Raw genomic sequence first — 55,902 nt, 5'->3', positions numbered from 1 at the left:
CGTCCTCGATCATGTAGGCCTCGCTCGCCGAGAACACGAACTTGCCGTTGGTGATGTCCACCTGGCCGCCGCCGAAGTTGACCGCATACAGGCCGCGCTTGACGCTGGCGATGATCTCCTGCGGATCCCTGTCGCCGTTGAGCATGTAGGTGTTGGTCATGCGCGGCATCGGCAGCGCGGCATAGCTTTCGCGGCGCGCGTTGCCGGTGACCGGCATCTTCATCAGGCGCGCGTTGAGCGTGTCCTGGATATAGCCGCGCAGGATGCCGTCCTCGATCAGCGTGGTGCACTGGGTCGGGTTGCCTTCGTCGTCCAGGTTGAGCGAGCCGCGGCGGTTGGCCAGCGTGCCGTCGTCGACCACGGTCACGCCCTTGGCCGCGACGCGTTCGCCCATGCGGCCGGCAAAGGCCGACGAGCCCTTGCGGTTGAAGTCGCCCTCCAGGCCGTGGCCGACGGCTTCATGCAGCAGCACGCCGGGCCAGCCCGGGCCCAGCACCACGGTCATCGAGCCGGCCGGGGCCGGGCGCGCGTCCAGGTTGACCAGGGCCGAAGAGACGGCCTCGTCCACATACTTCTGCAGCAGCTCGTCGGTGAAGTAGCCATAGGCATAGCGGCCGCCGCCGCCGGAAGAGCCGACCTCGCGGCGCCCGCCGTGTTCGGCGATCACCGTGACCGAGACCCGCACCAGCGGACGCACGTCGGCGGCGATCACGCCGTCGCTGCGCGCCACCAGCACCACGTCGTATTCGCCGGCCAGGCCTGCCATCACCTGCACCACGCGCGGATCCTTGGCGCGCGCCATGCGCTCGACGCGCTCAAGCAGCGCCACCTTCTCGGCCGCGCTCATGGAGTCGAGCGGGTCGTTGGGCGCGTACAGGTTGCGCCCGGCGTGCGTGGCCAGCTCGCCGGCCACCTTGACGCGGCCGTTGCCGGCACGGCCGATGGTGCGCGTGGCCGCCGCGGCCTGCGACAGCGCCGCCAGGCTGATGTCGTCCGAATAGGCGAAGGCGGTGCGGTCGCCCGAGACCGCGCGCACGCCCACACCCTGGTCGATGCTGAAGCTGCCCGACTTGACGATGCCTTCTTCCAGGCTCCAGGCCTCGTTGCGGGTGTACTGGAAATACAGGTCGGCATAGTTGACCTTGTGCGTGAAGATATCGGCCAGCACGCGCTGGAGCTTGGCCTCGTCCAGGCCGTACGGTGCCAGCAGCAGTTGCTGCGCGGTGGCCAGGTTGCGGATTCCGAGATCGCCGGCGTTCATGAGATGTCCTTTTCTTCCTGGGGACGCACCGGCTTGCGGCCGGCGCGGCAAAAAATTCTCTGGGCGGGCGCCAGTGGCGGCCCCCGCGGTTGCGTACATGCTACAGCACCCGGTGTCGCAGTGCCGGCAGGTTCTGCCGGACCTCGGCCAGGCGCGCGGGATCAATCACGCCGCCGACCACGCCTTCGCCCTCAGGCAGCGTTGCCAGCACCTCGCCCCACGGATCGACCAGCATCGAATGGCCCCAGGTGCGCCGGCCGTTCTCATGCTTGCCGCCCTGTGCCGCGGCCAGCACATAACATTGGTTTTCAATGGCGCGGGCGCGCAGCAGGATCTCCCAGTGCGCCTGCCCCGTGGTGTAGGTGAAGGCGGCCGGCATCAGAATCAAGCTGGTGCCGTCGCCGGCGGCCAGCCCGCGGTAAAGCTCGGGGAAGCGCAGGTCGTAGCACACCGACATCGCCACCCGGCCGCAGGGCGCGTCGAAGCTGACCGGCGTGCGCCCGGCCAGGATGGTGCGCGACTCGTCGTAGCTCTCAGTGCCGCGGGTGAAGCCGAACAGGTGGATCTTGTCATAGCGCGCCACGCGCTCGCCGCGCGGATTGAAGGCGAGCGAGGTGTTGTACACGCGCGCCGGGTCGTCGCACCACATCGGCAGCGTGCCGCCGACCAGCCAGATGCCGTGGCGGCGTGCCGCATCGGCCAGGAACTGCTGCACCGGGCCGTCGCCGTCGTGCTCGCGCACGGCCACCTTGTCCGCTTCGGAGCGGCCCATCATGCAGAAGTATTCGGGCAGCAGCACCAGTGCCGCGCCGCCGGCTGCGGCCTCGGTGATCAGCGCGTCGGCGCGCGCCAGGTTGGCATCGAGCGAGGTGCCGGTCACGGTCTGGACGGCGGCAACGCGGAACGGGGCGGAGGCGGCGGGTGCAGTCATAGGCGGGGCGGGCGTTGTTTTCCTCAGCGCGGGAGGGCGGGGTCCGCGCGGTTCTGGAAGGTCGGGGCTTGCGCCTTATTGTCCTCCAGTTTGCCGATCTGCGGGTTGGCCCAGCTGCCGCTGATGCGGTAGTGCTGGGTGAACACCTTGGAGAACTCGTCGGCAAACAGCAGTTGCGCGGCCAGCGTGCCGATGCCCAGCACCGGGTTGATAAAGGCGGCCGCGATCGAGGTGGAGGTGGCGTTGATGCGCGGCACCACATCCACGCGCAGGTCCTGGGTCTCGCGCAGCAGGTTGGCGGTGCCGCTCATGCTGGCGATGATCTGCGGGCTCCTGAGCTCGAAGTCCTGGATCGTGCCGACGCCGCTCTCGATCGTGCCGGTGCCGGCAATGCGGTCGAACACCAGCCCGCGGCCTGACAGGGTGCGGAAGTCCAGCGTGGCAAAGCGCAGCAGGCCCTGCAGGCTGAGCACGCCCAGCAGCCGCGCCGCGCCGGGGTCCACGCTCAGGATCTGGCCATTCTCCAGGTCCAGCGACAGCTTGCCGGACAGCGTCGGGTAGTCGATCGACAGCGGCGAGCCGCGCCAGGCCACGCGGCCTTCGAGCTTGCCCTTGCCGTCGCTCAGCGTGTGTGCCAGCCCCAGGCGGTCGAGCGTGGCGCCGGCATCGCGCACATCGATGCTGAAGGACAACAGGGTGCGGCGCTCGGCATTGGCGTCGGCGCGCAGCCGGCGCGGCACGCGCCAGCTGCCGCTGCCGGTCAGGGTGGCGCCGGGCTGCTCAATCTGCAGCTTGTCCAGGGTCCAGACCGGGTCGGCAGCGCTGGTGCCGGTATGGGCCTTGACTTCAAGCTTGCCGAAGTCATGCCCGCGCAGCATGAACTGGTCGGCCACCAGGTCGATCGCGGGCAGCTCGTCGATGCTGCTGGCAAGCGCGTCCACCACGTTGTGCTCGTCGCTCGCATCGGGCACGTTCAGGCGCGCCAGGCGCAGTTGCAGCGAGCCGGTGGCCGAGGGCCCGGCCGGACGCCACTGCACCGCGCCGGCCACCTGGCGCGAGTCGATCTTGGCGTTCCAGCCGCCGGCCTCGCGGTTGGCGTCGAGCACCACCTCATCGAGCTTGCGGCCCATGGCGTGCAGTGCGCGCGCGCGCAGCGCAATGCGGCCAGGCAGGAAGGGCGAGGGCGCTTCGGCGGGGCCCGCGCTGCCGGCACCGCCGCCGAAGGCCGCCCGCCACGCATCGATATCGAGCTGGTCGAAGGTGGCCGCGGCGCTGACGCCGGCCACGGGCGGCGGCGCCGCCTGCTGCACGCCGATGGCGCCGGCGAGCACGTCGATGCCGCCGCCCTGGTCACGGCGCAGCAGGTAGCGCGCGTTCAGCGCATGGCCCAGCTGCAGCACCAGCTCGCTGGTGCCGGCGCGGCCCGGGGCGCTGGCCGGGCGCAGGTCCGCGCGCAGCGCCAGGTCTTGCGCTGCAGCCTTGGCCAGGGGCGCGGGCAGGCCGATCGCCATGCCATTCAGTTCGGAGCTCAGCTGCACCTGCAGCTGGTGCTCGCGCGTGGCGATCACGGCGCTGTAGCTGGTACTGCCTTCGAGCCGCGCGGCCACCGGCGCCAGCGCCGAGCCCGCGGCGGCCTCGCGCAGCCCGGCGGCCGATACGCTGCCGCTGGCGGTGACGTGCGTGGCGCCGTCAGGCTGGGTGCCGCCGCCGAGCCGGATCTCGCCACCGAGGAAGCGGGCCCGCATGTTCTCCAGCCCGAAACCGTGTTCATTGAACGTGATGGTGCCGTTGGCGTGGCCCAGTTGCGGCAGCTGCGGGCTGAGCACGACATCGTTGCCGGGGAAGCGAAAGCGGCCCTCCACCTTGGCGGCATCGGCGTGTTCCAGCGGCATGTCGAGCTTGAGCCTGAGTTCGCCGTTGCCGTGGGCCTGCGCCGCATCGGCCACGTGCCCGGTCCATTCGCGCACCGGCGAAGCGTTGATGTAGCGCAGGAAGCCCTGTACCGGTCCGCTGGCGCCGCCGTCGATCATCAGCTTGCCGCGCGGGCCAAGGTCGTCGATGCGGCCCTTGACGTCCAGCAGCGTGACGCCAGGGATATCGTGGACCGTGGCCCGGCTCGCCAGGAACGTCATGCCGCCGCGGTCGAACACGACCCGCCCGGCAATCTCGGTGAAGGTCGGCCATGCCTGCGCGCCGGTGGTGGTGCCGCTTGCGGTCTGGTGCGGGGCGATCTGGTAGCTGACGTGTTCGATCGGCACCTCGACACGGAACTCGCCGGCCTTCTCGTGCGGGGCATGGAACGGGAAATGCGCCAGGTCGCCGCGCAGCACGAAGCTCACGCCGGCAGCTTCGCCACCCGCCAGCGCGCCGGCCAGGTAGTGCCGGGTGCCGGCCGGAATGCTCAGCGGCAGGTAACGCGGCACGCGCGCCACCTGGGCGCGGGTCATGTCGCCGCTCAGGTCGGCGATGCCGGAGACACCGTCGCCGCCTGCGCGCCAGGTGCCGCGCACCGAGCCGGCCGCATCGGCATTGGCAAAGCGCACGCCGTCCAGCGTGACCGCGAGCTTGCCGCCGGCATGGGTCCAGCGCACTTCGCCGCCGATCTGGTCGAACGGCAGCCGCGGCTCCTCGAACAGGCCAGGCAGCACCAGCGCCGCGCCGTTGCCTTCGAAGCGGGCATTGCCCTGCTGGTCATCGAAGGAGAAGGTGCCGGACAGGTGCGAGAAGCCAGGCGTGCCCAGGCGCGGGTGGCCGCTGGCGTCCACCGCGGGCACGGCCGGCTGGCCGTTGACCGAGACGTCGCGCAGCGTGCCCTGCACGCTGTAGAGAGGCCTGCCGCCGCCACGCTCGAGCATGCCCGCGCGCTCGCGGCTCCAGCTCACGTTGAGGTTGTCGATGTGGCCCGCCGGCTGCAGCGCGCGCAGCCGGCGCAGCACCGCGGTGTCCAGCGGCATCGAGCTGGCCGCCGCGCGCACCGTGTTCAGGTCCAGCGTGGGCGCTTTCAGCGAGAACTTGCGCAGGGTGCCGTCCTTGCCGGTGGCCCAGCCGAGGGTGACCTTGCGCATGCCTTCGCGCCAGGTGCTGTCGGCGGGGGTGCCCTCGTCGTCGCTGGCGGGCTGGGGTTGCCAGAGCAGGGTGTCGACGGTCAGCAGGTTGCTGCCGTCGCGTTCGGTCCGGTGCAGCAGGAAGGCCTGCGCATTGGCCAGGCGCAGCGGGGCGGAGGCGCCGGCCAGCTGCAGGTCGACGCCGCTGGCGCGCAGCCGGGTCTGGCTGCGCACGATGCGGCCCTGGCGGAATTCAATGCTGCCGTCGGTGCTGAAGGTGCCGCTGGCGGCGCGCTCGAATATCGCCAGGTAGCGCTGCAGCACCGGCAGCTGCAGCTGGCCGAGGTCCCAGCTGGCCTGCCCGGTCCAGTAGCGCCAGTTGCCGGCGCTGTGCAGGTAGTCGTTGCTGAAGGAGGACTGCACCACCAGCGGGCTCGGGCCCAGCGCCGGCGAGCGCGCTTCCAGCGTCACCGTATGGCGCGCGCCGTCGCGGCGGGTGTCGAGGCGGATCTCGCCGATATCGAGCCGGGGCAGGCGTGCCTTCTCGTCCAGCCAGCGCAGCTTGCCGTCGGACAGCGCCACGCGCCCCTGCGACATCAGCCAGCCCAGGAAGCGATCGTCGTCCTGCTGGCCGCCGGTCGCGTCCACCAGCATGCCGCCGACCAGCAGCCGGCCCTCGGGCGTGCGCCGCACCAGGATGTCGGTGCCGGTCGCGCCCAGGCTGACGAACTGCAGGTTCATGCTGAACAGCGAGCGCCACGCCAGCTTGCCGTCGAGCGTGGCGGCCGCAAGCAGCACGCGCTGTTCGCGGTCCACGGCGCGCAGGCCGCGGGCGCGGAAGGCCGGGTGCCAGCCGTCCCAGTAGGTATCGAGCGCGCCGATGCTGACCTTGGCCGACAGCGCCACCGAGCCGCGTTCTTCCAGCCACTGGCGCGCGGTGGACGCCTGCGGCCACAGCACGAAGCGGATCAGCAGGCCCGCCACCAGCGCCAGCGCGGCCAGCACCAGCGCCAGCCGCACCAGCGCGCGGCCCAGCCCGCGCCAGAACGGGTGGCGCACGGCTGCCGCCACGCCGCGCGTGCAGGCGCGCAGGAACGCGCCGGCGGAATCGTTGCGCCGGGCGCTGGTGGCATCGTTGGCCGGGGGATTCACGGGGTGTGGCGGGGCCAGGGTGGAGGCGGCGTCCTGCCCGCCCGCGCCGCCATTGGGGGGGGAACCATCAGCGGGTTGTGGGGCGCGGCTGGACATGCGCAGATTATCCGACAATACTAGCCGCTCTCCAATCTGGTGCCCGGCCGGCTGAAACAAGAACGCGCAAGCTGCGCGCACCCAAAGCGACAATAGCCACGATGGCGCGCCCGCTGCGCGGACAACAGGACGCGAGCAGGTGAACCGCGGGACCAACCACGGGCCGCACCTTTTCTCGCATTTCAAATACTGGAATGACTGCCTCTGAACCGACGAGTTCCGCCGCTGGCGACGCTGCTGACCAACATGGCGCGCGCGCCACACCGGATCCGGCCAATCCGGCGGACCCGCAGCCGGGGCCGGGCGCCGGCACCATGGCTGCCGGCGCCTTCGCCATCACCGCGGCGCAGGAGCTGCAGCCGGCTGACGGGGCTGGCCACGCGGGCGGCCACGTATTGTACTCGGCTGCGTATTCGCACTACGCGCGCCGCGTGCTGCAGGCCCGGCCGGATTTGCCGGCCATCCTGGCCGCCGCGGCCGCCCAGCCGCTGACGCGCGCCTGGATGCAGGCGCGGCTGCAGGCGCTGCACGAGCCCTCGGCCGATGCCGAGGAATCCGCCAAGCGCAGCCTGCGCCGTCTGCGCGCCGAAGTGATGTGCGCGGTGATCGAGCGCGACCTGCGCGGCCTGGCCACGCTGGGCGAGGTCACCGGCGCCATGACCGACCTGGCCGAGCTGGCGATCCAGCACGGTCTGGCGATGCTGGGCGACGACCTGGCCGCCACCTTTGGCCGCCCGGTCGGCGCCCAAAGCGGCGAGGTGCAGGAACTGGTGGTGGTGGGCATGGGCAAGCTGGGCGGGCGCGAGCTCAATGTCTCGTCCGACATCGACCTGATCTTCCTCTATGACGAGGACGGCGAGACCCAGGGCGGCTCGCGCAGCCTGTCCAACCACGAGTACTTCATCCGTCTCGGCCGCCGGCTGATCAACCTGCTGGCCGAGGTGACCGCCGACGGCTATGTGTTCCGCGTCGACATGCGGCTGCGCCCCAACGGCGACGCCGGACCGCTGGCGTGCAGCCTGGGCATGCTGGAGGAATACCTGGTGGTGCAGGGGCGCGAGTGGGAGCGCTATGCCTGGATCAAGGGCCGCGTGGTGTCGGCGCTCGACACGCCGCATGCGCAGCGCACCGCCAGCCTGCTGGCGCGGCTGACCACGCCCTTCGTGTTCCGCCGCTACCTGGACTACGGCGTGATCGCCGCCATCCGCTCGCTGCACGCGCAGATCCGCAGCGAGGCCGCCAAGCGCAGCGGCGGGCTGGCGGGGCATGGCGTCAACCAGCGGTCGTTCAATATCAAGCTGGGCCGCGGCGGCATCCGCGAGATCGAATTCATGGCGCAGGTGTTCCAGCTGATCCGCGGCGGCCAGGACCCCGCACTGCGCGTGCGCCCGACGCTGGAAGTGCTGGCGGTGGCGGTAGAGCGCGGGCTGCTGCCCGCCGGCCAGGCCGAGCAGCTCGGCGATGCCTACCGCTTCCTGCGCCAGCTCGAACACCGGCTGCAGTACCGCGACGACGCCCAGACCCACCACCTGCCGACTTCGCCCGAAGAACAGCTGGCGGTGGCGCAGATGATGGGTTGCGCCGACTGGCAGCAACTGCTGGCGCGCCTGGCGGCGCTGCAGGAGCCGGTGGCGCAGCAGTTCGAGGCCACCTTCTCGGATCCCGATGCCGCCCCGTGCGAAGCGCTGTGGCCGGGCATCGTGTTCGACGACAACGCCGCGCAAGCGCAGGACAACCCGGAACAGAAGCAGGACGATGCGGCCTGCGGCGATGACGCCGCGCCCTGCCAGCGCCTGCAGGCCGCCGGCTTTACCGACTGCACCGGGCTGCTGGACCGGCTGCGCGCGATCGCCTCGTCGCTGCGCTACCGCGCGCTGTCCGAGTCCAGCCGCGCGCGCTTCGACCAGCTGGTGAACCGCGCGCTCGACCTGGCCGCGCGCCAGGAAGACGCCGACAGCACCATCGCGCGCTTTATCGACTTCCTCGAGGCGATCAGCCGCCGCGCCTCCTACCTGTCGTTGCTGTCCGAATACCCGCAGGCGATGGACCGCGTCGCGCAGACGCTGCATGCCTCGCGCTGGGCCGCGGCCTACCTGACGCGGCACCCGCAGCTGCTGGACGAACTGCTGGACAGCGATGCGCTGGCTGGCGCGCCCGACTGGGCCGCCTTCCGCAAGCGCCTGCATGAGCGGCTGCTGGCCGCCGAAGGCCAGATCGAGCAGCAGATGGACATCCTGCGGCGCGAGCACCATGTCGAGACCTTCCGCGTGCTGCTGCAGGACCTGCAGGGCATGCTGACGGTGGAGCAGGTGGCCGACCGCCTGTCCGACCTGGCCGATGCCATGCTCGAGGCCACGCTGGAAACGGTCTGGCGCCAGCTGGCCACGCGCCACCGCGACACGCCGCGCTTCGCGGTGATTGCCTACGGCCGGCTGGGCGGCAAGGAACTGGGCTATGCCTCGGACCTGGACATCATCTTCCTGTACGACGATGACCATGAGCGCGCGCCCGACGTCTACTCCGCCTATGCGCGCCGGTTGATCACCTGGCTGACCAGCCATACCGCCGCCGGTGCGCTGTTCGACGTCGACACGCGGCTGCGCCCCAACGGCGCGGCCGGCCTGCTGGTGACCAGCTTCGAGGCGTTCCGCCGCTACCAGCTGCGCGAAGGCGACAACACCGCCTGGGTGTGGGAACACCAGGCGCTGACGCGCGCGCGCTTCTGCGCCGGCGACGCCGCCATCGGCGACCGCTTCGAGGCGCTGCGCGGCGAGGTGCTGTGCCAGGGCCGCGATGCCGCCGCGCTGCGCGACGAGATCGTGCAGATGCGCCGCAAGGTCGCCGAAGGCCATCCCAACCCGACCGACCTGTTCGACCTGAAGCACGATCGCGGCGGCATGGTCGATATCGAATTCACGGTGCAGTACCTGGTGCTGCTGCACAGCCGTGCGCACCCGCAGCTGACGCGCAACGCGGGCAATATCGCACTGCTGCGCGAAGCGGGCGAGCTGGGCCTGATCGACGCCACGCTGGCACTGGCGGTGGGCGATGCATACCGGCTGTTCCGCGCGCGCCAGCACCAGCTGCGGCTCGACGGGCAGGCGCACGCGCGTGTGGCGCCCGCGTCGGTGGCGCAGCAGACCGGACAGGTGCGCGCGCTGTGGCAGGCCGTGTTCGGTGAAGCCTGACGCGGCAGTCCCGCCGGCGCCCGCCGGGGCATCGTGGCCGGGGCTGCTGGCGGCGATCGCGCTGGTGTGGGCGCTGTCGGCATGGTTCACCTTCATGCCGTGGTGGCATGCGCACGGCCTCTACCTGCGCGATGCGGTGCGGCTGGACGGCCAGTGGTGGCGCCTGGCCACCGCCATGTGGGTGCACCTGGACGGACACCACTGGCTGGCCGACGCGCTGGCGGCCACCGGCGTGCTGGCCATCGCCGCGCGCGTGGCGCGTGCGCGCATCCTGCTGCTGGTGCTGGTTGCCTGCGGCATCGCGGTGCAGGTGGTGGTGCTGCGCGTGCCGGCGATTGCGTGGTATGGCGGGCTCTCAGGCGCCTTGCACGGGCTGGCCTTGTGGGGCGCGCTCGGGCTGTTGCGGGCCTCGGGCTTGGCGCGCGTCACCGGCGTGCTGCTGTGCCTGGGCGTGCTGGCCAAGGTCTGGGTGGAGCAGTCGTGGCTGGCGCCGGTGGTGTTCGATCCGGCCTGGGGGTTTGGCGTGGTGCGCGTCGCGCACGCGGCCGGCGCCGTCGCCGGCCTGCTGTGCTGGGTCGTGCAGGAGTGGTGGCTGGCGCGGCGCCCGGCCCGCGGCGACGACGCCTGAGCCGGCCAGGCGCCGGGCTTACATGCGGCGCCGCAGCGCGAAGGCCAGCAGGCCGGACAGCGCCAGCAGCAGCGCGGTCCAGGGCGCAACGGCGCCGCCGCCACCGCCACCACCGTTGCCCGAGGCCGGTGCCGGCGCAGCCTGCGCCGGTGGCGTGCCCGCCGCGGTCGCCAGTGCGCCGTCGGCATCGAGCAGGCCGGCGCCGCAGACGCCCGGATTGGTGGTGCAATAGGTGCCGGACGGATGCGGGCGTGCCGAAGCCTTCAGCGCCGCGGTGACCTGGGCCGGGGTCAGCGAGCCATTGACCGCGAACATCATGGACACCACGCCCGAGACCATCGGTGCGGCGAAGCTGGTGCCCGCGGATGACGTCACCACATAGTTGCCAACGCCAGTCTTGCCATCGTTGTTCAAGGTGCGAATGACCGAGGGCGCGGTCGTGCACTGCCCATTGACTATCTGCGAGTTGCCGCACCCGCCGCCCGGCGCGCTGATCGCGACCTGCGGGCCGACATTGGCATAGCTGGCGTTCTCGCCGTCGTTGGCATGCGCCGTGACCGCGATCACGCCGCTGCAGTCGCCCGGCGCTTCCACCGCGCCGCGCTCGTTGCCGGCGGCGGCCACCACCACCACGCCGCGCGCGTTCAGGTCGTTGACGGCCTGTTGCTCAATGCTGCTGCAGGTGCCGCCGCCGAGGCTGATATTGACCACGCGCGCCGGCGTCGGATTGGCCGGCACGTTGGGTACCGACAAGCCGCCGGCCCAGCGCATGGCGTCCACGGTATCGGACAGCAGCGCGCCGCAGCGGCCCGATACGCGCACGGGCAGGATGCGCGCGTTCCAGTCGACGCCCGCGATGTCCTGCGCGTTGTTGGTCTGCGCGCCGAACACGCTCGCCACGCGCGTGCCATGCCAGCTGTTGCCGGTCGCCGTCTGCGTGGGCGTTGAACTGCCGGGGCAGGTAAAGCCGGCCTCGAGATTGTCGCCGGCATCGGTGGCATCGGCGTCGCGGCCATCGCCGTCATTGGAAATGGTGCTGCTGCTGATGAAGTCGTAGCCCGGCAACACGCGCGCCGCCAGGTCGGGGTGCGGCAGGATGCCGGTGTCCACCACCGCGATCACCACGCCGCTGCTGCCGCGGCTGCGGTCCCACGCGCGCGGCAGGTTGACGCCGCCCACCGCCGTGCCGGTACCCATCAGGTAAGGCTGGCGCGAGATGAACTCGGAATCGTTGGGCAGGGTGTCGTGCAGCCGCAGCCAGCGGTCGGGCACGGCATCGGCGATGCGCGGGTCCTGGCGCAGCCGGGCCGCCGCGCCTTCCGGGTCGTCTGCCAGTGCGTCGGGTACCTGCAGCAACTGCAGGTTGCCGCCCATGGCGCGGCGCGCCGTGACGGCAATGCCGGTGCGCTCGCTCAGCTGCTTGAGCGCATCCGCCGCCGCCGCAGGCGTCTTGCTGCTGCCATCGGCGCCATCGCGCCAGCGCACGATGATCTGGCCGGTGTAGGCGGGTGCGGCATGGGCGCCGGCAGCCAGTGCCGCGCTGGCCGGTATCGCGCCGCACACAGCGGCGGCGGCGAAGACGATGGCCCGCCAGCGGCGGGTCACGAGGCTGCTACGGAAGTCGGACTGCGCGGGTTGCGGCATGTATACCTCCTGGGGCGTAGCGCGCGTGGGGGCTTGTTATGTAGCGAATACGATTCAGCGTAGTTGCGCAAGGGCAACCGACGGCTTAAGACCTGTCCTGAATCCGGGCTCAGCTCTGCGGCATGTCGCGGCTGGTGGGAATGTTGCGGTTGGGCTTGAGCACGCGGTCCGGCTCGGCGGTCTCGATGCGGGGCGTGGCGCGCAGGGTCTCGACCGCCTGGTCGATGGTGGCGTCCGCCGACGGCGAGATCGCGGTGACCAGCCAGACGCCGCCGGACATCGGGCGCTTGACCACGTAGCGGATCGGGCCCTTGATCCCGGCCAGCAGCTTGCCGGCATCCTCTGACAGGTTCACTGCGGGCGGCTTGAAGCGCACCATGATGTCGCCAAGGGAACGGTCATCGCTGATGCTGCCCGGCGGCGGGGCCGAGGACTTGGGCTGGGCCTGGCAGGCGGACAGCGCCAGCAGTGCGGCCGATGCGGCGGTGGCGATGGCCAGCACGGCGCGCAGCGATGCGCGCGGTCGTTGCCGGAGGCCGGCTTGCGCTTGGCGGGTCATGGTGAGGCTCCTGTCAGTGTATGGATTGGCGCATGTGCGGGGCGGGCGGGGGCCGTCAGCCGGCGGCGCGGCGGCTGCGCCGGCCATCCTTGCCGCCCGCGCCGCGCGCGGGCTGGCTGCCCTGGCCGCCGGCCATGCCTTGCGCCAGCATTTCTTCCGCATGTTGCAGCGTGGTGGCGGTGACGGTGGCGCCGCCCAGCATGCGCGCGGTCTCGACCACGCGCCCGGCGGGATCCAGCACCCGGATGCGCGAGCGCGTGACCGAACCGTCGCCCGCATCGGTGGTTTCCTTGCTCACCAGCAGGTGGGTGCCGGCCTGCGCCGCCACCTGCGGCAGGTGCGTCACGCACAGCACCTGGCGCGCGCGGCCCAGTTCCTGCAGGCGCCGGCCGACCACTTCGGCCACCGCGCCGCCGATGCCGGTATCGACCTCGTCGAAGATCAGCGTGGGCGTGGGCGAGGCTTCGCTGGTGATCACCGAGATCGCCAGGCTGATGCGCGCCAGCTCGCCGCCGGAGGCCACCCGGGCCAGCGGCCGCGGGCTCACGCCGGCATGGCCGGCGACCAGGAATTCGACCTGCTCGAGCCCATGGCTCTGGCCTTCGTCGAGCGCATTGAGCGCGGCGACAAAGCTGCCGCCGGCCATCGACAGGCCCTGCATGGCGTCGGTGACCGCGGCGGACAGCGCCTGCGCGGCCTGCTGGCGGGCGTGGCTGAGATGCTGCGCCAGGGTCAGGTAGGCGGCCTTGGCCGCGGCCTCGCGCGCCATCACCTTGTTCAGGTCCTGCGCGGCCTGCAGGTCGTCCAGCTGCTGGCGGCGGGCCGCCAGCTCGTCGGGCAGCTGCTCGGGCGGCAGGCGGTACTTGCGCGCGGTGGCGTGCAGCGCCTGCATGCGTTCGTCGACCGCCTGCAGCCGCTCGGGATCGAGTTCGAGCCGGTCGACATAGCGCGTGAGCGAGTGCGCGGCTTCCTCGGCCTGCATCTGCGCGGGCTCGAGCGCGGCCAGCACGTCGCGCAGCGCGCCATCGACATCGGCCAGCTGCTGCAGCTTGTGCACGATGGTATTCAGCGCCGACAGCACCGAGCCGTCGGCCTCGGACAGTGCGTCCAGCGCGGCGCGGCTGCCGTCGATCAGGCCGGCGGCATGCGACAGGCGGTTGTACTCGGACTGGATCTCTTCCCATTCGCCCGGCTGCGGGTTGAGCTTGTCCAGTTCGCCGACCTGCCATTCCAGCCGTTCGCGTTCAAGCTGCATCTCGCGCGACTGGTGCTCGACCGCCTCGCGCTGGCGCACGCAGGCACGCCAGGCGCGCCAGGCCTCGGCCACCGCGCCGGCCTGCTGGGTGAGGCCGGCGTGGGCGTCGAACAGCAGCCGCTGCGCATCGGGGCGCAGCAGCAGCTGGTGCGCGTGCTGGCCGTGGATGTCGACCAGTTGGTCGCCGACTTCGCGCAGCTGCGCCAGGGTGGCGGCGGCGCCGTTGATAAAGGCCTTGCTGCGGCCGCCGGCATCGACCGTGCGGCGCAGCAGCACGGTGTGCACGCCGTCTTCCGCTTCGCTGTTGAGCTCGCGCTCGGCCAGCCAGGCATCCAGTGCCGGGTGGGTCGAGAAGGTGGCGCTGACGCTGGCGCGCGGGGCGCCTTCGCGCACCACGCCGGCATCGGCGCGTTCGCCCAGCACCAGCGCCAGGGCATCGATCAGGATGGATTTGCCGGCGCCGGTCTCGCCGGTGAAGACGGTGAAGCCAGTGGTGAAGTCCAGGTCGAGCGTATCGACGATGACGAAATCGCGGATGGACAGGCTGCGCAGCATCGTGGCGTGGAAGGTAGTCGGTCCGATGGGTTCGGGCTCAGGCTTGGAGGGCGGCTTGATACTGGCTCAGAGGCGGTTGTCTTCGGACGGGTATTCGTGCCAGTGCAGCTTCTTGCGCAGCGTGGCGTAGTAGTTGTAGCCGACCGGGTGCAGCAGGTTGATGGTCTTTTCGGAGCGCCGCACCACGATGCGGTCGCCCGGCAGCAGCGAGGTCAGTGACTGCATGTCGAAGTTGACGCTGGCGTCGCGCGCGCTGGCCACCTCGATGGTGACCTCGGCGTCGTGCGGCAGCACGATCGGGCGGTTGGACAGCGCGTGCGGGGCAATCGGCACCAGCACCACGCCCGACAGCGTCGGGTGCAGGATCGGGCCGCCGGCGGACAGCGCGTAGGCGGTGGACCCGGTGGTGGTCGACACGATCAGGCCGTCCGAGCGCTGGTTGTACATGAAGTGGCCGTCCACCGACACCGCCAGCTCGACCATGCCGGAGATGCCCGAGCGGTTCACCACCACGTCGTTCAGGGCCAGCGCGGAGAAGATGTCCATGTCGTCGCGCACCACGCGCGATTCCAGCAGCAGGCGGGTCTCGGCCTCATACCGGCCGTCGAGCATGTCGGGCAGCACGGTGTGCGCGTCTTCCAGCGCGATGTCGGTCATGAAGCCCAGCCGCCCGTGGTTGACGCCGATCAGCGGCACGTCGTAGCCGGCCAGCTGGCGCGCGATGCCCAGCAGCGTGCCGTCGCCGCCCAGCACCACGGCCACGTCGGCCTGCCGGCCGATCTCCTCGGCGGACAGGGCAGGGTAGGCGGTCAGCCCGGTGGCGAGCGAGGTTTCGCGCTCGAACACCACGTCCTGCCCGTTGCGCAGGATATATGAGGCGATCTCCTCCAGCGGCCCTTCGATGCCGGCAGTGGAGTACCGGCCCACCAGGGCGACGGTCTTGAACGAAGTGCGCACGGCGCTGGCTCTCGGGGGGGCGGACATGGCGGGATTAGACCATACCGCCATGACGGTTGTCAGCAGGCGCGGGCGGGCGGGCCAGGCCGTCCGCCAGAAGGTCCAAAACTTGCGTAAAATCGGGGCATCATGGATGAACGCTCCAAAACGCTGCTCAAGACCCTGATCGAGCGCTATATTGCCGAAGGGCAGCCGGTCGGTTCCCGCACCCTGTCGAAGTACTCGGGGCTGGACCTGTCGCCTGCGACGATTCGCAATGTGATGTCCGATCTGGAGGAAATGGGCTTTATTGCCAGCCCGCACACCTCCGCGGGCCGTATCCCGACCCCGCGCGGCTACCGGCTGTTCGTCGATTCGATGCTGACGGCCAAGCCGCTGGAGCGCAACGCCGACCTGGCCGAGCTGACCGGCCAGATCCAGGATCAACTCGGCGGCCAGCAGCTGGGGCCGCAGCGCATGATCACGGCGGCGGCGCGCACGCTGTCCAACCTGTCGCACTTTGCCGGCGTGGTGATGACGCCGCGCCGCGCGCAGGCGTTCCGGCAGATCGAATTCATGCGGCTGTCGGACAAGCGCATCCTGCTGATCATCGTCAGCCCCGAGGGGGACGTGCAGAACCGCATTATCCAGACCGAGCTGTCGTACACGCCGGCCCAGCTGATCGAGGCGGCCAACTTCTTCAACTCGCACTATGCCGGCATGAGCTTCGACGCGGTGCGCGGCCACCTGCGGGTGGAACTGCAGGACCTGCGCCGCGACATGTCGCAGCTGATGCAGGCCGCGGTCGAGGCCGGCAGCGTCGCCGAGGACGAGGACGACGACCACGTCTTTATCAGTGGCGAGCGCAAGCTGCTGGAAGTGGAAGACCTGGCCTCCAGCATGGACAAGCTGCGGCGCCTGTTCGACGTGTTCGAGCACAAGACCAGCCTGCTGCAGCTGCTGGACGTGTCCAGCCATGCGCAGGGCGTGCAGATCTTTATCGGCGGCGAAAGCCGGCTGGTGCCGATCGAAGAAATGGCGGTGATCACCGCCCCGTACGAGGTCGACGGCCAGATCGTCGGCACGCTCGGCGTGATCGGCCCTACGCGCATGGCGTATGAGCGCGTGATCCCCATTGTCGACATCACCGCGCGCCTGCTGTCCAGCGCCCTGAGCCAGAACTAGTGCAAAGACTGGCTGGTCTGACAAGCGGCTCCATTCCCGCCGGGCGCGGCAATCGCCGGTGCGCCGCACCGGCGCCGTCCCGGCACCGTGTCAACCCGGAAGCGACATGACGTTTTCTCCCGAACCGGCCTACCAGCACGGCCACGCGCCGCGCACGGCGATCCTGCTGGTCAACCTGGGCACCCCGGACGCTCCCACGCCCAAGGCGGTGGGGCGCTACCTGAAGGAATTCCTGTCCGACCCGCGCGTGGTCGAGATCCCGCGCGCGGCCTGGCTGCCGCTGCTGCATGGGGTGATCCTGCCGCTGCGTTCGCGCGCCTCGGCGCTGAAATACGAATCGATCTGGCTGCGCGAGGCCCATATGACGGGCTCGCCGCTGCTGGTCTACAGCGAGCGCCAGGCCCATGCGCTGCAGCGGCTGATGCACCAGCATGGCCATGAAGTGACGGTCGCGTGCGCAATGCGCTACGGCAACCCGTCGATCGCCTCGGTGCTGGAGGCGCTGCGCCGGCAGGGCTGCGAGCAGGTGCTGGTGCTGCCGATGTATCCGCAATACTCCGGCACCACCACGGCCACGGCCTTCGACGAGGTGTTCCGGGTGCTGGGCCAGTGGCGCAACCAGCCAGAGCTGCGGCTGGTCAAGCATTTCCATGACCACCCGGCCTATATCTCGGCGCTGCACCAGCAGGTCGCCGCCTACTGGGCGCGCCACGGCATGCCGGACTTTGCCCGCGGCGACAAGCTGATCCTGTCGTTCCACGGCGTGCCGCGGCGCACGCTGGAGCTGGGCGACCCCTATCACTGCGAATGCCTGAAGACCGGCCGGCTGCTGGGCGAGGCGCTGGGCCTAGAGCCGGGCCAGTACCAGGTGACGTTCCAGTCTCGTTTCGGCAAGGCGGAATGGCTGCAGCCGTACACCGCGCCGACGCTGGCCGAGCTGGGCAAGGTCGGCGCGGGCCGGGTCGATGTCTTCTGCCCGGGCTTTCCGGCCGACTGCATCGAGACCCTGGAGGAGATCGCCATGGAAGGGCAGACCGAGTTCAAGGTCGCGGGCGGCAAGGATTTCCATTTCATCCCGTGCCTGAATGACGCCGATCCGTGGGTCGCGGCCATGGCCGAGATCGCGCTGCAGCACCTGCAGGGCTGGCCGCTGGCCACGCCGCATCCGCATGAACTGGAAGCACGGCGCACGCGCGCCCAGACCCGGGGAGCGGCGGCATGAACGTCGACTTTGAGCCGGATGCGCGCCAGCGCATCGACAAATGGCTGTGGTGCGGGCGCTTCTTCAAGACGCGCTCGCTCGCGGCTGAAGCGGTGGAGCGCAGCAAGGTGACCGTCAACGGCCAGCCATGCAAGAACTCGCGCGAGGTGAAGCCCGGCGACACGGTGGTGCTGGAAGCGCACCAGCAGCGCTGGGAGCTGGTGGTGAAAGGCATTGCCCCGGCGCGCGGGCCGGCGCCGGTGGCGCAGACGCTGTACGAGGAAAGTGCCGAAAGCCAGTCGCGCCGGCTGGCCGATGCCGAGCGCCGGCGCCTGCAGCCGGAGCCGTCCGCGCAGATCCAGGGGCGCCCGACCAAGCGGGACCGGCGCCGCATCGACCACCTGAAGAGCTGAAATGACAACGCGGCGGTCACCGGGAAGCCCCCGGTGCCGCCGCGCGCTTGGATCAGGGCCAGGTGGCGCTTATTCCTGCGTGACTTCCTGGCTGACGATAGGGACGATGTAGTGCTTGAACACCGCCTTGCCGCTGCCATACTCCGTATCGCGCGGGGTGAATGCGCCGGAAAGGCAGATAAAGACGGTCATGACCGCCAATGCGGCCACAAGGCAGAGTGTCACGACTGGCAGCTTATGCATGGCCAACCTTCCGGAAGAGGCACAAAGATGAACCATCTCCACAACCCCGGCATTTTTGTCATTTTTATTACTGAGAATCTTAGTGATTGCGATGCGGCAAAGCAATAAGGTGTCGATTGCATAGGCCTGGCCTTTGTAACCGTGTGTTTCCGCGTCACGCCAGCGCCACTCTTGAAAACCTGCGCCTTGCCACCACCTGCACGGAACACGCGCCGATTTACCACCCGCGGCCAGGCCCACGGCGGGCCGCGACAATGCATTGATACGGATCGACATGGAAGAACAGAAGCAGACGCCAACCACCCAGACGCCTACGCCCGCTGGCGATGAGGCGGCCAACGCCAGCCAGGAGGCCGGCGCGCCGGAAACCGCTGCCGTCGACGACGTGGCGGCCCAGCTGGCCGCCCTGGAAGCCAAGGCGCGCGAGCATTACGACCTGTATATGCGCGCCGTTGCCGAGGGCGAGAACATCCGCCGCCGGGCGCAGGAAGATGTCGCCAAGGCGCACAAGTTCGCCATCGAGAACTTCGCCGACAACCTGCTGCCGGTGATGGACAGCCTGCAGGCCGCGCTGGCCGACGGCTCGGGCGATATCGCCAAGCTGCGCGAAGGCGTCGAGCTGACCGCGCGCCAGCTGGCCGCCGCCTTTGAGCGCGGCAAGATCGTTGAACTCAACCCGGTGGGCGAGAAATTCGACCCGCACCGCCACCAGGCCATCTCGATGGTGCCGGCGGACCAGGAACCCAATACCGTGGTGACCGTGCTCCAGCGCGGCTACACCATTGCCGAGCGCGTGCTGCGGCCGGCTCTGGTGACGGTGGCGGCACCGAAATAAGGCCGCCTGGGGCGGCGGCGTGCCGTCCTGGATCGCGACCTGACGCCCGGTGCCGGCTGGCCCGGGCGTTTGTCATTCTGGAGCGAGCATGACCACTGAACCAGGCGTCGGCCCGGCGACATCCCCGGCCCCCCACCTCGACCACCGCGCCTTCGAGGCATTCGGCATGCGCGAGGCCGATGACGGCAGCATCGACGCCGCCATCGCCGCTGCGGGCGACGCGCTGGTGTGCGTGTTCTTCTGGGGGGAGGACTGCTTCAACTGCGAGATGGCCAAGAAGGCCATGCTGGCCAACCCCGAACCGATCCGCGCGCTGGAACTGCGCTGGCTGCATGCCAACGTCTACGCGCATCCCGGGCTGGGCCGGCGCTTTGGCCTGCATGGCATCCCGGTGTTCATGTTCTTCCGGAACGGCAAGAAGCTGGGCCGCGCCACCGGCTGGCATGGCCACGGCCAGTTTGCCGCCGCGGTGGCCAATGCGCGGCTCAAGGCCAGCGGCAAGCCGCTGGCCGGCTGAGTGGGTTCAGCGGGTTCAGCGGGACAGCGAGTAGCCGATGCGGAACTGCCACGGCAGCTTGTGGTTGTAGTCCAGCAGGCTCTCGCCATAGCCGACGAAGTAGCCCGCCATCAGGTAGCCCGCGGTGCCGGGGATCAGCCGCGCCATCGGGTAGGTCAGCTGCGCGTCGACGCTGCCATACCACTTGCGCGTGCCCTTGCGCAGCGTGGCGGAGAACTCCCATGAGTCCGGGCGCCCGTAGGCAATGCCCAGGTCCATGAAGCCGCGGTAGTGGGCGATGTCGGGGTTTTCGCCCTTTTCCACGTAGGCATAGAGCTTGGGCGCGACACGCCAGTGCCAGTCGTTCTGGTCGCCGAAGTAGAAGGTCGGCTTGACGAAGACCGTATTGATGCTGCGCGAGTCGTCGCCGTCGCGGCCATTGGATTCATGCTCCAGGCCGGCCGCCAGCGACAGCCGGCTGATGGCATTGTTGCGCACGCCGGTATCCGACAGGTAATAGAACAGGCTGGGCCGGTAGTTGGTGTCGCGGAACGGCTTGGACTGCTCGGACAGGTCCCATAGCGAGAACTGGGTGTAGGCCACGTAGAGGTTGTCGAACAGACGCTTCGACGCCGGATCTTCGCCCTGGAACAGGCGGTACTTGAAGCTCAGCTGGAACTTGGCGTTGGCCCCGTCATGCGCGCCGACCATGAAATACATCGGGTCATGGAACGACAGCCGGGCGCTGTCGCGCAGGTCGGCCGGAGCGGGTGCGGCAGCGTCGGCGGTGGTGACCGGGGTCACCGGCACGGCGGCTTCGGTGGCCGGCTCCAAGCCGTTCGCTGCCAGCGCCTTGCCGGCAACCGGCGGCTCAGCGGTGGCGGATTCACCGGGCCGCGGCAGGCGGTTCAGCGTCACCAGCACCGGCGCGGCGTCGATGCCGGTGGCATCCAGCCGCACCTGGCCGCGCAGGGCCGGCGGCAGCGCCACCGTGTAGCGGATCGCGCGGTGCTCGCCGCGGCGCAGGTTGACCACGGCCGGGCCCGAGACCTCGCGCCACAGCACCAGCCGCACCGGCGCCTGCAGGTCGCCCGAGGCGGTCACTTCGAGCGTGTCGGGAATACGGTAGCGGCGCGTGGCGTCGTCGGCGCTGACCACCAGCGTCAGCGTCAGCGGCTGGTTGCCGTCGATCACGCGCGGCGGCTGCAACAGCGCCACGCCGGCGTGGCCGGCCAGGGGCCAGGCCAGCATCAGCGACAGGCAGAGCGGGGCAACGGCGCGGCCGGCGGGCGCGAGCCGGCGCCGGCGGGGGAGGGCAATACGGGACATGACTTGCGGGCACCGCGCCGCCATGTGACGGCAACGCGGCTGGGGAAAATTCAGACCCGCAAAGCCTACCACGCACCCATCTGAGGGGTGTGACGAATTGTACGCTGCACTTGATGCGTGACGCGTACCGGACTTAGCGGTTGGCGCGGCGCTTGACGCAATCGACGTAGTGGTCGCCGTCGGGCGGCTGGCCGGTGCGCTGTGCCTGCCACAGCATTTCGCCCAGGCATTCCATCACCTGGTGCTGCGCTTCGTGCGGGGAATCCAGCCGGCGTGCCAGCGCCTCATAGGCCTGGCGGATGCCGCGCGGCTGGTCGACCGAGACCTGCTCGGAGATCGACAGGTGCATCGACAGGTGCAGGAAGGGGTTGGTCTGGCCTTGCTCGGGTGTGTAGTCCTGCGACAGCGCACCTTCGGTGTCGCGCAGCAGGCCGTGGTACTCGGGGTGCTCGCCGATCCAGTCGACGGCGATGGCTTCCAGCGGGGTCAGCACGCCGCCTGTGAGCTGCTTCTGCCAGGCATCGCAGAAGAACCGGCGGACTTCTTCTCGTGAGGGATTAAACATGGTGGCGACATTGTAAACGAGGGCCGCGGCCCGCGCTGGCGGCGCCGCTTGTTGCCGGCGGCGCCAAGTAGAATGCGGGATCGCCGACTTCCCGCCCGCCCGATGACCGCTTCCGCCCAAACTGCCACGGACCATGCCCGCGACAAGCTGGCCGGCGTGCTGCTGATCGCGCTGTCGGCCAGCGCCTTTGGCGCCATGGCGATCTTCGCGCGCTTTGCCTACGCGGCCGGCGCGGATGTCTACGGGCTGCTGCTGGTGCGCTTCATGCTGGCCGCGGCGGCATTGGCCTGGGTGATGCGCACGCGCGGCATCGCCTTGCCGCCGTGGCGCCGCGTGCTGGCGCTGGCGGCGATGGGCGGCATCGGCTATGTCGGCCAGTCGTTCTGCTTCTTCAGCGCGCTCAACCATGCGCAGGCCAGCCTGGTGGCGCTGCTGCTGTATCTGTATCCGCTGTTCGTGACGATCCTGGCGGCCATCTTCCTGAAGGAGCGGCTGACCACGGCCGCGGTGGTCGCGCTGGTGCTGTGCTCGGTGGGCGCCGGACTGACCGTCGGCGGCGGCGAGGGCACGCCGCTGGGGATCGCGCTGGGGCTGGCGGCGGCGGTGATCTACTCGGTCTATATCATCGTCGGCGCGCGCGTGACCGCCGGCATCAACCCGATCGCCACCACCACGGTGATCTGTACCGCGGCGGCGCTGGTCTATGGCGCCGTCGGCCTGCTGCGGATGGGGGCGGGCGCGCCGCCGCAGTTCCCGGCCACTGCCGGCGGCTGGCTGGCGCTGGCGGGCATCGCGCTGCTGTCGACGGTGCTGGCGATCCTGACCTTCTTCGCCGGCCTGCAGCGGCTGGGCGCGGCGCAGGCGTCGATGCTGTCGACGCTGGAGCCGGTGGTCACGGTGCTGCTGGCGGCGTTTCTGCTGGGCGAGCATATCGGCACGGCGCAGGCCGTGGGCGGCGGGCTGATCCTGGCCGGCGTGCTGTGGCTGACCCGCCGGGGCAGTGCACCGGCGCCGGCCCGCGCCGATATGCAAGGGAATTGAACGGGTTGCTCAAAGGCGCTGTCGTGGCGCGCACAAAGCGTTGGGTACAATCGCCCCTTCCCTCAAATCCCGTACAGGAAAGAAGCGCATGTCCCAGATCGACAACGCCGCGCTGGCGCAGCTGTTCACCGAAGCCCGCACGCACAACGTGTGGCAGGACCGCCACGTGGACGACGCCGTGCTGCACCAGATCTATGAAGCGATGAAGTTCGGCCCGACCGCTGCCAACAGCAGCCCGGCGCGCATCGTGTTCGTCAAGAGCGCCGCCGAGAAGGCGCGCCTGGTGGACTGCGTGTCGGCCGGCAACGTCGACAAGACCCGTTCGGCGCCGGTGACGGCCATCATCGCCTTCGACACCGCCTTCCACGACCAGCTGCCCAAGCTGTTCCCGCATGCCGACGCCCGCTCCTGGTACGCCGGCAACGACGAGAAGATCGCCCGCGACGCGCTGATGAACAGCTCGCTGCAAGGCGGCTACTTCATCCTGGCGGCGCGCGCGCTGGGCCTGGACTGCGGCCCGATGGGCGGCTTCGATGCCGACAAGGTCAACGCGGCCTTCTTCCCCGACGGCAAGTGGCAGGTCAACTTCCTGTGCAACCTGGGCTACGGCGAGGCCGACAAGCTGTTCCCGCGCGGCCCGCGCCTGTCGTTCGACGAAGCCTGCCGCATCGTCTGAACGCGCTGCGCACCAACGGTGCCTGAACAAAAAAAGCGACCCGCTGTGGTCGCTTTTTTTTGCCTGGCACGCAGCGGCTTCAGGCCGTCCATTCCTGCACGGGATTGCAGGCCAGGTAGCGCCGGGGTTCGGCAATGCCAAGCCGCGCGCGGGCCGCGTCGATGGGTTCGTGCAGCAGTTTCTCGTAGTCTTCGCCCAACAGCCATCGGGCGCGCCGGCCGAGACGGTAGCCCTCCAGCACGGCCCGCGCAAAGGCCAGGCTGCCGCTCACGCGCAGGCTTTTCAGCGACGCCGCGATGGCGATGAAGGCCCAGCCCTTGCCGCCGGTCTGCGCATAGCTGAATGCCACCAGCGCGGCTTCGCCAAGGCTTTCATCGGCCCGGTAGCCGGTGAGCACATGCCAGATGTCGTGAATGTCGCGGGTACGCCGGCCGAACCACATGTAGGCGTCCTCGATCAACGGTTCCTGGTCCAGGTTCGAGACCTTGGCCAGCCCGTCAGCGCTGTAGCCGGTCTGTTCCAGGAACGCGCGATAGGCCGCGCCCACCGTGCCCGCTGCGAACCTGGCCACGTAGGCGGGATCGGACAGGCGCTCCGCCAGCTCGATGCGCTGGTAGACCATGCGCCGCCCGTCGGGCGTGTTCAGCAGCCGGTTGAAGTTGCGGGGCATGGACGGCCCGTTGAGCGCGCGCATGATGCGGAACACCTGCTCTGTGTCGTTGCCGTTCGCCATCAGCTTGCGAACGGCCTGGAACGCGGCGAAGACATTGTGCTTGTAGGGGTTGGAACCGGTGGTGGTGGCCATGGGCGGGGCTCCGTGGATCAGGCGATCTGCGCCTGGGCCGGCACGGGTACTTGCAGCCGGGCGGCTGCGTCGCGGACGAAATCGACGCTGGTGTCGATAGCGGTCACCGGCAGCATATGCCCGCCGCTGACCAATGTCAGCGTGGCGCCCGGAACCTTGGCGGCGAGCGCTTCGCCATGCTCGGCAAAATCCAGGATGCGGTCTTCGCGGCCGTAGAGGACACTGACCGGCACGCGCAGCGTGCCGTAGCGGTGCAGCAGCGCCGGCAGGCTCTGCGCGGCGCCGATCAGGTCTTCGGACGCGGCCAGGAAGTGGCGGGGCCGCAGCGCCAGCAGCCCGCCTCCGCGCGTCGGGAAGTCGTCCGGCACCGGGTCCGGGCCGAACACGATGTCCATCACGGCATCGCGGCGCCGAATCGACATCGGCACCACCAGCGTCCATGCCATCAGCCGGCGCAGCCACGCGCTGGGCACGGTCATGGCCTGGAACACCGGCGAGATCGCCTTGGGCGGGTGCGTGAGCGGCGCGATCAGTGCCAGCCCGCCCACGCGCTCGGGGTGGTGGATGGCCAGTGCCAGCGCAATCGCCCCACCCAGCGAATGGCCCACCACCAGCGGACGCTCCAGGCCAAGCTTGTCGCACAGCGCGGCGAGCGCTGCGGCCTGCGCCGGCAGGTCCGCGGCGCTGCCCGGCGTGCGTATGGAGTGGCCCGCGCCGGGGCGGTCGACGGCGATCACGCGGAAGTGCTCGGCAAGCGGCCCGATCATGCCGTAGCCAAAATTCTCTAACTGGCCGGACAGTCCATGCACCAGCAGCACCGCCGGGCCCTGGCCGCGCTCCACCACGTGCAGCCGCGCGCCGGGCACGTCGACAAAGCGGCCGTGCGGCGGCATGGCGGCTTCGATGCGCCGGGCGGTGCGCCACGTGTACAGATAGAGCGACGCGCCCAGCACCAGGATCAGCCCGATCAGCACCGCGAAAACGGTCAGGACGATGGTCATGATTGCACCTCGCTGGCGGCAACGGCCGGCACCGGGTTGTTGTCGGTGGTGTCCTGGCCGTCCCGGTGCGCCCGGTGTGCCAAGGGAGAGGGAGGCGGGACATCGAACTGCAACACGCCGTCTGCGATGCGCCCGTGCCGGATCGTCAGCAGGTCTTTCAGGTAGTTCTGGTGCACGCGCCAGGGCTTGCGATGACCTTGCCGGGGCAGCACGGTGGCGGCACGCTGCACGTAGCCGGAGGTGAAATCCAGGAACGGGGTCGGCTCTACGTCAGCGGGGGCGCGCGGCACGGCAATGCGGTGGCCGTGGCGATCCATATGACGCAGCAGGCGGCAGACGTACTCGGCCGTGAGGTCGGCCTTGAGCGTCCACGAGGCATTGGTGTACCCGAAGGCCAGCACCAGGTTGGGCACATCGCTCAGCATCATCCCCTTGTAGGCAAGGCATTCGGCGGGGCGGCGCGGCTGGCCGTCCACGCTGAGCGCGATGTCGCCCAGCATGTTCAGCTTGAGGCCGGTGGCCACCACCACGACATCCGCAGCCAGCGTCTTGCCGCTGGCCAGCACGATGCCGTCCTCGGTGAACCGGTCGATGGTGTCGGTCACCACCGATGCGTGACCGTCGCGGATCGCGCGGAACAGGTCGCCGTCGGGCACCAGGCACAGGCGCTGGTCCCACGGCCGGTAGCGGGGCGTGAAGTGGGTGCCGACGTCATAGCCTGGCGCCAGTTGCGCTGCCGCCATTCCGATCAGGCGCTGCCTGACGCGATCCGGCCGGCGCCGCGCCAGCTGGAAGAACATCATGCCCAGCAGCACGTTCTTCCAGCGCGTGGCGGCGTAGGCCAGCCGCTCCGGCAGCACGCGGCGCAGCTTGTGGGCGATGGCGTCCTCGCCGGGGCGCGTCACGATATAGGTGGGAGAGCGCTGCAGCATCGTCACGTGCGCGGCGCTTTTCGCCATGGCCGGCACCAGCGTGACCGCCGTGGCGCCGCTGCCGATCACCACCACGCGCTTGCCGGCATAGTCGAGCGATTCGTTCCAGAACTGAGGATGCACCATGCTGCCGCGGAATTGCGCTTCGCCTGCAAATTCGGGCCGGTGGCCCTCGGCATAGCTGTAATAGCCTGCGCACACATAGAGCAAACGTGTGCGCAAGCGCAGACGGCTGTGGTCCGCCATGCGTTCGGCTTCGACCGTCCAGCAGGCTGCGGCGCTGTCCCATGCCGCGCTGACGACCTTGTGGCCGAAGCGGATATGTGACGTGATGCCGGCCTCTTCGGCGGTTTCGCGGATGTAGGCGCGAATCGACGGCCCGTCGGCGATGGCCTTGGCGCCGCGCCAGGGCTTGAAGCGGTAGCCCAGCGTGTACATGTCCGAATCCGAGCGGATGCCGGGGTAGCGGAACAGGTCCCAGGTGCCGCCCATGGCCTCGCGCGCCTCCAGGATGGCGTAGCGCTTGCCGGGGCAGCGCATTTGCAGCTGGCGCGCGGCGCCGATGCCGGACAGGCCGGCGCCTACGATCAGGACATCAAGGACTGCGTCATCGGGACTTGAGGCGGTCATGGGGGGATCCGGGCGAGTGGCGCTTCTGACAACATAGATTGTCAGAAGCGATCCGGCAAGGAATCTGACAATAGGGAATGTCATAATGGCGCGCATGACGACCGAGCTCACCCCCGCGCGCCGCTACCGTGGCGCCGAAGCCGAAGAACGACGTGCGCAACGCCGCGTGCAGCTGATTGCCGCGGCCGTGCAGGTCTACGGCGAGCGCGGCTACCAGAACGCCACCGTCAAGGCCGTGTGCGAGGCCGCGGGCCTGACCGAACGGTATTTCTATGAGTCGTTCGCCAACAGCGAGGCCTTGCTGCTGGCATCGTTTCAAACGGTGACCCACCGCTTGCTGCACACCCTCGCCCTGGCGGGCGAGGGGGCCGGAGGCGATGGTCAGCAACGCGCGCTGGCCATGCTGCGCGCCTATTTCGGGGCGCTGCAGCGCGAGCCGCGTTCAGCGCGGGTGTTCCTGGTGGAAATCCGCGGCGTCAGCAAGCTGGTCGACGGGGCGCTGGCGGATTCGCTGGATGAATTCGGCGGGCTGCTCGCGCAAGCGCTGCTGCCGCCGGGACGCAAGCTCGATCCGTTGCTGACGGCGGGGGTGGCGGGCGGGGTGGTCCACATCGCCCTGCGCTGGATCACGCACGGCTACGCGCCCGAGGTGGAGATGGTCGCGCGCACCGCGCTACAGCTGGCCCTGGTGCTGGCGCACGAGCCGGACTAGGACCCCAGGCCCGGGTTACAGCTGCGGCGCCGGGGTCTTTTCCCTGAACTCGCATAGCGGCTCGATCACGCAGTGCCAGCACTCGGGCTTGCGCGCCTTGCAGACGTAGCGGCCGTGCAGGATCAGCCAGTGGTGGGCATCGTGCAGGAACTCATGCGGCACGCACTTGAGCAGCTTCTGCTCGACGATCTGCACGGTCTTGCCCGGCGCCAGCCCGGTGCGGTTCGCTACCCGGAAGATATGCGTGTCCACCGCGATGGTGGGCTCGCCGAACGCGGTGTTGAGCACCACGTTGGCGGTCTTGCGGCCCACGCCCGGCAGCGCCTCCAGCGCTTCGCGCTCGGGCGGGACCTTGCCGCCGTGGCGCTCGACCAGGATGCGGCAGGTTTCGATCACGTGCTTCGCCTTGGTCTTGTACAGACCGATGGTCTTGATGTACTCGCTGAGGCCGGCTTCGCCCAGGTCCAGCATCTGCCGCGGGGTATGCGCCACCGGGAACAGCCGCCGCGTGGCCTTGTTGACGCCGACGTCGGTCGCCTGCGCCGACAGCAGCACGGCGATCAGCAGCTCGAACGGCGAGCTGTATTCCAGTTCGGTGGCCGGGGCAGGGTTGGTTTCGCGCAGCGTCTCAAAGATGGCACGGCACTTGGCGGCGTTCATTGTTTTTCTTCCGGGTCGGTATTGGCGTTCTGGCCGGGTCCAGGCTTGGTAAGCCCCGCGCGCGCGCGCCGTGCTTCGGCGGCGTCGATCTGGGCCTGCACCGCAGCCGAGACGTTCTCCGTATTGCGCGGCTGCGCGGCCTGCTGCTTCTGCCGGGCGCGTTCGATGGCGGCCTGGATGATGGCGCGCTTGCGTTCCTGCGCGGCGCGCTCGGCATCGTTTTCCGGCGCTTCGGCCTGCACCGCGGCCAGCTTGGCGGCGGCCTTGGCGGCCAGGCGCGCGTCGTTTTCCTCGCGCTCGCGCATCAGCCGCGCATTGCGCGCCAGGTAGCGCGCGTGCGCGGCATCGGCCTGCGCCTGCGACCACGCGGCCCAGCCGGTGCGCCCGCCGGTGACCGGGACCATGTCGATGCAGTCGACCGGGCAGGGCGCCACGCACAGGTCGCAGCCGGTGCACCAGTCAGGGATCACCGTATGCATCTGCTTGGCGGCGCCGGCAATCGCATCGACCGGGCAGGCCTGGATGCAAAGCGTGCAGCCGATGCAAAGGCTCTCGTCGATGCGGGCCACCGCGCGCGGCTGTTCGCTGCCGCGTTCCGGGTCCAGCGGCAGCGGTTCGGTGCCCAGCACCGCGGCCAGGCGCACAATCCCTTGCGCGCCGCCTGGCGGGCAGCGGTTGCAGGCGGCTTCGCCGCTGGCCATGGCTTCAGCGTAGGGGCGGCAGCCGTTGAAGCCGCATTTGGTGCACTGGGTCTGGGGCAGCAGCGCTTCGATGCGATCGGCAAGGGATTTGACGGCGGGATTCACGACTACGGGCAGGAAATCAGGGGACAAAACAGGGACCAAGGCCGGATCAACGGTCAAGACACGAAATTTGCGGGGCACTGTGAGGGTTTGGCGACATAACAGCCGAACCCGGCGGCGGACAATAGGCCAGCGACCCTGCGGCACCGGGATCTCTGTGTACCCCTGCGAGCCATCGCGCCGCAAGGATTATCCCCGATTTCGCCGGCGGGCAGAAACGGCGATGATGCGCGCACCGCCGGATTGCCGCATTCCGGCCTATGCCATAATCCGCGCAACGATCGACCAGCCACCCCATGTCAACTGAGCCCAAGACCAAACGCGACCCGGAAGGGACGCGCCGACGCATCCTCGCTGCGGCCACCGAGGAATTCGCCAAGGGGGGGCTGGCCGGCGCCCGCGTCGACCAGATTGCCCGGCGCGCGGAAACCAATGAACGCATGCTGTACTACTACTACGGCAGCAAGGAAGGCCTGTTCCTGGCGGTGCTTGAGAAGCAATACGCCAATTTCCGCGCCGACGAGGAGCAGCTCCACCTGGTCGACGAAGACCCGGTCCAGGGCGTGCGCACGCTGGCGCGTTTCGTCTGGGACTGGTATTACGAGCACCCGGAGTTCATCCGCCTGGTCAACAGCGAGAACCTGCACGAGGCCCGGCACCTGAAGAAGTCGGCGCAGCTGCAGCAGCTGATCAACCCAGTGGTGGATGTGCTGGCCGACGTGATCCGGCGCGGGCAGGAACAAGGCGTGTTCCGCGACGATATCGACGTGCCGCAGTTCTACCTGACGATTTCCGCGCTGGGCTACTACGTGCTGTCCAACCGCTATACCATCAGCGCCGTGATCGGCCGCGACGTGGCCTCGCAGCAGGAGCATGAGCGCTTTGCCGAGCTGCACTCGGAAATGCTGCTCAGCTACCTGAAGAAGCACTGAGCATCCCGGCCCGGCCCCGCAAGAAGAAACGCCCGCAATCGCGGGCGTTTTCTTACCTGGTGGCCGAGGCCTGGTGGTACTTGCGGATAAAGTCGCGCAGCTGCGGGTAGATCTCTTCGCGCCAGCGCCGGCCCGAGAAGATGCCGTAGTGGCCGCAGTGCGCCGCGTTTAGGTGCTGCTTGCGGGTTTTCGGGATGCCGGCGCACAGGTCGTGCGCCGCGGCGGTCTGGCCCGCGCCCGAGATGTCGTCCAGCTCGCCCTCGACAGTCATCAGCGCGGTGCTCTTGATGTCCTGCGGCCGCACCGGATTGCCGTCGATGGCCCAGGTGCCGTTGGCCAGGCGGAATTCCTGGAACACCTCGCGGATGGTGTCGAGGTAGTACTCGGCGGCCATGTCGAGCACCGCGTTGTATTCATCGTAGAAGCGCACGTGGGCTTCGGCGTCATCCGCATCGCCCTCGACCAGGCTCAGGTAGAAGTCATAGTGCGAGGAAAGGTGCCGGTCCGGGTTCATCGCCACGAAACCGGCATGCTGCAAAAAGCCCGGGTAGACGCGGCGGCCGTGGCCGGGGTAGTTGGCCGGCACGGTGTAGATGACGTTGTTCTCGAACCACTCGAACGACTTGTTGGTCGCCAGCGAGTTGACCGCGGTGGGGCTCTTGCGGGCGTCGATCGGGCCGCCCATCATGGTCATGGTGCGCGGCGTCTTCTCGCCGGCCGAGGCCATCAGCGAGATCGCGGCCAGCACCGGCACGGTGGGCTGGCATACCGAGATCACATGCAGGTTCTCGGCGCCGATATGGCGGATGAATTCCTGGATGTAATAGATGTAGTCCGACAGGTGGAACGCGCCTTCCTCGACCGGCACCATGCGTGCGTCGATCCAGTCGGTGACGTAGACCTTGTGGTCCTGCAGCAGCGTGCGCACCGTGTCGCGCAGCAGCGTGGCATGGTGGCCCGACAGCGGCGCGGCCACCAGCACCACCGGCTCATCCTTGAGCAGCTTGATGGTTTCCGGGTCGTCGGCATAGCGCTTGAAGCGCACCAGCTTGCAGAACGGCTTCTCAAACACGGTCTGCTCGACGATGGGGATGTCGCGCCCGTTGGAGCGCACCGACTTGATGTCGAATGCCGGCTTTTCGTATTCCTTGCCGAGCCGGTACAGCAGTTCATAGCCGGCAGCCAGGCGGGGTGCGCCGGGAACCAGCGAGAGCGGGCTGAGGGGGTTGGTGAAGGTCTTGGCGGTCGCCTGGGCCCACGCGGTCAGCGGGTGCAGGATCGAGCGCTGGAACTCATGCAATTGGTAGAGCATGCCTTTTCTGCCTGGGTCTAGCTATGAGGTACGTACTACCAAGTACTAATGTACTGACAATACACCGGGGGATCGTGGCGCCGATTATGCCTTTAATCGAACGACCGTGCTAACGATCTTGCTCTGCAGCATATACCTTAAAGTACTTCCAATGCTGCGGAAAACAATAAGGCAAAAGGCTGATTTCTTGATGACATTGGGCCGATAAATCGCAAACAAATGCAAAAAGCGGCCGAAGCCGCTTTTTGTGCATTGCTTTGTGACGCTTGCGCCAGTCGCCATCCTGCTGCGGGTGGCGATGCCTGGGGCTCTTACATCACAGCTGCGATCGCATCGACGACGGCGTCGATGTTGCGGCTGTTCAGCGCGGCCACGCAGATGCGGCCGGTGCCGACGGCGTAGATGCCGTGCTCGTTGCGCAGGCGGTCCACCTGGGCCGAGGTCAGGCCCGAGTACGAGAACATGCCGCGCTGTGCCTTGACGAAGGAGAAGTCGCCCGGCACGCCCTTGGCGGCCAGCTTGTCCACCAGCGCATGACGCATCAGCTTGATGCGGTCGCGCATCTCGGCCAGTTCTTCTTCCCACATGGCGCGCAGTTCCGGGCTGTTCAGCACGGTGGCGACCACGGTGCCGCCGTGCGTCGGCGGGTTGGAGTAGTTGGTGCGGATCACGCGCTTGACCTGCGACATCACGCGCTGTGCTTCTTCCTTGCTGGTGGTGACGATCGACAGCGCGCCCACGCGCTCGCCGTACAGCGAGAAGCTCTTCGAGAACGAGCTCGACACGAAGAAGGGCAGGCCGGAGTCCGCGAACAGGCGCACGGCGGCGCCGTCCGGGTCGATGCCGTCGGCAAAGCCCTGGTAGGCCATGTCCAGGAACGGGATCAGGTTGCGTTCCTTGACCAGTTCCACCACCTGCTTCCACTGCTCGGGCGACAGGTCCACGCCGGTCGGGTTGTGGCAGCATGCGTGCAGCACGACGATGGTGTTGGCCGGGAACGACTTCAGCGATTCCACCATGCCGGCAAAGTTCAGGCCGTGGCTGGGGGCGTCGTAGTAGGCATAGTTGACCACCGGGAAGCCGGCGGATTCGAACAGTGCGCGGTGGTTTTCCCAGCTCGGGTCGCTGATGGCGACCTTGGCGTCCGGATACAGGCGCTTCAGGAAGTCGGCGCCGATCTTCAGCGCGCCGGTGCCGCCGAGTGCCTGGGCCGTCACCACGCGGCCTTCCGTGATCAGCGGCGATTCCTTGCCGAACAGCAGCGTCTGCACGGCCTGGTCATAGGCGGCGATGCCTTCGATCGGCAGGTAGCCACGCGGCGTGGCGGTGGTCAGGCGTGCCTTTTCTGCCTCCTGGACGGCGCGCAGCAGGGGGATTTTCCCTTCGTCGGTGAAGTACACGCCAACGCCCAGGTTGACCTTGGTCGGGCGGGTATCGGCATTGAAGGCTTCGTTGAGGCCCAGGATCGGGTCGCGCGGGGCCATCTCGACGGCAGAAAACAAACTCATTTGGAATCTCGTGGTCGGCTATGTAAGAAAACGGGAAGGCGTAGAATGCTTCGGACTGCGCTGGGGGCTGACAGGCCCCCGTGACGCTTCCGGCTTGAAGCGGGGGCTGGCAACCCCAAGATTCTAGCGTATTCGCCCCGTATTCCTGAGGTATTTCCCTAATTCCGCCCGTAAATTCGCCCCCTATGTCGAACCTTGCAGAAGCCGCGCCGGCCCTGGACGAAGACAAATTCGTCACATTCCCCGGCTCCCCGTTCCAGCTCTACCAGCCGTTCCCGCCCGCCGGCGACCAGCCGGAGGCCATCCGGCAACTGGTGGAGGGGGTCGAGGACGGCCTGTCGTTCCAGACGCTGCTGGGGGTGACGGGTTCGGGCAAGACCTTCACCATGGCCAATGTGATCGCCCGGATGGGACGGCCGGCGATCGTGTTCGCGCCCAACAAGACGCTGGCGGCCCAGCTCTACGCCGAGTTCCGCGAGTTCTTCCCGCGTAACGCGGTCGAGTACTTCGTCAGCTACTACGACTACTACCAGCCCGAGGCCTACGTCCCGCAGCGCGACCTGTTTATCGAGAAGGACTCGTCGATCAACGAGCATATCGAGCAGATGCGGCTGTCGGCGACCAAGAGCCTGCTGGAGCGCCGCGACACGATCATCGTGGCGACCGTCTCTGCGATCTATGGTATCGGCAACCCGACCGAATACCACCAGATGATTCTCACACTGCGTGCCGGCGACAAGATCAGCCAGCGTGACGTGATCGCGCGCCTGATCGCGATGCAGTACACCCGCAACGAGACCGACTTCCAGCGCGGCACCTTCCGCGTGCGCGGCGACACCATCGACATCTTCCCGGCAGAACACGCCGAGATGGCGGTGCGGCTGGAGATGTTCGACGACGAGGTGGAGTCGCTGCAGTTCTTCGACCCGCTGACTGGCCGCGTGCGCCAGAAGATCCCGCGCTTCACGGTCTACCCGTCGAGCCACTATGTGACCCCGCGCGAGACCGTGCTGCGCGCGATCGAGGCGATCAAGTCGGAGCTGCGCGAGCGGCTGGAGTTCTTCCACAAGGAAAACCGGCTGGTGGAGGCGCAACGGCTCGAGCAGCGCACCCGCTTCGACCTGGAAATGCTGTCCGAACTGGGCTTCTGCAAGGGCATCGAGAACTATTCGCGGCACCTGTCCGGTGCACGCCCCGGCGATCCGCCGCCGACGCTGGTCGACTACCTGCCGCCCGACGCGCTGATGTTCCTGGACGAGTCGCACGTGCTGATCGGCCAGCTCAACGGCATGTACAACGGCGACCGCGCGCGCAAGACCACGCTGGTGGAGTACGGCTTCCGGCTGCCCTCGGCGCTGGACAACCGGCCGCTGAAGTTCGACGAGTTCGAGCGCAAGATGCGCCAGGTGATGTTTGTTTCGGCCACGCCGGCGCAGTTCGAGCAGGACAATGCCGGGCAGGTGGTGGAGCAGGTGGTGCGTCCGACCGGGCTGGTCGATCCCATCATCATGGTGCGCCCGGCGACCACGCAGGTGGATGACCTGCTGTCGGAAATCCACGCCCGCGTGGAGGTTGGCGAACGCGTGCTGGTGACCACGCTGACCAAGCGCATGGCCGAGCAGCTGACCGAGTTCCTGTCCGAGAACGGCGTCAAGGTGCGCTACCTGCACTCGGACATCGACACCGTCGAGCGCGTGGAGATCATCCGCGACCTGCGCCTGGGCACCTTCGACGTGCTGGTGGGCATCAACCTGCTGCGCGAAGGCCTGGATATTCCCGAGGTGTCGCTGGTGGCGATCCTCGATGCGGACAAGGAAGGCTTCCTGCGCGCCGAGCGCTCGCTGATCCAGACCATCGGGCGCGCCGCGCGCAACGTCAACGGTACCGCGATCCTGTACGCGGACCGCATGACCGAGTCGATGAAGAAGGCCATTGGCGAGACCGAGCGCCGCCGCGCCAAGCAGATCGCCTTCAACGAGGCCAACGGCATCACGCCGCGCGGCGTGGTCAAGCGCATCAAGGACATCATCGACGGCGTCTACAGCGTCAACGATGCCAGGGCCGAGCTGCTGGCGGCGCAGGAGCAGGCCCGCTACGAGGACATGAGCGAGAAGCAGGTCTCCAAGGAAATCAAGCGTTTGGAGAAGCTCATGCTCGACCACGCCCGCAACCTGGAGTTCGAGCAGGCGGCGCAGGTGCGCGACCAGCTGGCCAAGCTCAAGGCGCAGGTGTTCGGCGCCAGCGGAGAGAGCGCGCTGCCGCCTGCCTGATACGCCGCACCGCCACGCGCGCTTCGCCTATAGTGAAATTCGCGGCGGCGCCGGTCATGAAGGGTGAAAGCGCGAAGGCTGCCGCGAAGGAGGCAAGATGGAACGCCAGTTTGAATACGGCGGCTACGCGGTCGTGGTCAGCGCGGTCCCCAATGCCGCCGGCGGGTTTGCGGCGCAGATGCGCATCGCCGATGCCTTCGGCGAGCCTTCCGGCCCCAGCTACGAGGCGATTGCGGGCGACGCGCCCACGCCCGAAGGGGCCATCGCCCTGGCGGAGGCCGGCGCCATGCGCGCGATCGACGCCGGCGAGGTCAACTAGCCAGGTATCCCCCATTTTCCGTGGAGAACCACAATGACCGATATCGGTGAATGGAAGAAGAAGGTCTATGAAACCCACGAAGTGCAGGTCCAGGTCAAACAGCGCTCACAGAGCGAATGGTCCTACACCGTGCGCGTCTGCCGCCCCGGTACCAATATTCGCGCCGCCGGCACGCTGACCGAGACCTCGCGCATCACCGAGCACTACAAATCGCGCGAGGCCGCGGAAGTGGCCGGGTTTGCGCACGGCGAGCGGCTGGCCAAGCAGCTGGCCTGAAGGGCTGCGGGTAGAATTGCGGCTGTCCGGCCGGCGGCCCTCCCGTGTGCCGCTGCGCCCGCCGTTCCACTCCCGCCTAGCCGTGATCCGATGAAGACATACGCCATCCTGATGTGTTGCATGGGAAACATCTGCCGTTCCCCGACGGCGGAGGGCGTGCTGCGCGCCAAGCTGGCTGCGGCGGGGCTGGACGCGCTGGTGGAACTGGATTCGGCGGGCACGCATGAATACCACCTGGGCCGCGCACCCGATCCCCGCACCCAGCGCCACGCGCTGCAGCGCGGCTATGACCTGTCCGCGCTGCGCGCGCGCAAGGTCGGCCTGCCTGACTTCGACCGCTTCGACCTGGTCCTGGCGATGGACCGCGAGAACCTGGCCGGCCTGGCGCGGCTGCGCCCCGATGCTGGCGCCAAGCTGCGCCTGCTGATGAGCTTCGCCACCCGCCACGACGCCGACGAGGTGCCGGACCCCTACTACGGCGAAGGCGATGGCTTCGAGCGCGTGCTCGACTACATCGAAGATGCCTGCGACGGCCTGGTGGCCGAGTTGCGCCAGCGCCTGCAAGGCAACGCCGGCTGATCCCGGCGCCCGCTCCGTCGTCCTTTCTGCGGCCCGCGCCGCGACGCTACCAGCGCCGCGGCCGGCGGCCCGATCCCACGAGAATCCATGCTTCACAAACTGTTCCGCAAATGGCGCGAATCGCGCAATGCCAGCCTGCAGCTCGACGCCATCCTGGCCGCTGCCGATCCTGAGGCGCCGCTGGCCGAGCGCAACGGCTGGCTGATCGAGCTGGGCTTCTGGATCCGCCGCGATGGCGGGCTGGGTGCCGATGCTGACAGCCAGGAACCTGGCACGGACCGCCGCCACCCCGAGCATGTGCGGCTGCGCTACCTGCTGCAGGTGCTGGAGCGGCATCCCGACTGGGCCGGGCGTTTTGCCCTGACGGTGCGCAGCCTGGTGCGCGAGAACGACCCCACCGGACTGTTCTGCGATACCGGCGTGGCCCTGCACCCGGGCTTCGTCAGCGAGATGGTGGGCCGGCTGCAGAACCGCTTCCTGCCGCCGCCGCCCAACCGCAGCGACATGGCGGGGCTGTTTGCGCTGGTGTTCGTCGGGGATGAGGACGCGGAGTGGGTCGAAGCCATCGACGACGGGCTGCTGGCGCGGCTGGCGCGCGTGCTGCAGGCCGGCAGCGCCGGGGGCGAAGCGGCGGGCATGGCGCACTATCGCGATGCGCTGGGCCAGACGCTTGCCACCAGCATCGCGGTGCTGGTCAGTCAGGTGCGCGCCACCGGCCTGAGCCAGGCGATCCGTTCGCGCCTGGCCGGGCGCGTGGCAGAGACACCGTTCTTCCGCCTGGACGAGGCCATCCAGGCCTTGTGTGAAGAGGGCCTGCGCCATGACGACAACAGCTTCGGCCACCGCCTGAACTACTTCCGCGCGCTGCTGGACGGCTGCCATGCCGCGATCCGCCAGGTGTATGAGGACCTGGAAGACAACGGCGTGTCGGTCGAGGTGGTGTTCCAGATCGAGCGCATGAAGGTGCAGCTCAGCCGCATCGAGCTGCTGCTGGCGGCCTGGGTCGAGCCCCACCGGCCCGGCATGCATGCGCACATGGTGGCCGAGCTGATCCGATCGACCCAGGCCCGGCGCAGCATCTCGCACCTGGCCGGCACCTCGTTCGCGCAACTGGCGCGCAAGGTGGTGGAGCGCTCGGCCGAGACCGGCGAGCACTACATCACGCGCGACCGCAAGGAATACGCCGAGCTGGTGCGCGCCGCGGCCGGCGGCGGCCTGGTCTCGGTCGCCACCGTGTACCTGAAGTTCCTGATCTACGGCCTGCACCTGGACAAGTTCAGTGAGGGGCTGCTGGCCTCGCTCAACTACGCCGGCAGCTTCCTGGCCATCCACTTTGCGCACTTCACGCTGGCGACCAAGCAGCCGGCCATGACCGGGCCGGCGCTGGCGCACCGGCTGGACGGGGCCGGGCGGCCGGAGGGGCGCGAGATATTTGTCGACGACACCATTGCCATGATCCGCTCCAACGCGGCGGCGATCGTCGGCAACCTCGCGGTGGTGTTCCCGGTGGCGCTGGGGATCCAGTGGCTGGCGCACAAGCTGCTGGGCACCAACCTGATCACGCCGGCCAAGGCGATTGCCACCATCGAGTCGTTCTCGATCCTGGGCCCGACGCCGCTCTATGCCGCCTTCACCGGCGTGCTGCTGTGGCTGTCCAGCCTGATTGCCGGCTGGGCCGACAACTGGTTCGCGCTGCATCGCGTGCATGACGTGATGGCCTACAACCGGCGCCTCCAGTACGTGCTGGGTGCGCGCGGCGCCACCCGGCTGGCGGATTTCTGGAAGCGCAACCTGTCGGGCATAGCCGCCAACGTGTCGCTGGGCCTGCTGCTGGGGCTGGGGCCGGAAATCCTGAGCTTCTTCGGGCCGCATATGGAAGTGCGCCATGTGACGCTGTCGACCGGCTCGGTCGGCACCGCGCTCGGCGTGCTGGGGTTGGACGCACTGCGCATGCCGGCGCTGTGGCTGGCGGTGGCGGGCATTGCGCTGATGGGGATGCTGAACGTGGCAGTGAGCTTCGCGCTGGCGTTCAATATGGCGCTGCGGTCACGCAACCTGCGGCGCGTGGACCGCGCCGAACTGAGCGCGGCCGTGCGGCGGCGCATCCTGAAGCACCCGTTGTCGCTGGTGATGCCGCCGCGCGCGGCAGGCCCGGAGACGGCCGCGCGCGCGCGCGAAGCGTGATCGGGGCGTGGTGCGCTGCGGCAGGGGTAGTTGACTGAATTAGTCGGGTACCTTTATACTTGACGGAAACGATCAAGTATTAGCTTCACCCCCAGAGCCCTGCACCATGAGACTGACCACCAAAGGCCGCTTCGCGGTCACTGCGATGATCGACCTGGCCATGCGCCAGGACCAGGGACCGGTCACGCTCGCCGGCATCAGCCAGCGGCAAAAGATCTCGTTGTCCTACCTGGAGCAGCTGTTTGGCAAGCTGCGCCGGCACGAGATTGTTGAAAGCGTGCGCGGCCCGGGCGGCGGCTACAGTCTGGCGCGCAAGGCCGAAGACGTCACCGTGGCGGACATCATCATCGCCGTGGACGAGCCCCTGGATGCCACCCAGTGCGGCGGCAAGGGCAATTGTAACGGAGATGACGGCTCCGGGCGCTGCATGACCCACGAACTGTGGGCGACGCTGAACCAGAAGATGGTCGAGTACCTCGACTCCGTTTCCCTCAAGAACCTGGTGGACCAGCAACGCGAGCGCCAGCCTGCCGTGCTGCACGACATGCGCGAAGACGCCGCGCAGCCGGTCGCGGCCGCTGCGCGCGGCAAGGCCGACAAGCAGGAAAAGCCGGTCCGGGCCAGAATGGTGAATTCAGTTTTCAGCCTGGCGCAGTCCTGAGCGCGCCCAGGCAACGACAGCAAAACAGCGATCAGCGGTCCCTAACAAGGCAGTCATAACGATGAGCACCCCACATTTCCCCATCTACATGGATTACTCGGCCACCACGCCGGTGGACCCGCGCGTGGCGGACAAGATGATTCCGTACCTGCGCGAGCAGTTCGGCAACCCCGCCTCGCGCAGCCACGCGTACGGCTGGGAAGCGGAGCGCGCGGTGGAAGAAGCACGTGAGCAGGTGGCCGCACTGGTCGGCGCCGACCCGCGCGAGATCGTGTGGACCTCGGGTGCAACCGAATCGAACAACCTGGCGATCAAGGGTGCCGCGAACTTCTATTCGGGCAAGGGCAAGCACATCATCACCCTGAAGACCGAGCACAAGGCCGTGCTCGACACCACGCGCGAGCTGGAGCGCCAGGGCTTTGAAGTGACCTACCTGGACGTGAAGGAAAACGGCCTGCTCGACATGGAAGTGTTCAAGCAGGCGCTGCGCCCGGACACCATCCTGGTCTCGGTGATGCTGGTCAACAACGAGATCGGCGTGATCCAGGACGTCGCGCAGATCGGCGAGATCTGCCGCGAGAAGGGCATCATCTTCCATTGCGACGCCGCGCAGGCGACCGGCAAGGTGGCGATCGACCTGGGCAAGCTGAAGTGCGACCTGATGTCGTTCTCGGCCCACAAGACCTACGGCCCCAAGGGCATCGGCGCGCTGTACGTGCGCCGCAAGCCGCGCGTGCGCATCGAGGCGCAGATGCACGGCGGCGGCCATGAGCGCGGCATGCGCTCGGGGACGCTGGCCACGCACCAGATCGTCGGCATGGGCGAAGCCTTCCGCATCGCCCGCGAAGAGATGGCGACCGAGAACGAACGCATCCGCATGCTGCGCGACCGCCTGTGGAACGGCCTGTCGGACATGGAAGAGGTCTACCTGAACGGCGACCTGGAACAGCGCGTGCCGCACAACCTGAATGTCAGCTTCAACTTCGTCGAAGGCGAATCGCTGATCATGGCGATCAAGGACGTGGCGGTGTCGTCGGGTTCGGCCTGCACCTCGGCCTCGCTGGAGCCGTCGTATGTGCTGCGCGCGCTGGGCCGCAACGACGAACTGGCCCACAGCTCGATCCGCTTCACGGTGGGCCGCTTCACCACCGAGCAGGAGATCGACTACACCATCGAACTGCTCAAGAGCAAGATCGGCAAGCTGCGCGACCTGTCGCCGCTGTGGGAAATGTTCAAGGACGGCGTCGATTTGAATTCGATCCAGTGGGCCGCGCACTGACGCGCCCGCACAGATCATCAGAACAAAAAGCAATACCCCCGCAAAGATACGCAAGAGGTAAGCAAAATGTCATACAGCACCAAGGTTCTCGACCACTATGAAAACCCCCGCAACGTCGGTTCGTTCGATAAGAACGACGATGCGGTCGGCACCGGCATGGTCGGTGCGCCGGCCTGCGGCGACGTGATGAAGCTGCAGATCAAGGTCAACGAGGCGGGCGTGATCGAAGACGCCAAGTTCAAGACCTACGGCTGCGGCTCGGCCATTGCCTCGTCCTCGCTCGTGACCGAGTGGGTCAAGGGCAAGACCGTGGACCAGGCGCTGGAGATCAAGAACACCCAGATCGCCGAAGAACTGGCGCTGCCGCCGGTGAAGATCCACTGCTCGATCCTGGCCGAAGACGCGATCAAGGCCGCCGTCGAAGACTACAAGAAGAAGCACGGCGCCGAGCAGAAGGCTGCCTGATTCTGTCGCACTGACCACGGCATCGACGAAGGAAGACGCAACGATGATCACCATGACCGAGAAGGCGGCCAAGCATGTGGCCCGCTACCTGGAGCGCCGCGGCAAGGGCGTGGGCCTGCGCCTGGGCGTGAAGACCACCGGCTGCTCGGGCCTGGCCTACAAGCTGGAATACGTCGACGAGCTGCTGCCGGAAGACGCGGTGTTCGAATCGCACGGCATCAAGGTCATCGTCGACGCCAAGAGCCTGCCGTATATCGACGGCACCGAACTCGACTACGCACGTGAAGGGTTGAACGAAGGTTTTCGCTTCAACAACCCCAACGTCAAGGACGAGTGCGGCTGCGGCGAGTCCTTCACGGTCTGAGGCGCGCCAGCGCAAGCAAGCCCCGGTGGAGCGCAGCATCGTCGGGTTCCGCCGGGACGAGGAAGGCCACTGGGTGGCCGAACTCGAATGCGGGCACGGCCAGCATATGCGGCACGACCCGCCATGGCAGTCGCGGCCATGGACGCAAAGCGAGCAGGGCCGCGCCGGCATGATCGGCATGCGGGTGAACTGCCTGAAGTGCGACCGCAACGAAGCGCCGGCCGAGTGGGCACGCAAGCCCGCCTGAGCGGCACCGTGGCGGCAATGGACAAAGGGGCGGCGCGGCCGCTCTTTTTTCTTGGGGAAGCAGTTGAAAGACGATTTTTTTGCGCTGTTCGGCCTGCCGGCGCAGTACGGCGTCGATGAAGCCGCGCTGGATGCGGCGTACCGCACCGTGCAGTCGCAGGCGCATCCGGACCGCTTTGCCAAGGCGGGCGACGCCGAGCGCCGCGTGGCCATGCAATGGGCCGCGCATGCCAATGAAGCCTACCGTACGCTGCGCCAGCCGTTGCGGCGCGCGACCTACCTGCTGAAGCTGCGCGGCGTCGATGTGCAGGCCGAGAACAACACGGCCATGACGCCGGCCTTCCTGATGCAGCAGATGGAATGGCGCGAAGCGCTGCAGGAAGCGGTGGAAGAGCGCGCAGTGGACCGGCTCGATGCGCTGCTGCGCGAGCTGCGCCAGGAAAAGCGCGAGCGCCACGAAGCACTGGGCGCGTTGCTGGATTCCGGCGACAACGAGGCGGCTGGCGGCGCGGTGCGGCAACTGATGTTTATCGAGAAGATTGAGCACGATACCAGCGAGGCCATCGACCGGCTGGAACACTGACCGGCACGTTTGCCGGGGCCGTGACACAATGGCGCCCGGCGCGAAAACCGCTCCCCAATGCCACCCGCATGGCGGTTTCCACTGCCGCACAAGACAGCAAAGAAATACCATGGCACTGCTCCAGATTTCCGAACCCGGCATGTCGCCGGCGCCCCACCAACGCCGCCTGGCCGTCGGCATCGACCTCGGCACCACCAATTCGCTGGTGGCCGCGGTGCGCAGCAGCATTCCCGAGGTGCTGGGCGACGAGCGCGGCCGCGCGCTGCTGCCCTCGGTCGTGCGCTACCTGCCGGACCGTACCGCCCATATCGGCTACCGGGCCCAGGAAGAAGCGGTGCGCGATCCCAAGAACACCATCGTCTCGGTCAAGCGCTTCATGGGCCGCGGCCTGCGCGACGTGGCCAATATCGAGCACAGCCCGTATGACTTTGTCGACGCGCCGGGCATGCTGCAGATCAAGACCGCCGCCGGCGTAAAGAGCCCGGTGGAGATCTCGGCCGAGATCCTGGCCACGCTGCGCCAGCGCGCTGAAGACACGCTGGGCGACGACCTGGTCGGCGCCGTCATCACGGTGCCGGCCTACTTCGATGAGGCCCAGCGCCAGGCGACCAAGGACGCCGCGCGCCTGGCCGGCCTGGAAGTGCTGCGCCTGCTCAACGAGCCCACTGCCGCGGCCATTGCCTACGGCCTGGACAATGCCTCGGAAGGCATCTACGCGGTCTACGACCTGGGCGGCGGCACCTTCGATATCTCGGTGCTCAAGCTGACGCAGGGCGTGTTCGAGGTGCTGGCCACCGGCGGCGACTCGGCCCTCGGCGGCGATGACTTCGACCAGCGCCTGCTGTGCTGGATCGTCGAGCAGGCCAGCCTGCAGCCGCTATCGGCGCAGGACATGCGCCTGCTGATGGTGCGGGCGCGCGCGGCCAAGGAAGCGCTGTCGGAAAGCGACAGCACCGTGATCGACGCCGTGCTGGAGTCCGGCGAGATCGTCCACCTGACGCTGACTGTCGAGATCTTCGACCAGGTCACCGCGCACCTGGTGCAGAAGACCCTGGCGCCGGTGCGCAAGGCGCTGCGCGACGCGGGCGTCGCGCCCGACGAGGTCAAGGGCGTGGTGCTGGTGGGCGGCGCCACGCGCATGCCGTCGATCCGCAAGGCCGTGGGCGACTACTTCGGCCAGACCCCGCTGACCAACCTCGATCCGGACCGCGTGGTGGCGCTGGGCGCCGCGATGCAGGCCAACCTGCTGGCCGGCAACCATGCCCCGGGCGAAGACTGGCTGCTGCTCGACGTGATCCCGCTGTCGCTGGGCGTCGAGACCATGGGCGGCCTGGTCGAGAAGATCATCCCGCGCAACAGCACCATCCCGGTGGCGCGCGCGCAGGAATTCACCACCTTCAAGGATGGCCAGACCGCGATGGCGATCCACGTGCTGCAGGGCGAGCGCGAGCTGGCCAGCGACTGCCGCTCGCTGGCGCGCTTCGAGCTGCGCGGCATCCCGCCGATGGTGGCGGGCGCGGCGCGCATCCGCGTGACCTACCAGGTCGATGCCGACGGGCTGCTGTCGGTGACCGCGCGCGAAACGCATTCGGGCGTGGAAGCCGCGGTCACGGTCAAGCCGTCGTACGGCCTGGCCGACGACGATATCGCGCGCATGCTGCAGGAAAGCTTCCGCGAAGCCGAGCACGACATGAAGAGCCGCGCGCTGGCCGAAGAGCGCGTGGAAGCCGACCGGCTGGTCGAGGCCACGCAGCGCGCGCTGGAAACCGATGGCGACCTGCTGTCGGCGGAAGAGCGCACCGCGGTCGAGGCGCTGATGGCTACGGTGCGCGAGATCGCCTCCGGCGAAGACCACCACGCCATCCACGCCGCGGTGGAGAAGCTGTCGCACGGTACCGACGAATTCGCCGCCCGCCGCATGGACCGTTCGATCAAGAGCGCGCTGGCCGGGCGCAAGGTGCAGGAGCTGGGCTGATCACCGGGCCCGCACCGACATACAGACATCAGGACACCACATGCCACAGATCGTTGTTTTGCCCCACGTCGAATATTGCCCGGAAGGGACGGTGATCGAAGCCGAGAAGGGCGTCAGCGTCTGCGACGCGCTGCTCTCGCACGGCATCGAGATCGAGCATGCGTGCGAGAAGTCGTGCGCCTGCACCACCTGCCACGTGATCGTGCGCGAGGGCTTCAATTCGCTCAACGAGGCCGAGGAGAAGGAAGAAGACCTGCTCGACAAGGCCTGGGGGCTGGAGCCGAATTCGCGGCTGTCGTGCCAGGCCATCGTCGATGATGAAGACCTGACCATCGAGATCCCGAAGTACACCATCAACCACGCCAAGGAAGGCCACTGAGCGGCCGGCAAATCTCAGCGGAGAACAATCCCATGAAGTGGACCGATACCTACGCCATTGCCGAAGCGCTGTATGACAAGTTCCCGGATGTCGATCCGGCGGGCGTGCGCTTCACTGACCTGCGCCGCTGGGTGCTGGAGCTCGACGGCTTTGCCGACGCGCCCGAGCGCTCGGGCGAGAAGATCCTGGAGGCGATCCAGCAGGCCTGGATCCAGGAAGCCGAATAAGCGACGCAGTATCGGGATGACGACAAAAGGCCGGCAAATTGCCGGCCTTTTGCTTTGCCGCTGCGCGGGAGCCGGATCAGCCCCGCATCAGCGCGCCGTTCTCCAGGTGCACGCGCTCGCCTGGCTGCACGGCGGGGTCTTTCTCGTAGGTGAAGGTGCGGTGGCTGCCGTCATCCATGCGCACGCGCACTTCATAGTGCGTGTCCTTGCTGACGGTCTTCTCGATCTGGTTGCCGGCCACGCCGCCACCCACGGCACCCACCACGGTGCCGACGATGCGGCCATTGCCCTTGCCGACCTGGTTGCCCAGCAGCCCACCCACCACCGCGCCGCCGAGCGCGCCCAGGCCGCTGGTGTTGGGCTTCTGGGTCTGGATCGGGGTCACCGAGACGATACGGCCGGCGTAGGGGCTGCCCTTGGCAGCGTGGCGCTCGGTGTCGGCACGCTGGCTGGCGCGCGGCTCGCTGTCGCGCTGCGCGGCCTGGCGTGCCGGGGCGGTGCGTGGCGCGGCTTGCGAGGAACCGGCGGCATCCTGGCCGGCCGGGCGCTGCTGGCCGTCGTTGTAGACCGGCGGCCGGGTGGTGCTGCCCGGGGCGGGCGCTGCCGTGACCGGCAGCGGCCCTTGCGGGTCTGCCTGCGCACCGGCCTGCGCCGGCAGGTCAGGGCTGGCCTTGCCGATCGGCAGCACGCCAGTGACGGCGGCGACCGCGGTCAGGCTGGCGATCACCACGGCGACGGCTGCCGCACCGACGAGCGGATGCAGCCGGCGTTGCGGCGGCAGCGGGGCAGGGGTGTTGTCGTTCGGGGTGGCTTGGCTTTGCATTGCTATGGCTCCGGTGCGGCGAAGGCCGCGTTGGGATGGAACCAGTGTGGCCGAAGCGGGTGGGGTTTTCCGTTTGTTTTTGTAAATATATGTAGGCGGAAAATATCTTTTATATCAATGCCTTATGGTTGGTTGGGGCGCATATCACGGGGCCAGGCTGTAACATTCGGCGGCTTGGCATGACATTGGCGGCGCCCCAAGGAAAAAGCCCCACCGATTCGGTGGGGCTTCATCTTGCCAAAGCGCTTGCTCAATCTTCCCGGCGCAGGTGCGGGAACAGGATGACGTCGCGGATATTCGGGCTATCCGTCAGCAGCATCACCAGGCGGTCGATGCCGATGCCGCAGCCGCCCGTCGGGGGCATGCCGTATTCCAGCGCGCGGATGTAGTCGGCGTCGAAGTACATGGCTTCTTCATCGCCGGCGTCCTTCTGTTCGACCTGCTTGCGGAAGCGGTCGGCCTGGTCCTCGGCATCGTTCAGCTCCGAGAAGCCGTTGGCGATCTCGCGGCCGGTGATGAACAGTTCGAAGCGCTCGGTGATGCCAGGCACCGTGTCCGAGGCGCGTGCCAGCGGCGAGACCTCGACCGGGTAGTCGACGATAAAGGTCGGCTCCCACAGCTGGCTTTCCGCGGTTTCCTCGAACAGCACCAGTTGCAGCGTGCCCAGGCCCGCGTTGAGGAACTGCGGCGCGTTGGTGTTGACGCCGAACTTCTTCAGCTCGGTGCGCAGGAACCCGGCATCGGCCAGTTGCGCATCGGTGTACTGCGGTGCGAACTTCTGGATCGCCTGGCAGATCGTCAGCCGATGGAACGGCTTGGACAGGTCCAGCTCGCGGTCCTGGTAGGTCAGCACGGCACTGCCGCGCGCATCGATCGCGGCCTTGCGGATCAGGTCCTCGGTGAAGTCCATCAGCCAGCGGTAGTCCGTGTAGGCCGCGTAGAACTCCATCATGGTGAACTCGGGGTTGTGGCGCGGGCTCACCCCTTCGTTGCGGAAGTTGCGGTTGATCTCGAACACGCGCTCGAAGCCGCCGACGATCAGGCGCTTCAGGTACAGCTCGGGCGCGATGCGCATGAACATCTGCATGTCCAGCGCATTGTGGTGCGTGATAAACGGCTTGGCCGCGGCGCCGCCCGGGATCGGGTGCAGCATCGGCGTTTCCACTTCCATGAAGCCGGCATCGGCCATATGGCGGCGCAGCGACGAGATCGCATTGGTGCGGGCGCGGAAGGTGTTGCGTGTTTCCGGCGACACGATCAGGTCGACATAGCGCTGGCGGTACTTCATTTCCTGGTCGGCCAGGCCGTGGAACTTGTCCGGCAGCGGGCGCAGCGACTTGGACAGCAGGCGCAGTTCGCGCACCTGCACCGACAGCTCGCCCTTGTTGGTGCGGAACAGCTCGCCGCGGGCGCTGATGATGTCGCCCAGGTCCCAGTGCTTGAAGGCCGCGTAGACCTCTTCGCCGACCTTGTCGCGGGTGATGTAGAACTGGATCTGGCCGCTGCCGTCCTGCACCGTGGCAAAGCTGGCCTTGCCCATCACGCGCTTGAGCATCATGCGCCCGGCGATGGCGACCTCGACCGGCGCGGCCTCGAGCGTGGCCTGCTCGGTCTCGGCGTACTGCGCCTGCAGCGCGGCGGCCTGGTGGGTGGGGCGGAAATCGTTGGGGAAGGGCACGCCCTGCTGGCGCAGCGTGGCCAGTTTCTCGCGCCGCTCCGCGATGATCTTGTTCTCGTCGACGGCGGGTGTGTCTGCGGCGGCTGGCTTGGCCTGGGCGCGGTTCGGTTCAGTCATGATGTCTTGTCGGATCGCGCGCGGCGTGCCGCGCGCGGATTCAGATGGCTTGATGGGTGCGGCTTAGTAGTTGCGGAGATCGTCCAGCTCGATGCTGCCGAAATCCGGGCGGTGCAGGTAGGCGACGATGCGGCCGGCGGTTTCCTCGGCCGACGCCAGCTGTTCATTGGCTTTCAGCTCGCGGAAGCGCTGCACCTGGGCGAAGTCGGCATTGCGGATGGTGGCCTGCATGCCGGTGTCGATCACGCCCGGGGCCAGCGCCACTGCGCGCACGGTGCGCGGGGCTTCGGCCTGGGCGTACTCGGCGTTGACCGAGCGCATGAACATGTCCAGCCCGGCCTTGCCGGCGCAGTAGGCGCTCCAGCCTTCGATCGGGCGGCGCGCCGCGCCGGAGGAGATCGCCAGCACCTTGCGCGGGCAGTCGAACTTCTCGGTGCGCTCCAGGAACGCCGCGGTCATCGTCATCGGCGCCGCCAGGTTGGTCAGCAGGTGCGGCACCAGGGCTTTCTCCTGCAGGCGCGTGACCGGGCCGATCGGTTCGACCACGCCCGCGTTCAGGATCAGCGTGGCGCTGGTCGGCGGGAGGTCGAGCGTATCGAGCACGCTGGCGAGCCAGGTTGCGGCGGGGCCGGCCTGCGACAGGTCCTGCAAGTGCCAGGCCACCGGCACGCCGCTCATGGTGGCGATGCGCTCGAGCTCGCTGTTGCGGCTGCGCGCCACGCAGATCAGTCGGTTGCCCGGCACGAGCAGGGCATTGGTCAGTGCCGCGCCCAGCCCGCGCGAGGCGCCGGTGATGATGTAGAGGTGATTGGCTTCGCTCATGGTGCCCCGGTCGGAAAGGCCGCAGCTGCGGCGGTACAGCGATGATCCAGCGATTGCGGTGATGTTGCTGTGCCGCCGCGGGTGCCGCCCCGCGCCGGAGGGCGCGGGGCGGGCGGCCCGATTCGGCCTTACAGTCCCTGCTTGAGGCTGGCCTCGATGAACGGGTCCAGGTCGCCGTCCAGCACCTTCTGGGTGTTGGACATTTCCACGTTGGTGCGCAGGTCCTTGATGCGGCTCTGGTCCAGCACGTAGGAGCGGATCTGGTGGCCCCAGCCCACGTCGGTCTTGCCGGCTTCGAGCTTGTCGGCCTCGGCCTGGCGCTTGCGCATCTCGTGCTCGTACAGGCGCGATTTCAGCATCGACATGGCTTCGGCACGGTTGCGGTGCTGCGAGCGGTCGTTCTGGCACTGCACCACGATACCGGTCGGGATGTGCGTGATTCGCACCGCCGAATCGGTCTTGTTGATGTGCTGGCCGCCCGCCCCCGAGGCGCGGTAGGTGTCCACGCGCAGGTCCGCCGGGTTGACCTCGACCTCGAACGAATCGTCGACCTCGGGGTAGACAAACACCGACGAGAACGAGGTATGGCGCCCGCCCGACGAATCGAACGGCGACTTGCGCACCAGGCGGTGCACGCCCGTTTCAGTACGCAGGTAGCCGAAGGCGTATTCGCCCTCGATCTTGATGGTCGCGCTCTTGATGCCGGCCACGTCGCCTTCGGACTCTTCCAGCACCTCGGCCTTGAAGCCCTTGCGCTCGCAGTACTTCAGGTACTGGCGCAGCAGCATCGAGGCCCAGTCGCACGCTTCGGTGCCGCCGGCGCCGGCCTGGATGTCGATAAAGGCGTTGGCCTGGTCCATCTCGCCCGAGAACATGCGGCGGAATTCCATGCCCGCGACGATCTCCTCGAAGCCCTTGACGTCGGCCTCGATCGCTTCGAGGGTGTCGTCGTCGCCTTCTTCCCTGGCGAGCTCAAACAGCTCTTCGGCGCCGCTGAGGTCGTCGGTGAGCTTGCTGAGCACGCTTACCACGCCCTCGATTGCCTTCTTTTCCTTGCCGAGGTCCTGGGCCCGCTTGGGGTTGTTCCAGACGTCGGGGTCTTCCAGCAAACCGTTGACTTCGTCCAGCCTTCCTACTTTGACATCGTAGTCAAAGATACCCCCGTAGATCTTCCGTTCGCGAACGGAGATCGGAGATGGCACCGGAGATGGCGTTGAGGCGTTCTGCTTCCATGATGTTCCTGCGCTTCGAAAACGTCGAATTATAGCGGATCGGCGCGGCAACCCGGGGCTTCCGGACCGCCTCGGGCGGGCCGCGGACCGAACGGATTGGCCGCGGCGCGGTCTATCCGCCGGTGCCGGGCGATGCACGCGGCGATAATACGGGTCGCAAGCCGCCCCCGGCACGACAAAGAACAGGGACGAATGACGCAAACCAGACATGACATCGAACCAGGCCGGCGCCGCGCGCTGGGCCTGCTGCTGGCCGCCGCGGCCGCGGTCGCGGCCGGCTGCGGCACCACGGGCGGTCCCGTGCCGGACGGCTACTACCGCGTCGAGCGCGGCGACACGCTGTATTCGATCGCGCGCAAGCACCGCCGCAGCGTACGCGACCTGACCCGCTGGAACAGCGACATCACCAGCCCCGGCCAGATCGAGGTGGGCCAGCTGATCCGCGTGCGGCCGCCGGGTGGTGCCTCAGGCAGTGCTTCGGCCGGCCAGGCCGTGACCGATACCCCGCGTGTCGACAGCGGCTCGGCCTCCCGGCCGCCCGCCAGCAGCATCCGCCTGCAATGGCCGGCCGACGGGCGCGTCACCGCCGGCTTCTCGCCGCCGGCCAGCAAGGGCCTGAGCATCGCGGTGCCGGCCAACGGCGCGGTGCGCGCGGCCGCCGCCGGGCGCGCCATCCACGTCGGCAACCTGCGCGGCTACGGCATGCTGGTGATCGTCAAGCACAGCGACGACTGGCTGACCGTCTACGGCAACCTGGACCAGCCGCTGGTCACGGAAGGCGCCCAGGTCTCGGCAGGGCAGGACGTGGGCCGCATGGGTGCGAGCCCGAGCGAGCTGCACTTCGAGGTGCGCGGCAACGGCAAGCCAGTGGATCCCGCTGCCTACCTGCCGTCGCGGGGCTGAACGGGGGGCGGAAGCCCCCGGGAGCACGCTACTGCGCGTGTTCGATCACCAGCTGCACGCGGGTGACGCCGTTGAAGGTGTTGTTGTCGAGCCGGTAGGCCACCTGTGCGCTGGCGCCGAGCGAGTCGGCATGGTTGAACCAGATCGCGTCGAAGCGCTGGCTGCCGCGCCCGAGCTGCAGCTTCAGGTGCTTGCCCTTGAGCACGCTCTGGCGCAGCACGTCGAACTCGCCGCAGAAGGTCGGCGCCGGGAAGCCCTGGCCCCATACCTGCTGCTCTAGCAGGGTGACGAATTCCGGGCTGAAGCACTGGTCCTCGATATCGCCATCGGTCTCGATCACGCGCGCCAGCTGGTCGTCGGTCAGCCATTCGCGGCCGACCGCCTCGAAGGCCTCCTGGAACTCGGCAAAACGCTCGGCGCGCACGGTCAGCCCGGCCGCCATGGCGTGGCCGCCGAACTTGAGCAGCATGCCGGGATGGCGCTTGGACACCAGGTCAAGCGCATCGCGCAGGTGGAAGCCGGGGATCGAGCGGCCCGAGCCCTTGACGGTGGTCTCGTCGCCGGGGGCGAAGGTGATGGTGGGGCGGTGGAACTTGTCTTTCAGACGCGACGCCACGATGCCGATCACGCCCTGGTGCCAGGTGTCGTTGAACACGCTGACGGTGAAGCGCGCCGACGGGTCCGGGCCGGCCAGCGGCTGCTCCAGGATCTGCAGCGCCTCCTGCTGCATGCCGGCCTCGATGTCGCGCCGCTCGCGGTTCATGCTGTCCAGCTCCTGCGCGATCTCCCAGGCGCGGTTGGCATCTTCGGTCAGCAGGCATTCAATGCCCAGCGACATGTCCGCCAGCCGGCCGGCCGCGTTCAGGCGCGGACCCAGCCCGAAACCCAGGTCGAAGGTATTGGCGCGCGCCGCCTCGCGCCCGGCGGCGCGGAACAGCGCCGCCACGCCCGGCTGCATCCGTCCGGCGCGCATGCGGCGCAGGCCCTGTGCCACCAGGATGCGGTTGTTGGTATCCAGCTTGACCACGTCGGCCACCGTGCCCAGCGCCACCAGGTCCAGCAGCGTCTGCAGCGGCGGCTGCGTGGCCTGGGTATAGACGCCACGCTGGCGCAGTTCGGCGCGCAGCGCGAGCAGCACGTAGAACATCACGCCCACGCCCGCCAGGTTCTTGCTGGGGAATTCGCAGCCCGGCTGGTTCGGGTTGACGATCACCGCGGCCTGCGGCAGCTCTGACCCCGGCAGGTGGTGGTCGGTCACCACCACGTCGATGCCCAGCGCATTGGCCGCGGCCACCCCGTCGACGCTGGCGATGCCGTTGTCGACCGTGACGATCACGTCCGGCTGCTGCCTGGCCGCCAGCGCCACGATCTCCGGGGTCAGGCCGTAGCCGTACTCGAAGCGGTTCGGCACGATGTATTCCACCCGCGCGCCCAGCATGCGCAGCCCGCGCACGCCCACCGCGCAGGCGGTGGCGCCGTCGCAGTCATAGTCGGCCACGATCAGCAGGCGCTTGCCGGCGCCGATGGCGTCGGCCAGGTAGGCCGCGGCGTGGCCGATGCCCTTCATGGCCGCGGGCGGCACCAGCTCGGGCAGGTCGGTGGCCAGTTCGGCGGCGCGGGCCACGCCGCGCGCGGCCAGGATGCGGGCCAGCGTAGGGTGCAGGCCGGCGGCGGCCAGCGAGCTGGCGTGTTCGGGAGAGTACTGGCGGATGGCGATCCGGGTCATGGGCGGGGCGGCAGGTGAGGTTTCGGTCGGGGCGGCGCGTGTCAGGCGGCTTCAGGCAGCTTTATGCGGCATAGGCGAGGTCGGACAGCAGCGCGCGCCAGTCGCCGCGCTGGCCCATGCCGCGCCAGAACTTGCGCAGGTCGGCGCGGCGCACGGTGAACTCGGCAAAGTGGTTCTCGCCGGCCAGCACCAGCGTGATGGCGCCGACCTGGCCGGCCACCAGTGCTTCCAGTGCCGGCGCGAACCAGTCGGCATCCAGCGCATGCATGCGGTCCAGCCAGAGGCCCCAGTCTTCGGCGATATGCGCTTCGGTGGCGCTGTCGAGCATGGCCAGCACCGTGCCCTCCACCCCGCTGGCGCCAGCCAGGCCGGCCGGCACCGGCAGCACGCGGCTGCCCGCGGCCAGGGCCAGCCCGCTCAGGAAGGGATCGTTGCTCAGCACCGTATCGGCCAGCCGCGGCACCGGCTGCAGCGCGCCGCCGCCGTACAGCCAGACCGAATTGACCGGCGCCTCGCCGGCAGCCTCGCGGGCCTGGTTGACGCGGTGGTCATACCAGGTCATCTGGATCTCGTTCTGCAGGCGGCGCCAGTCGCGGGCGCGTTCGCCGGCCTGCATCCAGATATCGATATTGCGGCCCGCGGCGCGCAGCGGCGTGGTCGCCTCCAGCGGGCCGAATACGGCCTCGGGCAGGTACCAGCGCTGCGGGCAGGGCGATTCCAGCGCGATGCCCGATTCCAGCAGCAGTTCGTCGATGGCGGCGCGCAGGGTCGCGGCCTCCTGCGGCCGGATGCCCAGCTGGGCGGGCGGCATCAGCACCAGGTGATCGCGCGCGGCGTGGATGTGCACCGGTTGCAGGCAGGTCCAGGACTGGCCATCGGGGGTGGCGGGGACGGCGCCGCCACTGTCGGCCAGCCGCATATAGGGCGCCAGCGGCACCCGGACCGGGTCCAGCGCCGCCTTGCCGGCCAGCCAGCGCTCCTGCGGCAGGCTGCGCAGGAAGGGGTCGTCATGCCGCTCGCGCGGGCCGGGCTCGGCCCGGGTCAGCAACTTTCCGAGCGCGGGCAGCTCCAACTGCCGCAGCAGCGCGCCGGGAACGACATCGTCCCGGCCGTCGTCGCCGGCGCCCGGCGGGACGGAAAAGGGCACAATCAGGGTCAGGTGCGTCATCATGGTGGCGAGATTGTAAACTCCCGGCTGGCCGGCGCCAGTCTTGCGAGAGGCAGGCGGCGCACCCGACGGCCCGCATGCGTGCCGCCGGCGCCCCTCCACCGGGCACCGGCGCTTTCCCGAAACAACAGGAATCCTCTTGAACTTTCCCTACGAGTGGCAGATCGGCTGGCGATACACCCGCGCAAGCAAGCGCGCCAGCCGCAACACCTTCATTTCGTTCATCTCGATGATCTCGATGTTCGGGATCGCCCTTGGCGTCGCCGCGCTGATCGTGGTGCTGTCGGTGATGAACGGCTTCCAGAAGGAAGTGCGCGACCGCATGCTGTCGGTGCTGGCGCATATCGAAGTGATCGGCCCGTCGGCGCTGCCGGACTGGCAGAAGACCGCGGCCGAAGCCTTGCAGAACAAGGAAGTGACCGGCGCCGCGCCCTATGTCGCGGCCCAGGCCATGCTGACCCGCGACGACGCCGTGCGCGGCGTGCTGCTGCGCGGCGTGGAGCCGTCGCAGGAGCCCAAGGTCTCCGACATCGGCAGCCAGTTCCGGGCCGGCAGCATGACGGCGCTGGAGCCGGGCGGCTTCGGCATCGCGCTGGGCAACGAGCTGGCCAACGCCATGGGCGTGCAGGTCGGCGACAAGGTCACGCTGGTGGCGCCGCAGGGCACCATCACGCCGGCGGGCGTGCTGCCGCGGCTCAAGCAGTTCACCGTGGTGGGCGTGTTCTCGTCCGGGCATTTCGAGTTCGACAGCGCGCTGGCGCTGGTCAACATGCATGACGCCGAGACCCTGTTCCGCCTGAGCGGCCCCACCGGCGTGCGCCTGAAGCTGCAGGACATGCAGCGCGCGCCGCAGGTGGCCAACGAGCTGGCCGGCACCATGTCGGGCGAGCTCTACCTGCGCGACTGGTCCAAGCAGAACCGCAACTGGTTTGCCGCGGTGCAGACCGAGAAGCGCATGATGTTCATCATCCTGACGCTGATCATCGCAGTGGCCGCGTTCAACCTGGTGTCGACGCTGGTGATGACCGTCACCGACAAGCAGGCCGATATCGCCATCCTGCGCACCATGGGCGCGCAGCCGGGCTCGATCATGAAGATCTTTATCGTGCAGGGCGTGGCCATCGGCTTTATCGGCACCATCCTGGGCGTGGCCGGCGGCACGCTGATCGCCACCAATATCGACGTGATCGTGCCTTTCATCGAGCGGCTGCTGCACGTGCAGTTCCTGCCGCGCGACATCTATTTCATCAGCGAACTGCCTTCGGATCCCCGCGTGAACGACATCGCCACCATCGGCATCATCTCCTTCGTGCTGGCCACGCTGGCCACGCTCTATCCCAGCTGGCGTGCCGCCCGCGTCAACCCGGCGGAGGCGCTGCGCTATGAGTGAAGCCGTGTTGCACGCCGATACCCCCACGCCCGCCGCGGACCAGCCGCGCACCGGCTCGCCGGTGCTGGTGGCCGAGGGCCTGACCAAGCGTTTCCGCCAGGGCGAACTCGACGTGGACGTGCTGCGCGGCGTCGATGTGCGCGTCGATGCCGGCGAGAAGGTTGCCATCGTCGGCGCCTCGGGCTCGGGCAAGAGCACGCTGCTGCATGTGCTGGGCGGGCTGGATGAGCCCGACTCCGGCCGCGTCGCGCTGCTCGGCAAGCCCTTCACGGCGCTGCGCGAGCGCGAGCGCAACGTGGTGCGCAACCGCCAGCTGGGCTTCGTCTACCAGTTCCACCACCTGCTGCCGGAATTCACCGCGCTGGACAACGTGGCCATGCCGATGCGCATCCGCGGCCTGACCCAGCATGACGCGCGCGGCGTGGCGCAGGCCATGCTGGAGCGCGTGGGCCTGGGCGGGCGCGCGAAGCACCGCCCGGGCGAGCTGTCCGGCGGCGAGCGCCAGCGCGTGGCGATCGCGCGCGCGCTGGTGGGGCAGCCGGCCTGCGTGCTGGCCGACGAACCCACCGGCAACCTCGACGACCACACCGCCGGGGGCGTCTATGACCTGATGCTGGAACTGTCGCGCACGCTCGGCACCAGCTTCATCATCGTCACCCACGACCTGGACCTGGCCGGCCGCTGCGACCGCGTGCTGCGGCTGCGCGACGGGCACCTGCACCAGGAACGCTGAGCGGGCCGGCCCATGTGGATCGACACCCACTGCCACCTCGACGCCAGCGAGTTCGACGCTGACCGCCAGCAGGTGGCCGACGCGGCCGAGGCCGCCGGCGTGCGCGGCATCGTGGTGCCGGCGGTGGCAGCGTGGAACTTCGAGGCCGTGCGCGCGCTGGCGCGCCACGATGCGCGCTGCGTCTATGCGCTCGGCATCCATCCGCTGTGCTCGCCCGGTGCCGGCCAGGCCGACCTTGACACGCTGCGGCGCGAGGTGGTGGCCAGCATGGGCGACCCGCGCTTTGTCGGCATCGGCGAGATCGGGCTCGACTTCTTCGTCGCGGGGCTGGATGCGGAGCACCAGACCTGGCTCTACGCGGAGCAGCTGAAGATCGCGCGCGAATTTGACCTGCCGGTGCTGCTGCATGTTCGCAAGTCGCAGGACCAGGTTGGCGCGCAACTGCGCAAGCTGGGCGTGAAGCGCGGCATTGCCCACGCCTTCAACGGCAGCAATGAACAGGCGCGGCGCTTTGTCGAGCAGGGCCTGAAGCTCGGCTTCGGCGGCAACGTCACTTTCAGCCGTGCGCGGCAGATCCGCCGGCTGGCGACGGAGCTGCCGCTGGAGTCGCTGGTGCTGGAAACCGACGCACCCGATATTGCGCCGGCGTGGCTGTCTGACGATCAGTTCGGCGAACAGCACAAGGCGCGCAACACGCCGGCGGAGGTGGCGGGCGTGGCGCGTGTGATGGCTGAATTGCGCGGCATCGATGCGATGACGCTGGCGCAGGCGACGTGGCGCAATGCCGTGGATGCGATGCCGCGGCTGGCAGCGTTTGCAGATAGCATGGCGCCGCGGCCGGGCTGAAGTTAACGGGTCCCGCATTCACATTGCCCGCGGTTTGCTCCCCTCTCCCGCGTGTATAGACCGGGGACATAGGTAACACCTGTTCGGGGACATGGGTAACACAACTAGACTGGCTGGCAGTGTCTTTTG

Annotated in this window: 52 protein-coding genes (1 of these 52 only partly in view); 29 read left to right on the top strand and 23 right to left on the bottom strand. The window is 68.5% G+C overall.

Annotation, left to right across the window (positions count from 1 at the left end):
• The 3 genes from tldD to AC3WLF_RS03175 form a co-directional block, all read right to left on the bottom strand.
• On the bottom strand, window positions 1-1,261 hold the 5' portion of the coding sequence (gene tldD, locus AC3WLF_RS03185; protein ID WP_492357825.1) for a metalloprotease TldD. Its footprint begins 200 nt before the window's first position; the window shows 1,261 of its 1,461 coding nt (coding positions 1-1,261); its start codon is at window positions 1,259-1,261; its stop codon lies off the left edge, out of view.
• 100 nt (window positions 1,262-1,361) lie between these two features.
• Window positions 1,362-2,192: a carbon-nitrogen hydrolase family protein gene (locus tag AC3WLF_RS03180; protein WP_492357824.1), complete on the bottom strand. Its 831-nt coding sequence runs from the start codon at window positions 2,190-2,192 to the stop codon at window positions 1,362-1,364.
• 23 nt (window positions 2,193-2,215) lie between these two features.
• Complete coding sequence (locus tag AC3WLF_RS03175) at window positions 2,216-6,484, bottom strand: YhdP family protein (protein ID WP_492357823.1); 4,269 nt, start codon at window positions 6,482-6,484, stop codon at window positions 2,216-2,218.
• Window positions 6,485-6,798: 314 nt separating this feature from the next.
• Here AC3WLF_RS03175 and glnE point away from each other — a divergent pair, with 314 nt between their 5' ends.
• Both glnE and rrtA read left to right on the top strand, forming a co-directional pair.
• Window positions 6,799-9,672, top strand: coding sequence for a bifunctional [glutamate--ammonia ligase]-adenylyl-L-tyrosine phosphorylase/[glutamate--ammonia-ligase] adenylyltransferase (gene glnE / locus AC3WLF_RS03170; protein WP_492340389.1), 2,874 nt, complete (start codon window positions 6,799-6,801; stop codon window positions 9,670-9,672).
• Window positions 9,662-10,300, top strand: a complete 639-nt coding sequence (gene rrtA / locus AC3WLF_RS03165; protein ID WP_492320873.1) for a rhombosortase — start codon at window positions 9,662-9,664, stop codon at window positions 10,298-10,300. The genes glnE and rrtA overlap by 11 nt, the downstream gene beginning before the upstream one ends.
• An 18-nt stretch (window positions 10,301-10,318) precedes the next feature.
• On the opposite strand, the gene mprA is transcribed toward rrtA, so the two are convergent.
• From mprA to AC3WLF_RS03145, 4 genes are all read right to left on the bottom strand, one after another.
• The gene (gene mprA / locus AC3WLF_RS03160; RefSeq protein WP_492356899.1) at window positions 10,319-11,944 is read right to left on the bottom strand and encodes an MprA protease, GlyGly-CTERM protein-sorting domain-containing form; all 1,626 of its coding nucleotides are present in this window, start codon (window positions 11,942-11,944) and stop codon (window positions 10,319-10,321) included.
• Between the two features lie 109 nt (window positions 11,945-12,053).
• A complete protein-coding gene (locus tag AC3WLF_RS03155) occupies window positions 12,054-12,503 on the bottom strand; it encodes a hypothetical protein (RefSeq protein WP_011614896.1) in 450 nt (149 codons plus the stop codon).
• 55 nt (window positions 12,504-12,558) lie between these two features.
• A complete protein-coding gene (recN, locus tag AC3WLF_RS03150; protein WP_492356900.1) occupies window positions 12,559-14,313 on the bottom strand; it encodes a DNA repair protein RecN in 1,755 nt (584 codons plus the stop codon).
• 66 nt (window positions 14,314-14,379) lie between these two features.
• Complete coding sequence (locus AC3WLF_RS03145; RefSeq protein ID WP_492320870.1) at window positions 14,380-15,297, bottom strand: NAD kinase; 918 nt, start codon at window positions 15,295-15,297, stop codon at window positions 14,380-14,382.
• Between the two features lie 102 nt (window positions 15,298-15,399).
• Between AC3WLF_RS03145 and hrcA the strand changes: the two genes are divergently transcribed.
• The 3 genes from hrcA to AC3WLF_RS03130 all read left to right on the top strand — a co-directional run bounded on the left by hrcA (window position 15,400) and on the right by AC3WLF_RS03130 (window position 18,048).
• Window positions 15,400-16,434, top strand: coding sequence for a heat-inducible transcriptional repressor HrcA (gene hrcA, locus AC3WLF_RS03140; RefSeq protein WP_492320869.1), 1,035 nt, complete (start codon window positions 15,400-15,402; stop codon window positions 16,432-16,434).
• A gap of 106 nt (window positions 16,435-16,540) precedes the next feature.
• Window positions 16,541-17,656 (top strand): ferrochelatase, encoded by a 1,116-nt coding sequence (hemH, locus tag AC3WLF_RS03135; RefSeq protein WP_492352815.1) that lies wholly within the window; start codon window positions 16,541-16,543, stop codon window positions 17,654-17,656.
• Window positions 17,653-18,048 (top strand): RNA-binding S4 domain-containing protein, encoded by a 396-nt coding sequence (locus tag AC3WLF_RS03130; RefSeq protein WP_492357822.1) that lies wholly within the window; start codon window positions 17,653-17,655, stop codon window positions 18,046-18,048. Before hemH ends, AC3WLF_RS03130 begins: the two co-directional genes overlap by 4 nt.
• Window positions 18,049-18,117: 69 nt before the next feature.
• On the opposite strand, the gene AC3WLF_RS03125 is transcribed toward AC3WLF_RS03130, so the two are convergent.
• Window positions 18,118-18,567 carry a hypothetical protein gene (locus AC3WLF_RS03125; protein ID WP_492357929.1) on the bottom strand — a complete coding sequence of 150 codons (450 nt, stop codon included), beginning with the start codon at window positions 18,565-18,567 and terminating at the stop codon, window positions 18,118-18,120.
• Here AC3WLF_RS03125 and grpE point away from each other — a divergent pair.
• Window positions 18,566-19,126, top strand: coding sequence for a nucleotide exchange factor GrpE (gene grpE / locus AC3WLF_RS03120; RefSeq protein ID WP_010809047.1), 561 nt, complete (start codon window positions 18,566-18,568; stop codon window positions 19,124-19,126). The genes AC3WLF_RS03125 and grpE overlap by 2 nt on opposite strands.
• A gap of 88 nt (window positions 19,127-19,214) precedes the next feature.
• On the top strand, window positions 19,215-19,643 hold the full coding sequence (locus tag AC3WLF_RS03115; protein WP_492357821.1) for a thioredoxin family protein: 429 nt from the start codon (window positions 19,215-19,217) through the stop codon (window positions 19,641-19,643).
• 15 nt (window positions 19,644-19,658) lie between these two features.
• On the opposite strand, the gene AC3WLF_RS03110 is transcribed toward AC3WLF_RS03115, so the two are convergent.
• Both AC3WLF_RS03110 and AC3WLF_RS03105 read right to left on the bottom strand, forming a co-directional pair.
• Entirely contained in the window at window positions 19,659-20,951 is a 1,293-nt protein-coding gene (locus AC3WLF_RS03110; RefSeq protein WP_492352813.1) for a phospholipase A, read from the bottom strand.
• Between the two features lie 133 nt (window positions 20,952-21,084).
• A complete protein-coding gene (locus tag AC3WLF_RS03105) occupies window positions 21,085-21,516 on the bottom strand; it encodes a DUF1841 family protein (RefSeq protein ID WP_010809044.1) in 432 nt (143 codons plus the stop codon).
• Window positions 21,517-21,618: 102 nt separating this feature from the next.
• Here AC3WLF_RS03105 and AC3WLF_RS03100 point away from each other — a divergent pair, with 102 nt between their 5' ends.
• Both AC3WLF_RS03100 and AC3WLF_RS03095 read left to right on the top strand, forming a co-directional pair.
• Window positions 21,619-22,557, top strand: a complete 939-nt coding sequence (locus AC3WLF_RS03100) for a DMT family transporter (RefSeq protein WP_492320864.1) — start codon at window positions 21,619-21,621, stop codon at window positions 22,555-22,557.
• 88 nt (window positions 22,558-22,645) lie between these two features.
• The gene (locus AC3WLF_RS03095; protein WP_010809042.1) at window positions 22,646-23,233 is read left to right on the top strand and encodes a malonic semialdehyde reductase; all 588 of its coding nucleotides are present in this window, start codon (window positions 22,646-22,648) and stop codon (window positions 23,231-23,233) included.
• 79 nt (window positions 23,234-23,312) lie between these two features.
• Here the strand turns inward: AC3WLF_RS03095 and AC3WLF_RS03090 are convergent, their stop codons facing one another.
• From AC3WLF_RS03090 to AC3WLF_RS03080, 3 genes are read right to left on the bottom strand one after another with little or no spacing between them, the layout of a single operon-like run.
• Complete coding sequence (locus AC3WLF_RS03090; RefSeq protein WP_492320863.1) at window positions 23,313-24,038, bottom strand: Coq4 family protein; 726 nt, start codon at window positions 24,036-24,038, stop codon at window positions 23,313-23,315.
• 17 nt (window positions 24,039-24,055) lie between these two features.
• Window positions 24,056-25,039 (bottom strand): alpha/beta fold hydrolase, encoded by a 984-nt coding sequence (locus AC3WLF_RS03085; RefSeq protein ID WP_492357820.1) that lies wholly within the window; start codon window positions 25,037-25,039, stop codon window positions 24,056-24,058.
• Window positions 25,036-26,601: a flavin-containing monooxygenase gene (locus tag AC3WLF_RS03080; protein ID WP_492357819.1), complete on the bottom strand. Its 1,566-nt coding sequence runs from the start codon at window positions 26,599-26,601 to the stop codon at window positions 25,036-25,038. The genes AC3WLF_RS03085 and AC3WLF_RS03080 overlap by 4 nt, the downstream gene beginning before the upstream one ends.
• An 85-nt stretch (window positions 26,602-26,686) precedes the next feature.
• Here AC3WLF_RS03080 and AC3WLF_RS03075 point away from each other — a divergent pair, with 85 nt between their 5' ends.
• Window positions 26,687-27,313, top strand: a complete 627-nt coding sequence (locus AC3WLF_RS03075; RefSeq protein ID WP_492320860.1) for a TetR/AcrR family transcriptional regulator — start codon at window positions 26,687-26,689, stop codon at window positions 27,311-27,313.
• 15 nt (window positions 27,314-27,328) lie between these two features.
• Here AC3WLF_RS03075 and nth read toward each other — a convergent pair whose 3' ends face one another.
• Window positions 27,329-27,973: an endonuclease III gene (gene nth, locus AC3WLF_RS03070; RefSeq protein ID WP_011614905.1), complete on the bottom strand. Its 645-nt coding sequence runs from the start codon at window positions 27,971-27,973 to the stop codon at window positions 27,329-27,331.
• Window positions 27,970-28,779, bottom strand: coding sequence for an electron transport complex subunit RsxB (rsxB, locus tag AC3WLF_RS03065; protein ID WP_492357818.1), 810 nt, complete (start codon window positions 28,777-28,779; stop codon window positions 27,970-27,972). Before rsxB ends, nth begins: the two co-directional genes overlap by 4 nt.
• A 293-nt stretch (window positions 28,780-29,072) precedes the next feature.
• On the opposite strand from rsxB, the gene AC3WLF_RS03060 reads away from it, so the two are divergent.
• Window positions 29,073-29,708, top strand: a complete 636-nt coding sequence (locus AC3WLF_RS03060; RefSeq protein WP_010809035.1) for a TetR/AcrR family transcriptional regulator — start codon at window positions 29,073-29,075, stop codon at window positions 29,706-29,708.
• 52 nt (window positions 29,709-29,760) lie between these two features.
• On the opposite strand, the gene AC3WLF_RS03055 is transcribed toward AC3WLF_RS03060, so the two are convergent.
• Window positions 29,761-31,020, bottom strand: coding sequence for a polyhydroxyalkanoate depolymerase (locus AC3WLF_RS03055; RefSeq protein ID WP_492320858.1), 1,260 nt, complete (start codon window positions 31,018-31,020; stop codon window positions 29,761-29,763).
• Window positions 31,021-31,331: 311 nt separating this feature from the next.
• Window positions 31,332-32,528: an amino acid aminotransferase gene (locus AC3WLF_RS03050; protein ID WP_010809033.1), complete on the bottom strand. Its 1,197-nt coding sequence runs from the start codon at window positions 32,526-32,528 to the stop codon at window positions 31,332-31,334.
• Window positions 32,529-32,713: 185 nt separating this feature from the next.
• Between AC3WLF_RS03050 and uvrB the strand changes: the two genes are divergently transcribed.
• The 14 genes from uvrB (at window position 32,714) to iscX (ending at window position 44,335) form a co-directional block, all read left to right on the top strand.
• Window positions 32,714-34,798, top strand: coding sequence for an excinuclease ABC subunit UvrB (uvrB, locus tag AC3WLF_RS03045; RefSeq protein ID WP_492320857.1), 2,085 nt, complete (start codon window positions 32,714-32,716; stop codon window positions 34,796-34,798).
• A 97-nt stretch (window positions 34,799-34,895) separates the two neighbouring features.
• Window positions 34,896-35,117, top strand: coding sequence for a hypothetical protein (locus AC3WLF_RS03040; RefSeq protein ID WP_010809031.1), 222 nt, complete (start codon window positions 34,896-34,898; stop codon window positions 35,115-35,117).
• A 33-nt stretch (window positions 35,118-35,150) separates the two neighbouring features.
• Window positions 35,151-35,393, top strand: a complete 243-nt coding sequence (locus AC3WLF_RS03035) for a hypothetical protein (RefSeq protein ID WP_035822940.1) — start codon at window positions 35,151-35,153, stop codon at window positions 35,391-35,393.
• Between the two features lie 90 nt (window positions 35,394-35,483).
• Complete coding sequence (locus AC3WLF_RS03030; protein ID WP_492357817.1) at window positions 35,484-35,972, top strand: low molecular weight protein-tyrosine-phosphatase; 489 nt, start codon at window positions 35,484-35,486, stop codon at window positions 35,970-35,972.
• Between the two features lie 87 nt (window positions 35,973-36,059).
• Window positions 36,060-38,156 (top strand): site-specific recombinase, encoded by a 2,097-nt coding sequence (locus tag AC3WLF_RS03025; RefSeq protein WP_492357816.1) that lies wholly within the window; start codon window positions 36,060-36,062, stop codon window positions 38,154-38,156.
• 106 nt (window positions 38,157-38,262) lie between these two features.
• Window positions 38,263-38,817: a Fe-S cluster assembly transcriptional regulator IscR gene (iscR, locus tag AC3WLF_RS03020; RefSeq protein WP_011614910.1), complete on the top strand. Its 555-nt coding sequence runs from the start codon at window positions 38,263-38,265 to the stop codon at window positions 38,815-38,817.
• Between the two features lie 55 nt (window positions 38,818-38,872).
• Window positions 38,873-40,096, top strand: a complete 1,224-nt coding sequence (locus AC3WLF_RS03015; RefSeq protein ID WP_269446663.1) for an IscS subfamily cysteine desulfurase — start codon at window positions 38,873-38,875, stop codon at window positions 40,094-40,096.
• A gap of 66 nt (window positions 40,097-40,162) precedes the next feature.
• A complete protein-coding gene (iscU, locus tag AC3WLF_RS03010) occupies window positions 40,163-40,561 on the top strand; it encodes a Fe-S cluster assembly scaffold IscU (RefSeq protein ID WP_010809025.1) in 399 nt (132 codons plus the stop codon).
• Window positions 40,562-40,604: 43 nt separating this feature from the next.
• On the top strand, window positions 40,605-40,925 hold the full coding sequence (gene iscA / locus AC3WLF_RS03005; RefSeq protein ID WP_010809024.1) for an iron-sulfur cluster assembly protein IscA: 321 nt from the start codon (window positions 40,605-40,607) through the stop codon (window positions 40,923-40,925).
• A gap of 25 nt (window positions 40,926-40,950) precedes the next feature.
• Entirely contained in the window at window positions 40,951-41,172 is a 222-nt protein-coding gene (locus tag AC3WLF_RS03000) for a DUF3565 domain-containing protein (protein ID WP_035822933.1), read from the top strand.
• A gap of 63 nt (window positions 41,173-41,235) precedes the next feature.
• Window positions 41,236-41,754, top strand: a complete 519-nt coding sequence (gene hscB / locus AC3WLF_RS02995) for a Fe-S protein assembly co-chaperone HscB (protein ID WP_492320854.1) — start codon at window positions 41,236-41,238, stop codon at window positions 41,752-41,754.
• Window positions 41,755-41,863: 109 nt separating this feature from the next.
• Entirely contained in the window at window positions 41,864-43,729 is a 1,866-nt protein-coding gene (gene hscA / locus AC3WLF_RS02990) for a Fe-S protein assembly chaperone HscA (RefSeq protein ID WP_492356909.1), read from the top strand.
• A 40-nt stretch (window positions 43,730-43,769) separates the two neighbouring features.
• Window positions 43,770-44,108, top strand: coding sequence for an ISC system 2Fe-2S type ferredoxin (gene fdx, locus AC3WLF_RS02985; RefSeq protein ID WP_010809020.1), 339 nt, complete (start codon window positions 43,770-43,772; stop codon window positions 44,106-44,108).
• A 32-nt stretch (window positions 44,109-44,140) separates the two neighbouring features.
• The gene (iscX, locus tag AC3WLF_RS02980; RefSeq protein WP_010809019.1) at window positions 44,141-44,335 is read left to right on the top strand and encodes a Fe-S cluster assembly protein IscX; all 195 of its coding nucleotides are present in this window, start codon (window positions 44,141-44,143) and stop codon (window positions 44,333-44,335) included.
• Between the two features lie 76 nt (window positions 44,336-44,411).
• Here the strand turns inward: iscX and AC3WLF_RS02975 are convergent, their stop codons facing one another.
• The 4 genes from AC3WLF_RS02975 to prfB form a co-directional block, all read right to left on the bottom strand.
• Window positions 44,412-45,158, bottom strand: coding sequence for a glycine zipper 2TM domain-containing protein (locus AC3WLF_RS02975; RefSeq protein WP_492320852.1), 747 nt, complete (start codon window positions 45,156-45,158; stop codon window positions 44,412-44,414).
• A 250-nt stretch (window positions 45,159-45,408) separates the two neighbouring features.
• Entirely contained in the window at window positions 45,409-46,953 is a 1,545-nt protein-coding gene (gene lysS, locus AC3WLF_RS02970) for a lysine--tRNA ligase (RefSeq protein ID WP_492320851.1), read from the bottom strand.
• Window positions 46,954-47,016: 63 nt separating this feature from the next.
• Window positions 47,017-47,775 carry an SDR family oxidoreductase gene (locus AC3WLF_RS02965; protein WP_492357815.1) on the bottom strand — a complete coding sequence of 253 codons (759 nt, stop codon included), beginning with the start codon at window positions 47,773-47,775 and terminating at the stop codon, window positions 47,017-47,019.
• Between the two features lie 128 nt (window positions 47,776-47,903).
• Window positions 47,904-49,008, bottom strand: a protein-coding gene (gene prfB, locus AC3WLF_RS02960) for a peptide chain release factor 2 (protein ID WP_099045607.1) whose coding sequence is annotated in 2 segments (ribosomal slippage) — window positions 47,904-48,926 and window positions 48,928-49,008 — 1,104 coding nt in all. Because the reading frame shifts where the segments join, the coding sequence is not laid out codon by codon here.
• Between the two features lie 191 nt (window positions 49,009-49,199).
• On the opposite strand from prfB, the gene AC3WLF_RS02955 reads away from it, so the two are divergent.
• Window positions 49,200-49,910, top strand: coding sequence for a peptidoglycan DD-metalloendopeptidase family protein (locus tag AC3WLF_RS02955; protein WP_492320849.1), 711 nt, complete (start codon window positions 49,200-49,202; stop codon window positions 49,908-49,910).
• A gap of 28 nt (window positions 49,911-49,938) precedes the next feature.
• Here the strand turns inward: AC3WLF_RS02955 and recJ are convergent, their stop codons facing one another.
• Window positions 49,939-51,636 carry a single-stranded-DNA-specific exonuclease RecJ gene (gene recJ / locus AC3WLF_RS02950; protein WP_492357814.1) on the bottom strand — a complete coding sequence of 566 codons (1,698 nt, stop codon included), beginning with the start codon at window positions 51,634-51,636 and terminating at the stop codon, window positions 49,939-49,941.
• Window positions 51,637-51,697: 61 nt separating this feature from the next.
• Complete coding sequence (locus AC3WLF_RS02945) at window positions 51,698-52,807, bottom strand: hypothetical protein (protein WP_492357813.1); 1,110 nt, start codon at window positions 52,805-52,807, stop codon at window positions 51,698-51,700.
• A 136-nt stretch (window positions 52,808-52,943) separates the two neighbouring features.
• Between AC3WLF_RS02945 and AC3WLF_RS02940 the strand changes: the two genes are divergently transcribed.
• Genes AC3WLF_RS02940 through AC3WLF_RS02930 form a run of 3 tightly spaced genes read left to right on the top strand, consistent with a single transcriptional unit; the run spans window position 52,944 to window position 55,773 of the window.
• On the top strand, window positions 52,944-54,194 hold the full coding sequence (locus AC3WLF_RS02940; protein WP_492320846.1) for a lipoprotein-releasing ABC transporter permease subunit: 1,251 nt from the start codon (window positions 52,944-52,946) through the stop codon (window positions 54,192-54,194).
• Window positions 54,187-54,927 carry a lipoprotein-releasing ABC transporter ATP-binding protein LolD gene (gene lolD, locus AC3WLF_RS02935; RefSeq protein WP_010809010.1) on the top strand — a complete coding sequence of 247 codons (741 nt, stop codon included), beginning with the start codon at window positions 54,187-54,189 and terminating at the stop codon, window positions 54,925-54,927. Before AC3WLF_RS02940 ends, lolD begins: the two co-directional genes overlap by 8 nt.
• A gap of 12 nt (window positions 54,928-54,939) precedes the next feature.
• Window positions 54,940-55,773 (top strand): TatD family hydrolase, encoded by an 834-nt coding sequence (locus AC3WLF_RS02930; RefSeq protein ID WP_492320844.1) that lies wholly within the window; start codon window positions 54,940-54,942, stop codon window positions 55,771-55,773.
• Window positions 55,774-55,902: the final 129 nt, after the last annotated feature.

The organism is Cupriavidus sp. FW306-01-F10A, from assembly GCF_058782785.1.
The sequence above is the reverse complement of the archived record's forward strand: the minus strand, read 5'-3'. Positions and strand labels throughout refer to the sequence as shown.

Excerpts from the sequence above, each read along its gene's own strand:
- AC3WLF_RS03180 (WP_492357824.1), bottom strand. The coding sequence starts at position 2,192 with ATGACTGCACCCGCCGCCTCCGCCCCGTTCCGCGTTGCCGCCGTCCAG.
- AC3WLF_RS03175 (WP_492357823.1), bottom strand. The coding sequence starts at position 6,484 with ATGTCCAGCCGCGCCCCACAACCCGCTGATGGTTCCCCCCCCAATGGC.
- glnE (WP_492340389.1), top strand. The coding sequence starts at position 6,799 with ATGGCTGCCGGCGCCTTCGCCATCACCGCGGCGCAGGAGCTGCAGCCG.
- mprA (WP_492356899.1), bottom strand. The coding sequence starts at position 11,944 with ATGCCGCAACCCGCGCAGTCCGACTTCCGTAGCAGCCTCGTGACCCGC.
- AC3WLF_RS03155 (WP_011614896.1), bottom strand. The coding sequence starts at position 12,503 with ATGACCCGCCAAGCGCAAGCCGGCCTCCGGCAACGACCGCGCGCATCG.
- recN (WP_492356900.1), bottom strand. The coding sequence starts at position 14,313 with ATGCTGCGCAGCCTGTCCATCCGCGATTTCGTCATCGTCGATACGCTC.
- AC3WLF_RS03145 (WP_492320870.1), bottom strand. The coding sequence starts at position 15,297 with ATGTCCGCCCCCCCGAGAGCCAGCGCCGTGCGCACTTCGTTCAAGACC.
- hrcA (WP_492320869.1), top strand. The coding sequence starts at position 15,400 with ATGGATGAACGCTCCAAAACGCTGCTCAAGACCCTGATCGAGCGCTAT.
- hemH (WP_492352815.1), top strand. The coding sequence starts at position 16,541 with ATGACGTTTTCTCCCGAACCGGCCTACCAGCACGGCCACGCGCCGCGC.
- AC3WLF_RS03130 (WP_492357822.1), top strand. The coding sequence starts at position 17,653 with ATGAACGTCGACTTTGAGCCGGATGCGCGCCAGCGCATCGACAAATGG.
- grpE (WP_010809047.1), top strand. The coding sequence starts at position 18,566 with ATGGAAGAACAGAAGCAGACGCCAACCACCCAGACGCCTACGCCCGCT.
- AC3WLF_RS03125 (WP_492357929.1), bottom strand. The coding sequence starts at position 18,567 with ATGTCGATCCGTATCAATGCATTGTCGCGGCCCGCCGTGGGCCTGGCC.
- AC3WLF_RS03115 (WP_492357821.1), top strand. The coding sequence starts at position 19,215 with ATGACCACTGAACCAGGCGTCGGCCCGGCGACATCCCCGGCCCCCCAC.
- AC3WLF_RS03110 (WP_492352813.1), bottom strand. The coding sequence starts at position 20,951 with ATGTCCCGTATTGCCCTCCCCCGCCGGCGCCGGCTCGCGCCCGCCGGC.
- AC3WLF_RS03105 (WP_010809044.1), bottom strand. The coding sequence starts at position 21,516 with ATGTTTAATCCCTCACGAGAAGAAGTCCGCCGGTTCTTCTGCGATGCC.
- AC3WLF_RS03100 (WP_492320864.1), top strand. The coding sequence starts at position 21,619 with ATGACCGCTTCCGCCCAAACTGCCACGGACCATGCCCGCGACAAGCTG.
- AC3WLF_RS03095 (WP_010809042.1), top strand. The coding sequence starts at position 22,646 with ATGTCCCAGATCGACAACGCCGCGCTGGCGCAGCTGTTCACCGAAGCC.
- AC3WLF_RS03090 (WP_492320863.1), bottom strand. The coding sequence starts at position 24,038 with ATGGCCACCACCACCGGTTCCAACCCCTACAAGCACAATGTCTTCGCC.
- AC3WLF_RS03085 (WP_492357820.1), bottom strand. The coding sequence starts at position 25,039 with ATGACCATCGTCCTGACCGTTTTCGCGGTGCTGATCGGGCTGATCCTG.
- AC3WLF_RS03080 (WP_492357819.1), bottom strand. The coding sequence starts at position 26,601 with ATGACCGCCTCAAGTCCCGATGACGCAGTCCTTGATGTCCTGATCGTA.
- AC3WLF_RS03075 (WP_492320860.1), top strand. The coding sequence starts at position 26,687 with ATGGCGCGCATGACGACCGAGCTCACCCCCGCGCGCCGCTACCGTGGC.
- nth (WP_011614905.1), bottom strand. The coding sequence starts at position 27,973 with ATGAACGCCGCCAAGTGCCGTGCCATCTTTGAGACGCTGCGCGAAACC.
- AC3WLF_RS03060 (WP_010809035.1), top strand. The coding sequence starts at position 29,073 with ATGTCAACTGAGCCCAAGACCAAACGCGACCCGGAAGGGACGCGCCGA.
- AC3WLF_RS03055 (WP_492320858.1), bottom strand. The coding sequence starts at position 31,020 with ATGCTCTACCAATTGCATGAGTTCCAGCGCTCGATCCTGCACCCGCTG.
- AC3WLF_RS03050 (WP_010809033.1), bottom strand. The coding sequence starts at position 32,528 with ATGAGTTTGTTTTCTGCCGTCGAGATGGCCCCGCGCGACCCGATCCTG.
- uvrB (WP_492320857.1), top strand. The coding sequence starts at position 32,714 with ATGTCGAACCTTGCAGAAGCCGCGCCGGCCCTGGACGAAGACAAATTC.
- AC3WLF_RS03040 (WP_010809031.1), top strand. The coding sequence starts at position 34,896 with ATGGAACGCCAGTTTGAATACGGCGGCTACGCGGTCGTGGTCAGCGCG.
- AC3WLF_RS03035 (WP_035822940.1), top strand. The coding sequence starts at position 35,151 with ATGACCGATATCGGTGAATGGAAGAAGAAGGTCTATGAAACCCACGAA.
- AC3WLF_RS03030 (WP_492357817.1), top strand. The coding sequence starts at position 35,484 with ATGAAGACATACGCCATCCTGATGTGTTGCATGGGAAACATCTGCCGT.
- AC3WLF_RS03025 (WP_492357816.1), top strand. The coding sequence starts at position 36,060 with ATGCTTCACAAACTGTTCCGCAAATGGCGCGAATCGCGCAATGCCAGC.
- iscR (WP_011614910.1), top strand. The coding sequence starts at position 38,263 with ATGAGACTGACCACCAAAGGCCGCTTCGCGGTCACTGCGATGATCGAC.
- iscU (WP_010809025.1), top strand. The coding sequence starts at position 40,163 with ATGTCATACAGCACCAAGGTTCTCGACCACTATGAAAACCCCCGCAAC.
- iscA (WP_010809024.1), top strand. The coding sequence starts at position 40,605 with ATGATCACCATGACCGAGAAGGCGGCCAAGCATGTGGCCCGCTACCTG.
- hscA (WP_492356909.1), top strand. The coding sequence starts at position 41,864 with ATGGCACTGCTCCAGATTTCCGAACCCGGCATGTCGCCGGCGCCCCAC.
- fdx (WP_010809020.1), top strand. The coding sequence starts at position 43,770 with ATGCCACAGATCGTTGTTTTGCCCCACGTCGAATATTGCCCGGAAGGG.
- iscX (WP_010809019.1), top strand. The coding sequence starts at position 44,141 with ATGAAGTGGACCGATACCTACGCCATTGCCGAAGCGCTGTATGACAAG.
- AC3WLF_RS02975 (WP_492320852.1), bottom strand. The coding sequence starts at position 45,158 with ATGCAAAGCCAAGCCACCCCGAACGACAACACCCCTGCCCCGCTGCCG.
- lysS (WP_492320851.1), bottom strand. The coding sequence starts at position 46,953 with ATGACTGAACCGAACCGCGCCCAGGCCAAGCCAGCCGCCGCAGACACA.
- AC3WLF_RS02965 (WP_492357815.1), bottom strand. The coding sequence starts at position 47,775 with ATGAGCGAAGCCAATCACCTCTACATCATCACCGGCGCCTCGCGCGGG.
- AC3WLF_RS02955 (WP_492320849.1), top strand. The coding sequence starts at position 49,200 with ATGACGCAAACCAGACATGACATCGAACCAGGCCGGCGCCGCGCGCTG.
- recJ (WP_492357814.1), bottom strand. The coding sequence starts at position 51,636 with ATGACCCGGATCGCCATCCGCCAGTACTCTCCCGAACACGCCAGCTCG.
- AC3WLF_RS02945 (WP_492357813.1), bottom strand. The coding sequence starts at position 52,807 with ATGATGACGCACCTGACCCTGATTGTGCCCTTTTCCGTCCCGCCGGGC.
- lolD (WP_010809010.1), top strand. The coding sequence starts at position 54,187 with ATGAGTGAAGCCGTGTTGCACGCCGATACCCCCACGCCCGCCGCGGAC.
- AC3WLF_RS02930 (WP_492320844.1), top strand. The coding sequence starts at position 54,940 with ATGTGGATCGACACCCACTGCCACCTCGACGCCAGCGAGTTCGACGCT.